The following is a 57,671-nucleotide window of genomic DNA, read 5'->3' as shown; positions in this document are numbered from 1 at the left end:
GAATCTCCTTTTAATAAATTGTATGTGCTGCACATTGGTTTGTTTGTCCGTTGATCTCGTCCAATTACCGCATCAATATGGAATACGTCCCTAAGCACTTCATGTGTGATGACTTCTTCACAATCTCCAGCCTTCACGACTTCCCCGTCCTTTAAGGCAATGATATAGTCGGCAAAGCGGGCAGCCTGATTTAAATCATGTAAGACCATGACAATCGTACGTCCCTGTTCTACATTCAATCGTTGCAGGAGCTCCAAAACCTCTAATTGATGTGCCATGTCCAAATAAGTGGTTGGCTCATCAAGGAAGATGATTTCCGTTTCCTGTGCCAATGCCATCGCAATCCAAACACGCTGGCGCTGCCCCCCCGAGAGAGCATCCACGGGACGGAACTTGAATTCTTTCGTGCCCGTCACTTCAAGTGCCCAATCAATCACATCATAATCTTTTTGGGTCAGTCTGCCGAATCCTTTTTGATAAGGGAAACGACCGTATGAGACGAGCTCGCCGACTGTCAATCCGCTTGCACTTTCTGGTGTTTGCGGAAGTATGGCCATCTTTCTTGCGAGGATCTTCGTGCTTTCTTTGGAGATATTCACCCCATCTAAAACTACCGTACCTGCTTGATTGGGGATGATCCTGGTGATCGCTTTCAAGAGTGTGGATTTTCCACATCCATTTGAACCGATGATCGTCGTGATTTTTTTATCTGGAATTTCCACACTGAGATCTTTTACAATTAAACGTTCACCATACCCAATGTTTAATTCTTCTGTATATAGGCGAACCATTATTTCAACCTCCGATTATTGAAAAATAGGTAAGTAAAAACGCTAGTGAAAATGATTATCATTATCCATTACTTAATTACTATAATTCTATCTAAATATATTGTCAATAGCATTTCATGGGTATTTAAGAAGAAACTTTAAGCGGATGAATAAACTGAACTTTTTTTATCATTTAACCCACAAAAACAGAAAGATCCAGGAAAAATCCGGGATCTTTCTGTTCGAATCACGCAGTTCCAGATAAAGGATTACAAACTCTTATAGAAGGAAAAAAACACAACTGGGCCTTATCGATCACTTAATGTTTTTTGAATCCTTGCTTCTCCACGTAATCTTTCATATATAAGCGGCTTTTCTTTTCGAGCATACCGGCCATTTGCCCTGTCCAGGTATCTTTCCGTTTGCCATTGGTCCTATGCTCGTAATAATCGGAGATCGTTCCGTTGTAATCTTCAAGCTGCTTGATGAACTCCGGCTTCTTCATTTGATAGCCATTTTCATGATAAACATTGGATTGCGGTAATCGCGGCTTTTTATCTGATCTTTTCAAAGGATAGCCGGCAACAAGCGCAAATAAAGGAATGACCCGATGCGGTATATCCAAGATCCTGGATACCTCTTGAAGATTATTACGGATGCCGCCGATATAGCATATGCCTAGATCCATCGATTCAGCTGCCAATGCTGCATTTTGAGCTGCCAGGGCAGCATCAATACATGCAACCATGAATTTTTCGGTACTTTCAAGTGCTTCGGCCACGTCCGTGCCTTCCATCTCGGAAACGATGTCCTGACGATATAAATCGGCGCAAAAGACGAAAAGATATCCATTCTTCTCAACATAAGATTGAGGTCCGGCAAGTTCAGCAAGCTTGGCCTTCTTTTCCGGATCGGTTACACCGATGATGGAATACGCTTGAATGTAACTGGAGGTCGAGGCAGCCTGGGCACACTCCACGATCGCATGAATTTGCTCCGCCGACAATGGCCTGTCCTCAAAAGAACGAATGGAACGGTGATCCAGGATTTTCTCAATCATATTATTCAATGCTCCCACCCCTTATAAATAGGTAAAGCCAACATCCACCTGTGAAGAAGAAAAATCCCACGATGATGGATGCGGCGTTGACATTCAGCCTTTTGGTTTCAAATCCAATTGACGGTAATCTTGCTGCCTCAGTGCTTCATATACCAAAATGGCCGCTGTGTTAGATAAATTCAAGGAACGGATATGATCGGTCATTGGAATCCGCAGGCACCGATCCATATTCTCCTGAATCAACTCTTTCGGAAGCCCTGTCGTTTCCCGGCCAAAAATGAAGTAAATTTCACTGTCCAGGTCACTGTAATCAAAGCTTGAGTGCGGCTGTTCCCCGAATTTTGTCAAGTAATAATATTCTCCGCCGGCATTCTTTTCGAAAAACTCTTCCAATGAATCATAATAATGAATTTTAACATTCTCCCAATAATCCAATCCTGCCCGTTTAAGCTGTTTGTCATCGGTCGAAAAACCGAGCGGACGAATAAGATGTAGGGACGTGTCCGTCCCTGCACATGTTCTTGCGATGTTGCCTGTATTTGCTGGAATCTGCGGTTGATATAAAACTACATGTATGGCCACTTCATTTTCACCTCTAGTTTAAACTTCACCTAATTATAGCATTAATTAAAAAAGACTAGAAATCATCCTCCATCCAAAATGACAAAGAATTTGTAAACGATGTTCGGTGTATATCTGGTCGAATCCTCATACGTCCAATACCTATGGCGGCTGTTCATCGTATGTGCGTTCACAAGCGGCATCCCATCCTCATCCTTCGCCGTCACGATCAGGTTATGATCGAACCTTCCGTCCCCTTCGAAATCGATGCAAAGAATATCACCTAAATTCAATTCCCGTGCCGACTGCACTTGCTTCGTCTTGATGTTATTGCCCGCTTTTAGCAGATGATATAGAGAATGTGCCGTTGTCCATGTGTAACTCCAGCTTTTCCCTCTGATCCACCAGCCCTTATTTTTGTTCGGTGCCCCCCACATCGGGATGCCTCCCGCATGTAAACACTGTGAAATGAAATTCGTACAATCATCCGTGAATTTGTAATACGCGGGATTAAATTCATTCCACCACCGCTCTGCATATTGAACTGCCTTCATGCGCTCATACTTATAGGCAAGACGCTCGGCCCCTGCATCCCATATTGGCGGTTCGTCTTCTGTTTCATATTCAGGAACCAGTTCACGTTCATCGATCAGGTAGCCATTTCGAAACCTGGCCTCCCTTTCCTCCATTTCTTCTTCTATATAAAATGAATCCTCCTGTTTCAATAAGTACTGCAGGTGCACTTGGTAACCAAGGACTGTATCATTGTCTTCCTTTTTCTTCGAATGGATCTTGCCTGCAGCATTCACCCTGACTATTTCCGCCTCACGGCTCCTCATCAATTCCTTTTTAAGGTGGGATTTCCGTTCACTCCGTTCCTGATTATCGGAAGTATAAAACTCAATCCTTTCCTGTAAAAGGCGTTGCAATTGTTTCCTCAAGTTCATGCCCTCCTTCATACCTGCTATGCTAATGTGTATGTATGAAGGCATGGACAAAAACACAACTTCGTCAGCACTCAAGACAAAAAAGCCGCCCCGTAATGGAGCGGCTTCATCATATATATCATTGCGTTTCCAAGGTAAACTGCAGTCCCTTCTCGATTTCTTGGAGAACTTCCGCATCTTGTTCCTTCAATCTCGCTTCTTCCAGCACGGAAACAGCTTCCTCGCGGCCTATCTTGCCCACTGCCCAAGCTGCCGTGCCGCGGATGACCGGACGCGGATCTTCCTTCATGACTTTGATCAATACGGGCAATGCCGTTACATCTTTGAAGTGTGCCAATGCTAAGATCGCATTTCGTTGAATGGGTTTTTTGCCGCGCCAAGATCCGGATACATGTCCATACGTCTCTTTGAAATCGCGATTTGAAATGGTAAGCAGCGGTTTCAACAGCGGCTTGGCCAGTTCAGGGTCAGGCTCCATCTCTTCATGTAAATGAAAATCGATTCCCTTGTTTTTTGGACAGACAGTCTGGCATGTGTCGCATCCATACAAACGATTGCCTATTTTCGTCCTGAATTCGTCCGGCAGGAATCCTTTTGTTTGGGTTAGAAAGGCAATGCAGCGCTTGGCATTCAATTGTCCGCCCTGAACGAGCGCACCTGTCGGGCACACATCCACACATTTGTTGCATGTCCCGCATTGATCTTCCATTGGCTGATCAGGCTCAAAGGGCAGATTGGTAATCAAGTCTCCCAAATAAACATAAGACCCGAATTCCGGTGTAATGATCATGCTGTTTTTTGCGCTCCAGCCAACCCCTGCGCGCTCCGCCACGGCCCGATCGGATAGCTCACCCGTATCAACCATCGATTTCGAGACTGCCCCTGGCGCTTTATCGGTAATGAAATCCTCAAGTAACTGCAATTTTTTGCGCAATACAGCATGATAATCCGTCCCCCACGAAGCCCGGCAAAAAATCCCCCGCCGTTCACCTTTTATACTTTGCGGGGCATTCTTCAGTTTCGAAGGATATGCCAGTGCAATCGAAATGATGGATTGCGGCTTATCGAATATCAATTCAGGCCTGACCCTTTTTTCGATATCCGGTTCCTCAAACCCGGATTGATAACCAAGCTCTTGTTGCCGAATGAGCCTGCTCCTCAGCTCGGTAAAGGTCGTAGCCGAGGCGAAACCGATCTTATCTATGCCGATCTCCTTACTATATCGAATCACTTCTTGCTTGAAAGTATTCATATCCATGTTATCACCTACGTTCATTCAGTATTCCCTTCGAAGCGTGTATCCATATCAAACCATTGTAATCTATGATAAACTAATTGCAATCATTTTTGGAGGTGAAACGCTTGGAAATTAACATATTCGCGGATCTAGGAAGCAAAGTTCCTGGATTCAAAGTCGGGATCATTACATATGAAAACATCGAAGTTGGCCCCTCCCCGCAAATGGTGAAGGGGAGGCTGCAATTATTTCAGGAGTCCCTTTTCTTCGACCTTGAAGAAAGGGAATTGAGCGATTTTTCAGGCATTAAAGAGTGGCGTGCCATATTCAAGGCGGCGGGAACAAACCCATCACGTTACCGCCCTTCCGTCGAAGCCCTTTATCGCCGCATAAAAAAACAGAATTACTTGGCTCCCATCCATTCAGCTATCGATTTAAACAATTTTTTTTCACTTTTATATGAAGTTCCGATCGGTATCTATGATGCGGATAAATTAGAAGGGAAAATCTCAATCAAGATTGGCGAGAGTGACGATGGCTATGTCGGCTTGAACGGCCGCGTGAATTCAATGGAAAATATGATCACTTCAGCCGATCATGATGGTCCCTTCGGCAGTCCATACGTCGATTCAGAGCGAACGAAAGTCACGGAGGAAACGAAAAGAGCCATCCAAATCATTTATTTGCAACCTAAAACACCAATCGAGGAAGCCCGGCAGCTGACGAAATCCTTGATGGATATGTTCCTTGAGATACATGGCGGTGAAGGCACGTACTCAATTATAGAAGCATAGCCAACATTCATCGAACATAACCCCCCGCCAACACTGGAAGGGGGTTATTCACAATTCAATGCATATGCACCGGGTTGCGGACATAAAAAAATCCCACTGTAAACAGTAGAATTCTTATGGTAATATTTAAACGCAAAGCTTCGTTCTCCAGGTAACGAAACCCTACGTTATGAGTATGTATTATTGGAGCGGGTGAAGGGAATCGAACCCTCATCATCAGCTTGGAAGGCTGAGGTTTTACCACTAAACTACACCCGCAAGTGTTTGTAGAACTTTGTCGAATCACTAACAAAACCAATTATATACTGTAAACCGAATAAATGCAATAGTACTTTTAAAATTTATTAAATTGAATGATAGGAAGCGAGACAATATTCTTTCAATCTGTTAAAAGATGATGAAAAGTCCCCTGAATCAGTGAACTTTTTCAACCATCCCCCTTAAACTTAAGACCAAATCACTTCCATTAGCTGCGGGTACACCTGCTGCGCCGTTTCCAGTAGCATGATCAACTTCCTGAACGCGAGATCGGGGATGAACGCATCCTCAATCGAGTATGAATAACGAATGGAGATGGTCCCGTTTTCCTCATACAGTTTTGAGTACCTGAAGTTCGCATTGAACTCATTCAACAGTGTATGTACATCCTGCTTCTTGTCGGGATCCTTCAACTCGGCGACATTAAAGCAAAATAAGTCGGCCACATTTTCATCTTGGTTGAATGCAAATACCAACAGGACCTTCCAGCCGTCCTTCAGCTTTTGCTCCGCTCTAAAAAAGGTCGCGCCATCTTCATTCAGTTCATTCATATAGATTTTCTCACTAGTTAAAAAATCACGGAATTTAGCAACGTTTGACATGGTTCATCACCTTTCTGTATGTATCTACATTTTATACTGAAAATGGGCATTTTTACAGTCTTTTCTAATCATCTCTTTCTAAAGATTGTTGGCTGCTAAGGAAAACGGCCTTCTTCCGATATGTTACCGAAGTAAGGCCGCCGTTTTTTAAAGTTTCCTTATACGCTTGTTCCAACGCGAGAGGATTTTATAGCTGAGCGAATTGGGGCTCCGCGACCTTTACAAGCTGCTTACCGAGGTTCGTACCTTTAAACAAACCTAAAAATGCATCGGGTGTATTTTCAAATCCTTCAATGATGGTTTCCTCATACTTCAGCTTTCCTTCTTGAAGCCATTTCCCTAACTCCGTGGCTCCTTCTTTGAATCGGGAAGCATAATTACCGACCGTGAAGCCTTTCATGGTAGCACTTGTTTTGATCATGGCCGATTGCAGGCGGGGCCCTAAATCTTTCCCTTCCGCATTGTAAGAAGAAATCGCCCCGCACAACGGAATTCTGGCATTTGTATTCAATAGCGTGAAAACGGCATCTGTCACTTCTCCGCCCACATTATCAAAATACACATCGACCCCATCAGGAACAGCATGTTTTAAATCTTCCACGAAACTATCTTTTTTATAATTTACGGCTCCATCGAAGCCAAGCTCTTTCGTCAAGTATTCTAGTTTCTCATCTGAACCAGCGATGCCTACGACCTTCGCACCTTTAATCTTCGCTATTTGTCCAACAGCTGAACCAACGGCCCCCGCAGCTCCGGAAACCACGACCGTTTCACCTTCTTTGGGATGACCGATATCAAGCAAACCGAAGTAAGCTGTCAGACCGGTCATACCAAGAATCCCTAAATGGGTTGTAACTGGAGCAACCTTTGGATCTATCACGCGGATTTCCTTTTCCGTTACGACAGTATATTCCGCCCAATCGATATTACCGACAACTACATCTCCTTTTTTGAAGGAGTCCGACTTCGACTCCACCACTTCTGCTACAACCCCGCCAGTGATGGGCTTATTCAATTCAAATGGGGCAATATATGATTTGGTATCTTGCATTCTTCCTCTCATATATGGATCGACCGATAAATATAGCGTCCGTACTAAAATCTCATTACCATTTGGTGTGGGAACATCACTCTCCACAAATGTAAAATCTTCTTTCGTGGGCATGCCTTTCGGGCGGTTTGCCAAGGTGATTTTTTGTTGTTTGGATTGTGTCATCATTCGTTCCTCCTTGATTTAGGAATACGTATTATCGAAAAGCTAGCGTATCACTGTTAAAGTTCCCCAGTCAAAAGATATGACTTCCTAATGCTTCCATCCCACTTCATGCCAATTGCAGGGCCAGGCAGCTCCTGATCGCTTACATTATAGGCCTTTCCCCGCCACTGCACGGGCCAATGCATCTCCCCTAGTCTTTCCATTTGGAAAATAGGCATCCATATCAGTTCATTTTCCATTAAAACGCATAAAATAATCATGAATTAATTAATAAATGGGAGGTTTAGAAAATGAAAAATAAATCATGGCAGCCTGCAAACTGGGGCCAATGCCCGCCACAGAATTGTCCACCGCAATATTGCCCGCCCAATGTGAGTCCTACTCAATATGACCCACCACAAGTTTCACCAACCAAGCAATACGTCAATACAAACGTCTCGAACACGATCATACCAGTTATCCATCCATCGCATACCAAAACGGTGAACAAACATGTGAACACCTATAAACATTATTTCCCCCATACTCAATCGGTTGTGAATGAGTGTTATACGCAAAACCTCATTTGCGGAGTTCCACACAATCCTTGTCCGCCGAACCCCTGCCATCCCCATATGCCCTATCGGTTCTAACCAAAAAAAAGCCCCCTATCAGGGGTTTTTTTATTCCTCTTTAATCTTGCCTTACACACCTGACTGTTTCACTTCCAATGAAAAAGGTTTCGGAATGGAGCCCATTCCGAAACCTTTCTGTTATGTTTACAAGCCTGTTTGAGGCTTTCCTTCTTTTTTCTTTCCCGGTTTGAGGGCAGATGTCAATAGAACGGCAAGACCGCCTATGCCAATGCCTACTAAAACCGCTGTAGGATGATTCCAGCTTAGTCCCTTGTCAAAGAAAAACAACTCACGCAGTCCATCAACCATGAATCGCATCGGCAGCCAGGAATAAATCCAATCAGTGTAGAAAGAAGACATAAGCTCTGGGGCCATCGACAGTAACGGTGCTCCAAAGAATAGGATAATGACGAATAGCGGCAAACCCTTCATTCCAAGCCATGAAAGAGCTGCCGATATCATTAGGAAAAAGCTGAAATATGCGATGGAAAGGAACCAAGCAATGTTAGTGAAATTCGGAATATGCATCCCCACAGCATCAGCCATCCACGTCAAACCAAAACCTACCAATATGGCAAGCACGGCACCTATAAGCACCTGCACCAATTGATTGGCGAATTTTTCCCTTCGGCTGGCAAATGAAAGTTTATTCAGCATGACTGTAAGGAATGCCGCTCCAGCTATGCATGCCATCCATAGCGGCTGGAATAGCGACACGGGTGCATTTCCATTGGCGCTATGTGTTCCTGTTTCATTAACATTGATCACATTCTTTATGATCGGTGAAGCTAACGCAGCAGCTTGCTTTGTCGTTAGCGTACCTGCTTGTTTATCGAACCCTGTTAGAAGCTGGGTCCGGATATTTTCATTCATATTGTCTACGATTCCATTTAGCATTTGTCCGGCAAGAGTAGATGCCATCGTGTTCATACCCTGGTTCACCAAAATTTGAACGGTTGGTGATGAAGGATTTGGAGTCTGAAGAGATGCTTGCTTTTGACTGAAGTCCTTTGGAAGGACCAATGCAGCGTAATACTTCCTTTCGTCCAGACCTTGCTTTACTTCTTTATAGCTTTTTACGGTAACCCAATCCACAACTGGCTCATTACCTGATTTTGCTTTCGCAGAAGTTTTGATCAAGTTAGCCGTTTTTTCACCCATATTCACCTTTGTTCGATCGGGCAGTGTCATTCCTTGATCTTCATTAACAAAAGCGATGGGCAGGTTTTTCGGAGTTGGATTCACGGAAGGAACCAATGTAAGGCTAAATATCAGGACAACTGCCAATGCAATAACAGGTGCCAAAAAAGCCATTTTATTTTTTACCATTTTCATACATGTATCACCTTTTCCTTTTCTTGAACCATTTCGTCCTATTCACTAAGTAATGGACAAGCTGTTGTTTTATTATCAATATGTCAATTATAATTAAATGGAGCAAATACGCAATCAACAGTATGAAAGCTTACGTCCTTTACTTAACACAAAGTCGTTTATTGTTCATTATCATGGGAAAAATATTGAAAGTTGGTAGATGGAGCATGTCAGATCAAAAAACGGATAGACGTATCATCCGGACAAAAAGAATGTTAAGAGACGCCCTCACAGTATTAATGGAGGAAAAGGGCTTTGAACGGATTACGGTCAGCGACTTAACGGAAAAAGCCGATATTAATCGCGGAACATTTTATTTACACTATCAGGATAAATTCGATTTGTTGAAAAAAAGTGAAGAAGAGATCATCGATGGACTGAGAGAATTGAAAACTAAAATAATTCTGCCCACTGAAATAGAAAGTGCACCGTTGCATTTAGTGAAGTTATTCGAATATATTGCAGACAATGCCCGTTTCATGAAATTAATACTAGGGCCAAAAGGTGATCCTGGCTTTCAGGTCAAGTTAAAACGATTTATGGAAACCACTTTTTTGGAAAAGGCGATGAAAAGATCCAATCATGAATCTTTATCCGTTCCCATAGAGCACCTAATGGCCTATGTGACGTCTGCCCATCTTGGCGTCATCCAGCACTGGTTGGAAAGCGGCATGCAGCAAACCCCTCAAGAAATGGCATCGACTGTCATGAAAATCACCTTCTACGGACCAGCTCAATTAGCTGGACTGAAGCAATCTCCCCCTCAGGACAATGGCGGGCATTGAAGCAACCGTATCATATCGACTTCTTAATCTTGACCAAAATAGAGCGTGTTTTACACTCTGCCAAAACACGCTCTCACTAATTATGAATGAATTTAAAAGAAGATCATCGATGAATAAGGCTCGCACTCAATCAGCATGTACAAAGTGTCCCGCTCCTTCTATCATCACTACTCGCAAAGATGAATAAATGTTGAAACTTCCTCCAAATTAATTGGCCGAATACGCCTGAGCATTACTCACTGTATATACTTATATACTTAAAATTGACTTTCCATTATCCTTTCCAAAAGTTCATTTCTTTCCTTCTGTCTATCCCTTCATGTTTATTCAACATTTAGGCGATTCCACCAGTAATAAAAAATTGACTTCCTTTCATCACGAACCTAATATGGTTAAGTCAGCTTTATGGAAGGTGGTTAATGATGAACGTTCAGGCCCTTTTGCAAATGAATACGATATTTATCAGCATTTTAATTGAATCCCTTCCCTTCATTCTATTGGGAGTCCTTATATCCGGAATCATCCAAATCTTTGTGTCGGAAGAGATGATTGCAAAAATCATCCCGAAAAATCCGATTTTAGCTGTTTTATCCGCAATAGGAGCAGGAATTTTCTTTCTTGCATGCGAGTGCGGGATCGTGCCGATCACCAGGCGCTTGATTGCTAAAGGCGTGCCTCTTTCAGCAGCGATAGCCTTCATGCTTTCTGCACCTATATTGAATCCGATTGTCCTGTTTTCAACTTATATTGCATTTGGGAATGATTGGAGCATGGTTCTCTATCGCGGCGGCATCGCATTGTTGGTTGTGCTACTCATTGCTTTCATCATTTCTTTCCAATTCAAGACCGATCAGCTAAAACAAGAACACATTGTGCATATACATCAACATTCCCTTACTGTCAAAGGCAAGATTACAGGTATGTTCAAGCATTCGATCGAAGAGTTCTTCTCTGTCGGGAAGTACTTAATCATCGGCGCACTCCTGGCCGCTGCCATCCAGACCTTTTTGAAAACATCGGTTTTACTTGAAATCGGTCATGGCAATGTCTCCGGGAATGTAGTCATGATGGCTTTATCTTATGTGATGTCCCTCTGTTCCCAAGCAGATGCCTTTGTGGCAAGTTCTTTTAGAAGTACCTTCTCCCCATCATCGCTTGTTGCATTTCTTGTGTTCGGGGCCATGTTCGATATTAAAAATACAATCATGCTTTTAGGTACCTTCAAAACAAAATTCGTTTTATGCTTGATGGCTTATATCTTCATTGCGGTACTGGGTTTGACCTTATTGTTCATTTCTTAAAGAGGGTGTTTTTATATGGGAAGATTATTCATATTACTTGGACTGACTTTTTTATTCATGCACCTACACGCCTCAGGGAATATCTCAAAATATATTAATATGGAATATTCATATGTTTCACAGATCGCAATCTATATATTGGCCATTTTTACGTTAATGGGAGCCTACTTATTATTCAAAGAAGAGGATCAGGATGAGTGTGATGATTGCCAGTGCGGCCATGACCATAGCCATGATAACAAGAAATGGAAAAAAACCATGACGTACACTCTCTTTTCCCTTCCCATTTTCACTGGCCTCTTTTTACCAGTCGCCACAATGGATTCGAATATCGTCGAAAAAAAGGGGTTCCATTTCCCTGTATATGATGACTCGGATGAATACAGCCAGCATCAGTTCCTCCAGCCGGACACCAGCCTGTATTACGGCAAGGATGACTATTTAACCTTAATGGATCAATCGCTCAAAAGCTTAGGCAAGCAAGACAGCCTTCGATTGACCGATAAAAACTATCTTACCGATTTGGAAGCTATTTATTACTCTCCAGGAAAGTTCACCGGTAAACAAATCACGTTGACAGGATTTTCGTATCATTCAGAGGACCTGGCCAAAAATGAGGCATTCCTATTCCGCTTTGGGGTCATTCATTGTGTTGCGGACTCCGGGGTGTTCGGCATGCTGATCGAATTTCCTGAAGGGAAGCATCCTAAAAATGATGAGTGGTATTCCGTGACAGGTGAGGTGGAAACCATGTATTATCAGCCGTTCAAGAAAACCATACCAGTTCTCAAGGTTTCATCAAAAAGCAAAATAGCTGAACCTGATGACCCCTATGTATATAGACAATATTAAAATCAAATAAAAAAGGGAAGGATCGGACTCCTCCCCGCAGACTGGAGGCAAACCCATTCGAGTTGCCTCCAGTTTTTTTAGGTTTTGACCCGCTGCCTTCCCCTGAAACCTAATCTTGGAAGGTTAGGTCCTTCCAAAGCAAGCTCAAGTCGTACTTAACGCACTAGTTCTTTTCAAGATCCTCAAGCCATTTCTTTGTGGCCGTGGCCATTTCCCTTTGCTGTTCGCTTGCGGAAATTTTGGCTTCCTTATCCCCTTTTTGTTTACCGTACATTCCAAACTGGGCGTGATTCCCCCCTTTGATTTCATGTAAGGTCGTTTCTTTTGATAGCAAGTGTTTGGTTTCGTTAATTTTTTCTACCGTTGACAGTCCGTCGTATTCAGCGTACAAGGAAAGGATCGGCATATCTGTACCGGCAAAGTCACTTGAGTCACTTGGGTAAGATCCAAGGAAGATAATCCCTTCCACCTCATCCTGATGCTTATGAGCGTATGAGGCGGCCGCCACTCCTCCTAAGGAATGACCTCCGATATACCAATGTTCCATTTGCGGGAATAGCTTTTTGGCTTCCTCTGCCTTATTCACATCCAATAGGGCGAAATGGAAGGCAACGTCCGCAATCAAAACCGTGTACCCTTCCGCAGCCAATTGCTTTGCATAATATCCGTAAGCTTCTGGTTCAACTTTGGCTCCCGGATATAAAATGATCCCGGTCCCATTGCTTTTGTCAGGTTCAACGGTGATAAAGCCGTCTTGAGCCTTCCATTCCTTCTCGTTGACCAAAGCATGCAAGCGCTCAGTTGGTTTATATGTTTGTTCGGACCAAATATAAAACCCGCCAAAAGCAATCAACACGATAGCGAATACACTTATAAGACCGTATTTGATTATTTTCTTCATCATGACCTCACCTTAACGATTGATTTTAACTACCATTCTAATCATACCCGTCAGCGATTAGAAAGCAAGGAACATCCTCCTTTCAGCAAAAAGACTAGAGCGCTGGGAAGCAGGCCTGACCCCATCGTGATCGGAAGGAATATTCACAAGGAAGTTGGTTATATTAACCTCAAAAGAAAATAAGGGGAAAAACCATGAAGAGCATAGAGGATTTATCGGATTCCCTCAAAACCAATATAGCTTCCATACAGAAAGCCTTTCATTCTAATAAGGAATTGATCGTACGAACGATTTCGCCACCGTTCCTAGAGGTAAAAAAGGAGATTTGCCTGGTATATTTAGATACGATCGTTGATAAATCGGTCATACAGGAACATATTTTGCGCCCATTGCTGCAAATGAAGGATTTCTCTGCTGCTCATCCAATCCATGACATTAGCAATACAATCGAAATATCCAATATCCAGGTGATTCTGACGATGAATGAACTTATTAGTCACCTGACGAATGGAAACACGATCATCCTGATTGAAGAGATCGATCAATGCATCTCCGCAGCTACAGAAGAATGGAAAGACAGGGCATTTACTTTTCCCCAGTCACAGCGCGTCCTGAAAGGGCCGCAAATCGGGTTTACGGAACTTGCCAAAAATAATCTTTCCTTAATAAAAAGAGGGTTGAAAAATGAAAAACTCGTGATAGAGGAACAAACCATCGGGGCGGAAACGAATACAAGCATCTCCCTTTTGTACCTTGCGAACAAGGTCGATCATGAGATATTGGAAACGGTCAGGAACAAGGTGCAATCAATCGAGCTTTCATCCATATTGGATTCTTCTTATATAGAAGAAAGCATCAGCGGCGAACAGATCACATCCTTCCCCCTGGTATTCACCACGGAGCGTCCGGATGTTACATCTGGTCATTTATTGGAAGGAAAAATAGCGATAATTTGTGACGGATCTCCAAACGTCCTTATCGTCCCTGCCCTCTTCATACAATTTTTGCAATCACCTGAAGACTATTATGAAAAACCGCTGTTCGAATTGACCCGTTTGATAAGGATCTTTTCTTTCATCGTATCCATTTATTTAATTCCTTTCTACATTGCCCTTACATTGTTCCACCAGGAGCTGATACCGAGTGAACTATTGATAAACTTGGCGGCACAGCGCCAAATCGTTCCTTTGCCTGTAGTGCTGGAAGTGATTTTATTCATGTTACTATTCCAAGTGGTCTTGGAGAGCTCGATACGTTTACCAACGGGAATAACACTGGCATTCTCGATCATCGGAACCTTGATATTGGGTCAATCCGCTGCTGATGCAGGATTGGTCCAGCTTGCATCATTGGTCGTTGTTTCAGCTACGTATGTATTGAATTTCGCTGTACCGATACACCCCTTCGCCAATAGCGTGAAAATGATCCGGTTCTTTTTCGTTTTTTTGGCGAGTGTATTCGGCATCTATGGAATCATGCTCGGCACTTTTGTCCTGGTAAATCATTTATGCAGCTTGAACAGTTTCGGGGTTCCTTACTTATCCCCCATCGCTCCCTTAAAAACAGCTGATTTAAAAGACACATTGATCAGATTCCCATTAAAGAAAATCATCAACACGACCAAAAAATACAGTAAAGATGACCATATCAAAAATCATAAAAAATGAGTGAAATGAATGAAATATCTCTATTTTATTTTTATCATTTTATCGGTTGCATCCATTTTCTTCTCTCAAGAGGACAAACATGAATTGAATCAATCATCTTTCTCATTTGCACTGGGAATTGACTATGAAAAGGAAGGATATACCGTTTCTTTGCAACTTATCAATCCAGGAGAGATATCCGGTGAAAAACTATTGAATAACTCTCCTTACATCGTTTATAAGGCGAAAGGAAAAACAATAGACACAGCATTGGAAAAGATATCGATGAATACGTCCAGGCACCTGGACTTAAAACAAGAGCAAATCATTGTATTGGGAGAAGAACTGGCTCGAAAAGGCAGATTGAAGGAAATAGTTGAATATATCCTCCATTCCCCTGATATACCAGCAAATGCACTGATTATTACTACAAAAGGAAACAAGGCAAGTGAATTATTGAAAATATTCTCACCTGTTGAAGGCTATTCCGCACTTGAAATCACGAATACATTGAATAAATTGGGAAGACATGTTCTTAATAATGCGAGCGAAATAAAGGTGGAATTATTAGAGGATGGAAAAGATATTTCTTTGCCTTATATCGAATTGAAGGGCGATCTCCAGAAAGGAATGAATCGTGACAATCTTGATACGACAACCCCTGCCCACATTGTATTTGGCGGCTTTGGATTATTTAAGGATGGCACCCTGAAGAAATTCCTTGATTACAGGGATTCTTTATTCCTCCAACTACTTAATGGAAAATCATCAGGATTCATAATCGAATCCACCTGTCCAGCAGGTTCCGAGAAGTTCGCCTTTAAATTATTTAATGGTGCTGTTAAGAAGAAGGAATTCAAGCTGGCCCATGATAATTACAGCTTTCAATACATCCTTAATCTATCAGGAGACATCCGCCAGTACAACTGCCATGGGAACCTGAAAGACCCTGAAACGATCAGTCAGCTCGAAACGCAAATAAATAAAACGATACAGAGTAAAGAAAACAAAATCCTCTCCATTGCCCAAGACCATGAACTAGATCCATTCGGATTAGGGCACTCCATCAAAAGTAAAGATCCCAAAGCATGGAGAAATGTAGAAAAAGATTGGTCAACACGCATCAAGAATGCCCGGTTAAATGTCCATTCCGATATCACCATACAGAATGTAGGAAATTATAAATCAAGAGGTGACTGATATGAAGGCGAAACCCTTAATTGGAATCATGGAAATGCAGTTTGTAATGGTGTTATTCCTCCTTGGAAGCGCCATTATTTTAGGGATCGGATTGGATGCGGGTGAATATTCATGGCTGGCAAACTTACTGGCGGGTATTACCGGCCTGTTTTTATTCAATCTGTATGTATATATCTGGAATGAAAATCGCCATCAAAGTCTTAACTTTATACTTATTGCTCAATTTGGCAGGCATATTGGGTTTATCATATCCATCGTATATGCAGTCTACTTTGCATACATTGCATCAAGGGTTTTAAATGATATAGTCCATTTCATCAATAGTACATTATTGCACAATATGCACCCCTTTTTCATCAAGTTCACGATTTTTATAATCATTATTTATACCTATTCAAAAGGACTCGAGCCATTTGTTCGCTCAGCAGTGATTTTCGGATTGGTCACCATTTCATTTCTAATGCTCATTCCATTTTTCATTGTGTTAAGCGGCAATTTTCACATTGATTATATACTGCCCTTCCATTCTTTAGACGTTAAGAAGATTGTAAGAACCGTTTTCCCTGCATTGGTTACCTTCCCTTATGGCGAATTGATTGTTTTTTTAGCGTTGCTGCCATTCTTGAAGGAGAAGAAGGCATTGGTAAAAGGCGGAAGCATCGTCATTGTCATATCAGCCATTTTACTATCCATTTTTTCTTTTCTAACCATCGGCGTATTACATCCTGATTTAGCGAAATCTTATTCTTATCCACTTGTTACGACGATAGAACATATTGGATTGATAGGTTTTTTTCAGAGATTGGACATAATGGCTGTCATCATTTTCATGATCGGCTGTTATTTTAAAATAACCGTGTTCACATTTGCATCCATTTTTGTTGCTAAAGATTGTACGGCTAAATGGAAAATGAATCACAAAAGCCTTGTTTCCGCGATTTTTATCGTGATTATTGCCTTGTCTTATTTATATTCCGATAATAATTCCCTTCATGTAAAAATTGGCCTGGAGCTTGTACCTGCCTTATTGCATGTACCGCTTCAAATCGTTGTGCCCGCATTGATCGTCATGTTCACTTTTGTAAGAGGAAAACTCGCATAGATACCGAGGATAAAGCGAATGAATGAAATGATCAGAATGTTCTTAAATAATATTTTATTTTGAAAGCCATGGTTTTTCCCTCCTATAGCCTTATAATTATAAATGCTACATATTTATTTACCACATCAGGAGGAACTTTCCTAAATGAACAATTCGAAAAACTCTATCATTCTAGCGGGGACCATTGTCGGGACCCTTTTTGCAGGCAGCTCAGCTTATGCCAGCACCTATCAGGTGAAATCAGGGGATACCCTCGATAAGATTTCCAGAGCCAATCATACAACTGTCCTGGAACTAAAAGCCGCCAACCACTTGACTGGCAGCCTCATTTATCCCGGACAAGTCTTGAAGCTTAATGGCGTTAACAACAAAACGAACAAAAGCAGCGATACAACCGAGAAATATATCGTGAAACTGGGGGATAGCCTATCAACAATCGCCAAAAGGCATAATCTTTCCCTTAGTGCCTTGCTTAAATTAAACCCCGCGATTTCCAACTCTGATCGCATTTATATCGGCCAGGCGATCCGTGTTTCAGGACAAGTCATCCCAACTAGCTCGAAAGCCAGCAAAAGCGATTCAAATGCAACTTATACAGTCAAATCTGGGGACACCCTTGGTCAAATTGCAAAAGCAAAAAATATGACGCTCCAGCAATTAAAATCGGCAAACAGCTTGACGGGATCACTGATATTCCCTGGACAAGTCTTGAAGGTCACGATCAATGCCGTCGAGAGCAGCAGCAAGGTGAATAAGGTAACTGTGAAAAAGCATGTGGTCAAGCTGGGGGATAGTTTATCTTCCATCTCAAAAAAATATAACCTAACGCTGAATGCCCTGCTTAAGCTAAACCCTTCGGTCACCAATGCGAATCGCATCAAAATCGGCCAAAGCATCATTGTTACGGGACAGGCGGCGGCTGCCTCTGCAGCAAATAAAACATCCACATCGACGAAATCTGCCAAAGTGAATCAGGTTTTGACTGCTGGTGCAAAATATATGGGGGCCAAATATATGTATGGGGCGAGCACATCACGCACGGATGTTTTTGATTGTTCTTCATTCACTTTAAAAGCATTCCAGGCTGCAGGCATCTCCTTGCCCCGAACTTCACTGGCCCAATCACAGGCAGGTGCCACCGTATCCTCGAACAACCTTCAAAAAGGTGATTTAGTATTTTTTGATACTAATAGTGATGGCGTAATCAATCATGTCGGCATTTATGCCGGTAATGGGCAAATGCTTAATGCTTCTACCTCTAACGGCGTTTCTTATGCAAACATCAACAGTTCCTACTGGGGGCCACGTTTCGTAAAAGCAGTACGTGTACTAAACTGATCTAGCTTTAACTACGTCTATTAATCTGAAAAAGGAAAACGTTCTCGATTTTAATCCGCGACGCTTTTCCTTTTTCGTTAGCACTTCATCTGATTGTCGCTTCCTGGACTGCTCTCCCGCCATTTACCCTTCGTTTACATTTTGCGCACAGTTACTGATTTATTATATAGCGAAAATTTTCTATGTATCGAGCCTTTACCCTGCCCATACGCCTTACATGATCATAAAAACTAAAAGGAAATTTAAAGGTATGACCAAAATCCCAACTATTCCTGCTAAGATCCTTTGTCCAATACCCGCACTCCGTTGGCAGCCATTGCGACCGCGCCGCCTTTTGCAGCGGCAACTGATCAACGGGTGAGAATAACTTTATCGCATCCCCTGATTTGACGGCCCTGCTGCCTCGAAGAACCTTAACCAGTTTGAGCAAAGGCTGGAGCCCTCTATGGAACAAGGAAACATGGCCGGCCTCAAATAATATGTTCAAAGCATGAGAAAAAGTGATCATATGGCCTATCAAGTCATGATGTGATTCCGCTCGATATATGATTGGGAAATACGCCAATTCCTCCAGCACGAAAAGGGAGAGGTCATTTGCGTTTTCAATGATGGGCATGTTATCTTCTTTTGTTATTTCGATCCTTTTGACTTCAGCAGCCGAATAACCGATCCAAGAACGTCCCGGAATCGAGTTTTCGAAGAAGAGGATAAGATCGGCTATTCCAGAAAGGTCGCATGTCTTTGCCCCGCCTTCTTTCAGTTCCCGAAGGGCCAAAAGACTAATGGCGCCATAAATGATGTTATGGCCCACCCAGTGGAGTCGATCGACCGTTTTATCAAGTGCTTGAAGAATGCTGCGTTCAGCCATGTCCATATCCGATTCCCTTACAGGACCATACTCTTTCCTGCCCGCACACTGGCTCTCGATCATTGCTTTCAGCTGCGCCAATACAAGATGAGCCAGATTTTCGTTCAGTTCATTATCCTTCACAAAAAAGTGTCCAGCAATGGCCGCCGCACCAAAATGTGCTTGCCAAATGCCGCCCGTTTCTTTTTTACATCGGGATATGATTGATAGCCCTTCATTCAACAATCCATTATTCATCTTATCCTCTCCTCTTCCCTTCCATCCTTCCTATATAGTAGGAAGCACCCATCCTTATTCCAAGAAGATGTTTGAACTGTTAATGGGAAAAAGCCATCCATTTAGAGTTTTGATTATGACTCTATTTATCTTCCAGATACAGTATCCTATAATTCATATACCCGGTGAATTCATTAATACAATTCTCCAACCATCTGGATCTTCAATCGTGACACCCGATTTTTCCCAATATGGATTTTCTGGAGAAACTGAATCATACCCCAAATGTTTTAATCTATTTGTGATTTCTTCAATCGTATTGCTATCAGGGATATATAAGACAAGCAAATTATCCTTTGTTGGAGCTGGACAAGGACTGCCATCTTTGTGCTGAGTAAATTCTAAATGATAGTTTGAAGCAGGAAGACCGATCATTATCCCGTCATATCCATCGTGCCCTTCAAAGGAACCTATTTTTTGCAGGCCTAATCCCTCACAGTAGAAGCTTATAACCTTTTCTAGCTGATCAGTTGGACGAGCAACACGGATTTGCGCTATTCTCATTTCACTTGGCCATTCAGTTTCCATTTCCCCATCCCTTTCTGTATCTTTTCCTTCTTATACCTATTTCCTTAACGACTACACATAGTAGAAATTGAATGAAGTTCTCAGCACCTTCACCTTATTTATAAGGCTTTACCTGGGTTTACCCTAGCTATAAAGAAGGATGCTCATGTACTGGAGAAACTAATCTCATTTCTGACTTTACAAGCCTTTCATCATCAAATGCAAATATTATTTTTGTTTCACAAGCTAATTGCCCATTAACTGTGGTTATACATTTCCTTATCCTAATCCCCTTCATCCAAATATTTTAAGTCTATCGCAGGCAAATACACGGATTATACCAAATAAGCAAAAGAGAAGAATGAAGTACATGAAACAAATTGGTACGGCGTGGGACGAGTAAAATATGAATCAATGGTTCGAAGTCCTTTTCTCCGCGGCGGTACTCTGCAAAATCGTGATGGATAGTAAAAATGTTGGACTCTTCGCCTCTTCCCATATTGAAGCTATTCAGACACTTTTGTAGCCTACTTGACAAAGAGGCTGCCTGAAATTTTCAAAACAGCCTTTTTTTTATTCAAGAATCTTCATTCAACGATTAAGCTATTCGAATCGTGAACTAAAAGCTCACATTCTCTTGTACGAAGAAGTTGGTTTAAAAAAATCATCCACCATATCCACCGTTACTTCTGAAAGATGTTTGTAATCATACTTCGGCGATTGGTCTCGATCGATGAGGATGGATCTTACACCTTCATAGAAGTCTTCATGCTTCAAAAAGTTCTTGGCAAGCAACAGATCGGTTGCAAAGCACTCTTTCAATGTTTTATGTTTGCCGTCAATCAATTGCTTTAACGTGATTTTCAAGGAAAATGGAGATTTGGAAAGAAGCAGCTCCTTTGTTTTCATGCAAAAATCGCTGCCCTCCCTGTCGAGCGACTGGAGAATACCTTCGACTGTTTCAAACGCAAAATGTTGATCGATTTCTTTTTGACAAGAAGCAAGCTTGCTTGCTTGAGACGGCTGTGTTCGATATTCATCGATCAGCTGATCAAGCTTTTCATCAACTTTTACCTTGGCCCAGTCCGTATGCTCCACTTTTTCATTAAAGTGCTTTATTGTCTCACTTTCCATATAAATGTCCGCGCCGTTCATATAGAGTACATCGGCAGCCGGTATGACGGACGCAGTTAATGCGAGATAAAGCCCAGAGTAACCTGGAGCTTTGTTTAAGAAATAGGCACCGCCTACATCAGGAAAAAAACCAATATTCATTTCAGGCATTGCCCACTTCGACCGCTCCGTTACGATCCGGTGACTTGCACCGTATGTCAGGCCGACGCCTCCCCCCATCACGATTCCATCTAAGTAAGCGATGATCGGCTTAGGAAATTGGTGGATTGCCATATCCGTCTCGTATTCTGTCGCGAAAAAGCCCTCGGCTTTTCGCATTGCTGACTCAGATGAACGAGCTTCATAGAGTGTCTTGATATCACCGCCCGCACAAAACCCCTTTGAACCTTCACCCTTCATGATAACGATCGATACGTTACGGTCTGTCTTCCATTTCAATAATTGTTCACCGATGGCTCGCACCATCTCATGCGTTAGTGAATTGAGCGCTTTGGGTCTGTTCAAAACAATTACAGCAACACCATTTTGATTAACGGAAAACACAACTTCAGCGGACATTGTATCTACTCCTTTTTAGAGATGTTTAAAGTCAGGCTTTCGTTTCTCGACGAATGCATGGATTCCCTCTTTGGCATCAGCTGTCAGAAACAGTTCTGCGAACCGTTCTCGTTCCCTCTCCATTCCTTGCTTCATGCTGCCGTTGCTTCCTTGAACGATACATTCCACGGCGCGCATCACACTAGTCATGCTTTTCCCTTCAACAAACGACGCTGCAATGGCCCTTGCCGTTTGTAACAATCCGGCTTCTTTTACAGCTATCTGGGCGATCCCCAGTTCTACGGATTCATCTGCAGAAAGGAACCGGCCCGTCAGGATCAGCTCCAATGCCGTTGCCGTATCCGTTATTTTGCGCAGCCGCTGTGTGCCGCCAAATGTAGGGATAAGTCCAAGTTTCAATTCCGGCAAACCTATTGTCGCCTGATCTGATACAATTCTGAAGTGACAGCCCATCGCAAGCTCCAGTCCCCCGCCAAGTGCCGGACCATTTATTGCAGCAATGACAGGTTTTTTAGAAGCCTCGATTTCATCACAAAGCGCCTGGCCCGCTTCAGCTAGTACCAGTCCTTGTTCCTGATTGCCCAATTTTGAAACGAATTCTTTTATGTCCGCCCCAGCCACAAAGAAACGGCCCGCTCCTGTCAAGATGATGGCTCTTGTTTCTTCATCTCTTCCAAGCTCCTGCAGAAGGATTCGCAGTTCAGCGATACAGGAGGAAGATAGTGTATTTGCCGGTGGATTGTCCAATGTAACTACCGTGATGAAATTTTCTTTTTCGACCTTTGCATATTTGTAGTTCAAGATTTATCCCTCCCAATGATTGCTATTAAATAGGAAAGAACCCTCTACTGCCAAAAATAGAGGATTTCTTTCTGTTCAGATAGTCAGCGTTAAAACCAGCGTTCGGTTACCACTTTTTTTCGTGTATAAAATTGGACCCCATCTTTTCCGTTCGTTCCAAGATCTCCGTAAAAAGAAGCTTTGTTGCCTGCGAAGGAGAAAAACGCCATCGGAGCTGGCACGTTGACATTCACACCGATCATGCCGGCATCAATTTTGTCGCGAAACAGCTGGACGCTTTTGCCGCTAGCCGTATAGATGACGGCACCATTGGCAAATCTCGACTGATTGGTGAGCTGGATTCCTTCATCAAGGTCCTTGACTCGTACAACACTTAATACTGGAGCAAAAATCTCCTCCTGCCATATTTTCATGTTTTTTGTTACATGGTCGAAAATGGTGGCTCCGACATAGTAGCCTTCCTCCACTTCCGGATCCCTTCCGTCGACCAGCAATGCAGCTCCTTCTTTTAACCCGCTATCGATATAATCGAGCACACGGTTTTTATGGACTTCACGAATCAGCGGACCAACAAAGTTCTCTTCCGATCTGCCTTCTCCCGTTTTCAGATTACGAGTTTCAGAAACAAGCAGTTCCATGAATTCATCTGCGATTTCATCTACAACGGCTACGACAGAGCATGCCATGCAACGTTCTCCGCTGCTGCCGAACGCAGCCCCAATAATGCCTTGAACCGATTTTTCAAGATGGCAATCTGCTAGAACAACCGCGTGATTTTTTGCACCTGCCAGCGCTTGGACACGTTTTCCGTTAGCCGTACCAGTTTGGTATACATGCTTTGCCACAGGCTCGGAGCCGACGAATGAAATCGCTTTGATGTCATCACTCTCCAATAAACCGTTCACGACATCTTTTGCACCATGTACAAGGTTAAGGACACCCTTCGGAAAACCTGATTCATAGAACAGCTCCACAAGCTTCTCGGCAAGGATCGGTGTTCTTTCTGAAGCTTTTAGGACAAACGTATTGCCGCAGGCGATCGCGAGCGGAAACATCCAAAGCGGTACCATCATCGGGAAGTTGAAAGGCGTAATGCCCGCCACCGCTCCCAATGGATAGCGCCAGATCGAACCATCGATTCCGTCGGCAATGCCCGGCAGGGATTCACCCATCATTAAAGTAGGAGCCGCAGTCGCAATCTCGACAACTTCGATTCCTCGCTGTACTTCCCCGCGGGCATCTTTTAACGTTTTCCCATTTTCCAACGTTATGATTTCAGCCAATTGTTCTTTCTGTTCTTGAAGCCTATGCAGGTATTTGTATAGAAGTCGTGCACGATTCGGCACAGGAACCAGTGACCAGGTTTGATACGTATTGTGAGCGGCCTGTACGGCTTGATCAACATCAGCTTTCACCGACAGAGGTACATAAGCAATTATTTTTCCGTTTGCGGGATTCATTACCTCTTCGACCTCGGTACCGTTGGAATCCACCCATTCACCATTGATATTGTTCTTCATTCTTTTTATATTCGTTGTAATACTCATCTCCCCTTCACCTCTCCTTATGGAATCCTTGACGTGTGCTCACTTAGTTTTTTGTACAGGACGGACATGTCTTTTTCACCATAACCGTTCATTACCGCTGCTTCATACACGCTAAAAAGGATTTTGCTTAGCGGCAGCTCCACATCATTCTTTGCAGCCAGCTCAAGTGCGAACCCGAGATCTTTTCTTAACAGCTCTAAAGAAAAACCTGGTTCATAGTTATCGTTGGCGATGAAGCTTTTGTAGTTCCGTTCATAAATTCGACTTTGGCCATAACTTACGTTCAGCATCTCGAATAACCTTTCAAGATCGAGATTGCTATTCTTAGCAAGGTGAAGGGCCTCACTTACCCCTGCTGTATAAAATCCGATCAAGAGATTGTTGATAAGCTTTGTGTTCGTACCGCTATCGATTTGGTCATTCACATGAAAAATATTTTCGCCCATTGCTTCAAATAAAGGAAGGGCCTTATCAAAGGCGGACCTTGCACCGCCTGCCATAAAGGTGAGCGTCCGGTTCACGGCACCTATCACACCGCCACTGACGGGTGCCGCAAGAAAATCAACATCCTTTTTCTTGGCAGCGTCTTCAATGCGGATATTCAATTCAGGGGCTACCGTACTCATATCGATCAGCGTAACACCGGAGCCGGCGAGAAAAACGAGCCCATTTTCCCCCAGAAAAACTTCTTCCACTGCTTTAGCGGAAGGCAGGCTTGTAAATATCACATCACATTGTTTCACCATATTTTCAACCGATACGCCAATCGTACCTCCAGATTGATGAAAGGACATTTCCGCTTCTTTATTCAAATCCATTCCATATACAGTAAAATCAGAAAGAAGTAAACTTCGCGACATAGGCAGACCCATATTGCCCAACCCAATAAACCCGATCTTTTTCATAAGGCTTCACTCCGTTCACACATTATATTTTCCTTGATCAGCCATTCTTTCTGCGATTTCACGTTTTTGGACAAACAGATTCCTTAAGAGCGGGACAGCAAGGCTGCGAACTTCATCCAACAATACCTTTCTTCCCGCTTCTTCCGTTTCCGTTCCTGATAAAATCAATACTGCCATCTCTTCAACTCTGCGGTATCCTTCTTCACAGATAACGTTCGCCATGTACTCTTTCAACCTTTCCTTTTCCCTCCCGTTCTTTTGGATGGCTTTTTCCGTACGAATGACCGCAGATTCCATCACATGGAATTCTTTCATCATGTCGGCAAGCAAACGGGAATATTCTTGTTCTTGTTGGATGTTGATTTTGGCATGTATCACTTCCTGCAAAGTTTTGTGTACAAGTATGCTAGACAAACGGATGTATTGCCGGTTTCGGTTCGTTTCCTCATCCAGTAGAGACTTTCCTTCGGTTTGGAACCCTTTTTTTAGCAAAAACTTGGCAATCGTCAGACGGTTTATTTCATTCGTCCCTTCGAAAATCCGACTAATCCGCGCATCCCGATATAATCGTTCCACATCATATTCTTTCATATAGCCATAACCGCCATGGATCTGTAAACACTCGTCTACGATTCGGTCAAGAACTTCGGAGCAGTGTACTTTATTGACAGCACATTCAGCTGCATAGTTTGCCAGTTTTGCCAATTGTTCTTGTACAGGGTCGGGCGTTTCCAATATGCGGTCCAAACCATCAGCAGTTCTGTAGGCTGCACTTTCCGCACCATAAATCGCAATCGCCATATTCGCAAGCTTTTCTTGTATCATGGAAAAACCAATGATAGGCCGATCAAATTGTTTACGCTGTTTCGCGTAGTTCATGGCAAGCTCCAATGCCTGCTTGGATGCTCCGATGTTAGAAAAGGATAACTTCAATCGTGCCATGTTGAGTATATTCAGTGCTACATGGTGCCCTTGCCCGACTTTCCCCAAAACATTGTGTGCGGGTACACTGACATCCTCCAAAATTAAAGTAGCAGTCGATGACCCTTTTATCCCCATTTTTTTCTCTTCCGGACCGATGGAAACCCCTTTGAATGATCTGTCTACAATGAATGCTGTCATGCTGTCCCCTGTTTTGGCGAAGACAACATATACATCAGCCACCTGTGCGTTCGTGATCCACTGTTTTTCGCCATTCAACAGCCATGCTGTTCCCTGCTCATTGCGGATCGCAGTCGTTTTGGCATTAAGCGCGTCTGACCCCGCATTATTTTCCGTTAAGGCATAAGCACCAATCCATTCTCCCGAGGCAAGTTTTGGCAGGTATGTTTGCTTTTGCTCTTCCGTTCCATAATAGACGTATGGGAGAGTTCCGACACCTGCATGAATATTGAAGGAGACGCTGAAAGAACCGCCAAATCCCATCTTTTCCGCCACAAGTCCTGAAAGCTTTTTATTCAGGGACAATCCGCCATATGACTCTGGAACTTCAATACTGAGCAAGCCGAGCTCTCCCGCTTCTTGAAACAATTTTTTCACCTTTCCGTGATCGTGCCGGTCGATCGCTTCCAGCAGTGGCATCACTTCGTTTTTCACAAAGAGTTCTGTAGTCTTTGATATGAGATGATCTTCCTCAGTAAAATCTTCTGGTGTGAATACCGCAGTGACTGGTCCTTGGGGAAATAAAGGTTCATTGCATTGAAGTTCCGCCTCGCCCATTGCTTTCCTCCTCGCTTCAACTCGTGACATTCATGTTTGCAAGCACAATTGTAAGCCCTTTCAACATTACTTCTTACCCTACTTTTTTTTCATCAGCAGCCGATGAAAACACAAATAAAAAAACAACTTCCCATAAAGAAGTTGTTAAGTTCGAATTGATACGTAAATAAACATGTTTTTCCATGACAAAATAAAAACATGCAGATCAATCGCTCGCACTTAACACCCCCTATCCTCGTAGGTATAGATGTGTGCTGAAACAGGCAGGTCTCCTGGCTTATGATCATCACTCTCCGAGCCTTCCCATCTTCATGTTGCTGAAGACAGTGGTTTTTTCGGATCGCTCCCAAATACAGTTGCGGGACAGCGTCGGGCTCCAACCGACTTCCCTATTATGTAGTTGAAAAAAATATATCAATCTACACCTGTTTCTACACGTATTAAGTTTTCCAATCAAACATATCAAATATTTGGAAAATTTACAAATAATTTTATTTCCCTGGTTCCTGCCATTGTTTATAGCTGCTTTGAGCTTATCAGGATAGCTTCTCCTCAGCGTACAATGAACGAAAAAGGCTCCATTCTTTCTTTACCGGAGAACATATCCTTGATTTTAATTTGGTTATTTTTCACTTCATCCTCCCCTACGATGATGACGTTGCGGAAATTTTCTTTATTCGCTTTATCTAAAGCTTTGCCGAGCCTTTTCTTTCCCATTTCAAATTCTACTTTATATCCTTGGTTTCTTAGCTGCCTGGCCACTAATAATGCTTGCTTTTCGGTATTTAGCGGGATTATATAAAAATCGACATCAGGATTTTCGGCGATTTTTTCCTTGGATGATAATAAGGCCGTATTAATGACATCCAGCCCCAATGAAATACCCACCGTTGAATAGCTCTCATTCGTTCCGATCAATCCCCCAATGGCATTGTCATACCTTCCGCCGCTGCCTATGCTTGATTTAATGCTTTTATCTGCTAAAAAAATCTCATAAATCTTACCTGTATATATCTCCAGCCCTCTTGCTAAAAATGGATTGAAGCAACATTGCTTATCGACACCAAGGAATTCCAGATAGGTTTCCAGCTCTTTTAATTCTGCTAAACCCTGCTTTACCTGTTCGTTTTGTTCACTGAAAGGCGCAAAATAGTTTAAACTTGCATGATCACCAGTGGTTAAAAATTGATTGATGTGTTCTATGGTTGAAGGCTGCAGTCCTTGTTCCATCAGCTCCAGCGTAACAGCATCCAACCCGGCTTTCTCGAGCTTATCGAGTATCAATATTACTTTGTTGGTTTTTTCATCGGCTGTTCCAAAAACCTCTAGCATACCAGCTAATAATTTTCGATTATTATATTGAATGCTAACCTTTAAGCCGAGTTTGCGGAATGCATCCAAGGCCATCAGCATCAATTCCGCTTCGGCAATTTGGGATTCCACCCCCACAATATCAACGTCACATTGTGTAAACTCCCTTAGTCTACCAGTCTTTATCGGTCCATCCCTGAAGACTTTACCTATCTCATATCTTTTAAAAGGCTTCCTTATGCCCGGGTTCATCGCAACCACTTTCGTAAAGGGAATGGTGAGGTCATATCTTAGTGCCAATTCTCGTTCTCCCCTGTCTGTTAATCTATACATCTCCTCCAGTATCTCGGCACCCCCTCCATACTTCGAAGCTAGCAATTCGGTGTAATTCAATATCGGAGTTTCCAATGGCTTACATCCATATTGAATAAAAACGTCTTCCATTGTCCTTCTGATGCCCCTTCGTATCACCTCTGTATCCGGTAAATAATCTTGAGTTCCCTTTACATTTTGATAATCCATTTTTCGCATGATTCATTCCTCCGTTTCATTAAAGATAAAAAAACCGCACAAGATTTAAGTTTTATAACTTAATCCATGCGGTTTAATGATAAATAGCCTTCCTATATGCCGATTTCTTTAAATCGAATAGCAAGACTACTTGATATGATGATGTAATGGTGACAAGGAAATACTTTTAGTAATGGACTGCATATAGCTCACCTCAAATTTCCAATTAATGTATCATACTGCAAGGGATATTTCAATGTTTTTTTGTTCGCAGCACGTTTAGATGATGACGGAGCGATTTTTCATTTTTTAAAAATGAGCTATTTAGGAGAGATAACCTGGCAGCATAAAACAACCTAATCCGTAACCGGATTAGGTTGTTGGCTTTAAAGAATGAGAATGGATCGTTACTACTCGTTTTATAGATCAGTTTGGAAACCAGCCGATAGGTTTTACATCGAGGTTAATGTTGATTTGCTTGGTTTCTTGATATTCGTCTAATCCATATTTCCCTAAGCTGCGTCCTATGCCGCTTTGTTTGTAGCCGCCCCATGGTGCTTCGACATATGTTGGATGATAATCGTTGACCCATGTTATGCCGGCCCTCACTTTCTTGATCACCCGCAGTGCCTTTGCTCCATCATTGGAGAATACGCCGCCTGCAAGACCATAATCTGTGTCATTTGCAAGCTTAATAGCCCCTTCTTCATCCGTAAATTTTTGGATGACCACCACCGGACCGAAAATCTCCTCTTGTACGATGCGCATATCAGACGTTACATCGGTGAAAACTGTCGGGGCAATGAAGAATCCGTTATCAAGACCATCATCAACAAGGCGGTAACCGCCTGCTGCAAGGGTTGCCCCTTCCTGTTTGCCTATTTCGATATACTTTAGAATGCCATTCATTTGTGCTTCGCTTACAATGGCTCCCATTTGGCTGTTTTCTTCAAGGCCGGGGCCTACCTTTATTTTATTGGCTCGTTCCACATACCGTTTTACATATTGGTCATAAATGCTTTCTTCAACAAGTATGCGGCTGCCTGAAGAACATACTTGTCCTGCACCGAAGAAAATACCAAACAATCCGTAATCGACAGCCGTTTCCAGATCAGCATCCGCAAAAACGATGTTAGGTGATTTTCCGCCTAGCTCAAGGGAAATTTTCTTTAAGTTGCCTGCTGCCGCTCTCATGATCGAGCGGCCAACGTCTGTACTTCCTGTAAATGAAACAATATCTACATCCTTGCTTTCCGCTATCGTTTGACCAACTACAGTCCCGCGGCCCATCACCATATTGGCAACACCTTTAGGGATCCCTGCTTCCTCGATGATTTCGAATAATTTCATTGCTGTAACAGGTGTCACCTCGGCTGGCTTGAACACGATGGTATTGCCTGCAGCAAGTGCAGGTGCGATTTTCCACACACTCATTAAAAGTGGAAAGTTCCAAGGAACAATCAAACCGGCTACGCCTACAGGCTCACGAACGACCATCGCTTGCACCGGCGCAGGAACTTGATAAGTTTCTCCTTCTGGGTGTTGAACCAAGCCTGCGTAGTAACGGAAACACGAGGCGGCATCAGCTATATCGAAAGCTGCCTCCGCTTTAAGCTTCCCATTGTCCATTGTTTCAAGAATCGTTAATTCTTCCGCTCGTTCATCAATTATATCCGCTATCTTAAATAAGTAAGACGCACGCTCCTGTGCTGTTAGGTCTGACCATACTCCGCTTTCAAATGCAGCCTTCGCAACTGATATGGCCGTTTCGGTTTCTTCCCTGGTGGCTCGCGGTGCCCTTGCAATGACTTGCTGTGTCGCAGGATTAATTACAGGGATCACCTCATTTGAAGCTGAGGACTTCCACTCACCGTTAATGTAGTTTTTCAGCTCTAAAACTGCTGTTTTTAAAATTGTCATAGTATTCTCCTCCAATTCAATTCATCATTTAACTTCTTTGAGTCATTAAAGTTTTAAAGCCAGACTATCTCCCTTCGCCCGTGAGCAGCATGTAAGGATGGCATTGCGTGATCGGCGGTTTTCCTCACTAAGGAAGTAATCACGATGGTCGACTTCCCCTTCAGCAACAGCAACCTCACAGCTGCCGCACCCGCCCACTTTACATGAATACGGTGCATTGATTCCTTCCCTTAAAAGGGCATCAAGCAGCGTTTCTCCTTCATGAACCGAGATGGATCGATCGCTATCCGTCAGCTCTACCACGAATGGATTTAGCGGCCCATCATGCTTTGACGCAAATAATTCGAAGTGAATCGCATGTTCCGGATACCCATATCCACTTGCTGCTTCACGATATTCTTGCACCATTTCGAGCGGTCCACAAAAATAAACATGTGTGCCAATACGATGATTCATCATTGTTGCAGACGTCATTCTGCTTTTTTCTCCTATCTGAGAAAAATAAAAGGTGCATTGATCCGGATACTTCGCTTTTAACATCTCGTAATACGCACATAATTCCGGTGTGCGTGCTGCATAATGCAATTCAAAGGTTTGGCCCTCGGCTGCCATGTCCTCCATCATTGCCAAAAACGGAGTGATGCCAATTCCAGCTGCATAAAACGCATGATGCTTCGCTCGAAAGCTAAGAGGAAAGTTATTTTTAGGGAAGCTTACCTCCAAAATGGTGTTTTCCTTTACATGATCATGCCAGTAAGCTGAACCGCCGCGAGACCCTTCGTCCCGACGAATGGAAATGGCGTATTTTTTTCGATCTCTTGGATGGCTGATAATGGAGTATTCTCTCTGGAATATCGTATCCTGGGCCGGCATGAAAGTGGTTAAATGCGCCCCCCCTGTAAAAGCGGGCAATGGGTTTCCATCAACCGGAACCAGCTCGAACTGTTTTACGAATTCTGTTTCTTGAATGATCTTGTTTACTTTCATTTTTATATTTCCAACTAAGCGCATGATGGTCAGCTCCCCACTACTTCTTCTTTGCCGGCCGGGATGAATGGGTAACCAATATAACCTTCCCGTACGATTGAATAAAAGGGACCAATTTCAAGACTGGCTTTGCAATGGCCACATTCCGTACTTTCCGCTTTTTCTGCGACTCCTGTCACTTCGAAACATTTCATGCAATATACATAACGTCGTTTAGGGCCAATGATCACCACTTGAATCTCATCCTCGGATAACCCGGCTTCCACCCCTAGCTTAAAGACCATGACGGCATTCCCCCAGGCAGCCGAAATATAAAATTGGGTGCCCATCGTTTGTGATAAGAGGAATCTCTTAATCCGCTCCCCATCTTCCACGCCCCTAATGGCTAGGAATTCGACAGGCACAGTACCCGCAGCTTCAGAAGTGAAAATCTCCGCCTTTTCGTATCCGGATTGATCGGCAATGATGACAAACTTTCTTCTTCCATTCCGCACAGTAAATTGATTTACGATTGTAACAGATTTATCAAACAACACTGGACTATTGTACAAGGCACTCTTCCTCCTTATTTTCGAAGTTCGCTTTTCCTTTCTTCATCGATGCGCCTCAAATATTCGACCGATTGTGGAAGAAACGGGGCAATCCCCTTGTATTTGGCCATCGGTTCGGGAATATCCTGCAGCACGCTATATGTTAGATCAAACCACTCCTGACGCAATGCCAAATCTTCAAGCGGCAGGAACTGGGTGTTCAAGACGAACAGAATCGCGTTGCTTCGCGGCAGGCGATAAAACTTTTGTTCTTCAACACGCAATCGAACCAGCTTTCCTGCACTTTCTGGTGTTATCTCAGAACGCTTCGGCTCCCATACATCCATCGTTTCATAGTTGACATCCCATCGGTCTGCCATCAGGTTCCAGTTGATGCGCGTCCATGGCTTACCTGGCTCGATTGATAATAAAAACTTACGGACGCGCTCTGCCAGCTCATCACCTTTTCGCGAAACAAATGGCACAGGTGCATGAATTTCATCGAAGGACATCCCTTTATTCCAGTTAGCCGAGAAAAGGGCGGCATAGGAGACTTGCCCCACTTCCAAATAAAAATTACTATCACGATGAACCATTAAAACAAAATCATTATGGAAATGACGGCCAATATAATCTAACGGTTCATTTGGAAGAGTGCTAGCATCTCCAAATACGAATGAATCGGATTCCCCAAATATATGGTTCCTGAATGTCCAATTGTCTCCATCCTTCAAGACCTCAAAATGCTGCGGATAGCGGTCAATTGCCATATCGATGAGCATCTCAAAAACTTCCCATTGCATCTCCAACGTGTGCGGAAATGATTGGAACCTTATATGCGGTTGTTCCTGAAGAAGTCGGCGCTTCGCTTCCACTTGAAGTCTATATTCTGGTGTAACTTCAATACAGTTAATGTTGGAAAGTCTTTTCAAGTCGTTGGAATAGCGATAATTACCGGAAGTGAATGGAAATGGGAATGTATCTAAATCAGTTGTTTTGAAATCCAATCTTTGTGTAAACATTGAACAATCTCCTCTCGTTAACAAAATTCTCTAAAGTCTTCCACTTCTATTTAGCTTCCTTTAATTCAACAGATGAGCGACCCATGTCAACTTCATAACGGAAAATGTATTTACTTGAAACATAGTAGGTGACTAACGCGACAAAGTATGTTGGAATGCCGGCAGCTGTATAAAGGAATAGGTTACTCGATTCAAAAGTCATTGGATTATAAAGAATCCAGTATACGATCGTTCCAATGATCACCGTGAGGACGGAAGATGGATTAACACCTTTCCAATAGGTGTATGAGCCTTGTGTGTCATACAAATCCCTCAATGAAATGTGTTGCCGCTTTACAAAGAAGTAATCTGAAACGACGATGCCTCCGATTACCGCCATAATAAAGGAAATGACAGCAATGAATGATCCAAATGCGTCGTAAAATGTGGAGCTTAAAAGCAAGAATATGGTTGGTATCGTTGTTCCCATGGCTACCATCCAAGACTTTTTCGGGAATACAGTTTTAAAGCTGACAGCTTGTGAGTACATTAGGAAAATCGCTGCACCGACATTCCCCACCGAAAGTAGAATCAAACCGATGAAACCACCCCAACTGCCCGCGATCGTAAACATCCAATCGGAAGGATTAAGCGACCCAGCGACTAAAGCGGCAAAAGCCCCGACTAAAGCAGCGATACAGACGATGATTCCATAGCTGTAGAAGCCCGCTTTGAATGCCCCTCCTTCCGTTTTTGATAAACGGCTGTATTGGCCAAGATATGGAAGCCATGAAAATCCAAGACCTATGTTCAATTCCAGTGCTGTCGCGAAGGAACGTGAAGACGTTTCAAATGGTTCAGAGGGTACTAGATTGGCAACATTCGAGACCCCCTTTCCGAAAAGGACTATTGCTAGAATGCCAAACATGAGGAACAAAAAAGCGGGAACAGCTATTGCCGTATATTTTTGAATGGCTACCGGTCCACCTACCGTTACTAGAAAGGCACATATAAAGAGTAAGATCGAGAAAAAAGGGGCTCCTGTAGTTTGACTTGATAAAAAAGCCGGCGTTCCCGCCCAATTAGCTGCCTCTGCTAACGCCTGGCCAGACATAAAAAGCGCAATTGAAATATAGCCGAGAGTCAAAACAAGAAAAACAAAGAAAAAGATATTCGAACCGAGATAACCGAGTGAACTTCGAAACCCGACAAAAGTGTCTATGCCATAGCGTGCAAAGTACAGGGTGATGGGAACAATCAGCAACATTGGGAAAGCGTTCCCGAATAAAATGGCTGCAAGGGAGTGCTTCGCATCAAGCATGTTACCTGTGTATCCGCCAGTTAACAGTCCAAAGGATGAAAGGCCAATAACAACCTGAACCAAAATTAAATCCCGAAGATTAAAAATCCGGTCACCCTTACTTGCCGGTAAAAAGCCAAAGGCCACATCCTTCGATATGGTGGAATTCTCTTTACTCACACGCTTCTCTCCCAACTATAGGTATAATGAATGGATTGCCGTTTGAAAAGAAACTACTTTAGACAAGTACATAAACTACGTAGACGATGATCAAAAGCATGAAAAAAATAGCGCCCATCGCATCCTTCCATTGCATTTTTTCAACTTTCACCACATCTTCCTGCTCAAACGCATTGATTCGCTCATTCAAATCCGAATATAGATTTTTGATAAAGGGGTCTTCTGAATTGATATTCTCTTGAAACTGATTCACTTTATTCAATATAGCCAATCCCTCCTTTGCCTCTCTTTTTCAGTCTCTCACTATTCTTAAATGCAAAAACCATGCCAAACTGAAAGCGCTATCAAACAAGGGGCATCTGCAGGAAAGATATTCATTTTTGAAACTATTGATTAATTGTGAAATTTCTGTAATATTAAGCTAAGGAGTTCAATGAAAGGCAGGTATACACAATTGGATTACTTCACCTCTGCCCTCTTGTCCATTTATGATCAGCTTATCGTGACAGATAAAAATGGAATCATACTAAAATCGATTGGAACCGAAAATTCCTTATTCCACACAATTAAATCAGCAAGTACCGGCGGTTCCATCAAAGATGTGGAAAAAGATTTATTTTCTACGAACTTGGCAGAAGAGGTAATGGGCACGCAAGAAAAAAAATCGTTCATGCAGATCTCGTGGCAGGGCTTCGAAATGCTGGTTACTGCATATCCGATTGAATCTGCATGGGTATGGGCCTACAAGGAAATGACAGACCCTTACCTCGAAACATCAGGAGATCGATCTATTCAATTGCCTGATACGAAAAAGCCAACCTTTCCCTTTGTGATCCGCAGTAAATCCATGCTGGACGTTCTTCATAGAATGCAAATGGTGTGTGATTTTAGTGCAACCGTCCTTTTATTGGGGGAATCCGGAGTCGGAAAGGAAATGGCTGCCCGGGCCATACATAATATGGGCAAAAGAACCAATGGACCGTTCATACCCGTCAATTGTGGAGCCATCCCGGAAAACTTGATCGAAAGCGAACTGTTTGGCTTTGTTGAGGGTGCTTTTACCAGTGCAAGGAAAGGCGGTGCACTGGGGAAATTCACACTTGCCGATAAGGGCATATTATTCTTGGACGAAGTGGGCGAGTTACCGCTTAACGTACAGGTGAAATTGCTCCGTGTCCTTCAGGAGCGCATCGTCACGCCAATAGGCAGTTCGGTCTCCCACCCTGTTGATATTCAAGTGATTGCCGCGACCAATAAATCGCTTGAAAAAATGGTGAAGAAGGGGGAATTTCGAGAAGACTTATATTATCGCCTGCACGTCGTTCCGATTCACCTTCCGCCGCTTAGGGATCGTGTAGATGAAATTCCCTACCTGGTTCAATTTTTTTTACAAAAGTATAATGCACTCTACAATCGACAAGTGACTTTCACCCCGGATGCTATCGACATGCTAAGTATCCATCAATGGCCAGGTAATGTGCGTGAGCTTGAAAATATAGTGGAAAGGCTTTCAATTACAAGCCGAGCATCGGAAGTGGATGTCGACATGGTCAAAGAGGTCCTTCCCCTTAAAGAGCCCCATCCGGCTTCAACACCTGTTATAGATTTTCTAATGCCAATGCAGGATGCAGTCGACCTTGTTGAGGAACAACTGATCAGCATGGCAATGGAACAATATAAATCATTGAAATTAGCGGCAAAGGTATTGGAAATCAGCCAGCCAACGATGAGTAGGAAATATAAAAAAATCCGTAATAAAATGGAAGAAGCACATCTTTCACCAGTGAATAAACGGGCCATTTTAGAAGAGCAAATAAATAAACGGCTCCGCTCCATTGCCGTTGTGACGGCAGCAATCATTCCTGCCGAAGAGGTAATCATTCTACAAAAAAACATGAACCGCCTCGATTCACATTCTCAAAAACTGAAACAAAAGCTTACCCTGATTCAAGAAAAAGAAGGCGTAATCGAATGGGTCTTTATCTTTAGCATGAATGAGGATGGACGATTGATCCATCTCATTGCAGACAAAGGGTTTGTAATTGAGCCGGGAGAAGAATATATCGGTCCCCCTGAAATGATGAATGTTGCTTACGCGGCATTTAACGGTAAAGCGGGAGTTACGCCCATTTATGAAGACAAATACGGTGAGTGGAAAACGAGCCTTGCACCCATTATGGATGATGACGGCAATATTGTCGCCATTGTCGGCTGTGATTACAGCAAATCTTATATTAATTCGGAAATGCAGCGTCTCAGCAGGCAGCTTAAAATCCGGATTTAATCCTGAGTCAAGAAACTTGGCCGGGTGCTATGGGAATAACGGAAAAAAGCTGTTACAAAAGCGCCTTGAATGGCCTTTTGCATTCAGCTTTTTTATTATTGAACGCATATCCATCCTGCTTACAAAATCAAAATATACGATTGCGAAATACGTCCGTTATAAGGAATTCATGAGCATCTTCTGGGTGAGGAATTCATAACCAAGCCTAATTTTTCAAATAGACGACACTATTGCTTCTTTCCACCTGAAAATTTAGATCATCCTTAATGCTAAGTACATTTATTCCTTGATGATTGTTAGATTCAAAAGATATCCCATATCCATTGTTTTCAGGATACCCATATAAGTAGCAGACTACTTTTCCATCTTTCAAGAATACTAGTTGATTCATGCCTTCGTTCACCGTTTCGCTAATGGCATCCCATTTATAGCCTACCGTTTCATAAATATCTTCTTTCGGGGTATATGGGGTAAAGGAGTATACCCTATCCCATTCAAATGGAGTTACGTCTTGCAAGTGTACGGTCTTCACGGAATGTCCAATTGCGAAAACTGCTTCACTTAGCTTGCTTTCATTCACGTCCCATATATCCTTCTTTAACAGATTGATGAGGATAGCTATACATATAATACCGAATGCAATGATTGCGAATGTCTTGTTATATTTCACTTTGATCTGCACCCTTCCCTTTTTTTAAATGACCACCCCGACCTTACCAAACATCCCCAAATAAAACCTGCTTGAAATCAATCGAAGCAGGCCATTTTTGCTGACTTTTGAAGATCCGCCATATTTCTTTCTTCTTTCATAAACCTGTTTTGTTCATTAAACGGTACCCCCGTCTAATCCGGAATTTTAACGTATGCCAGCTTAAGAATAAGATCTTTGTATTGAGGATACTTTACTAAAAGATCAGCTTGTGTGAACAGTTCAAAGTCCTCGAATTCAAAACCGGGAGACACCATGCACCCTACAAGGGAAAATGTATCTTCCTCCAACACAGATGATCCAAAGATTGATTTTTTTGGAACGAGAGCCTGCGGGACTTCCCCATTGTCCAAGTTCATGCCTAATTTAATTTCTTCATACTCCCCATTTTCATGAATGATATGTATGGTTAAAGGACTTCCACCGTGATAATACCATAATTCATCCGACTTTAGGCGGTGAAAATGTGAGACGTCTTTCGATGTTAATAGAAAATAAATGCTCGTATAAAGCTTTCTTCTACCTTCATAATGGACGGTCAATTCCTGATCGGATGTACGTTCCTCTGATTCAAAGGTTCTTTTATAATATCCGCCTTCCGGATGAGGAAGCAGTCCTAGCTTTGATACCCAATATTGTGCATTATTTGTATTCATGGCAATATTCCTTTCCCTTTTAAGATCTTTCTCCTTTAACTTACTTAAAGAGACTCTACATAAATTCTATACTCATTTTAACGTATATAACCATTTCATATGAGAATCTTTTTCAGGAAAACTTAGAATAGGAAGAATACATAATGGATTTATATCTATTTGTGTTCTTAAAAGGAGAAGGTACAATGGATACTAAGCAGTTAGGCAATTACATCGTTCAGTTGGTTGGCAGCGAGGAAAATATCAATTCCTCGTATATTGTGCCACACTATTTCGAGGGAATTTTCACCATTGATCAAAAAGTTCTGGCGGGAGCAGGTTTACTTGATTTCGATTTCACTGCAAGGCCAAAAGCCGAGGAACAAAACGCTTCATGAAATTCCCGCTGATTGTGGCGGACTATTTCTCAACCGTTTTTCCATTGTTAATCTGGATGGCTGTTTATGCCCTTTTGGAACGGTTCGATAAAAAGCATTCTGGATACGATTCAATTGTTCTTCATTCCAATGGTAGGTGTTTGATCATGGTTCCATTATTAACGGCACGTTTGGACAGTACATGAGCTTCGCGATTGGACTGCCGTTATATTTTTGGTGGCCAATTAACCATTCTAAATTAATTAAACCAAAAGGAGCGTTCACTATGACACAATTCGAAGCAAAATTCCCCAAAAACTTTTATTGGGGCGGTGCAACTGCCGCCAACCAAATTGAAGGCGGATTTGATGAAGGTGGTAAAGGTTTATCTGCTGCCGATTTTGTTGAATATATTCCGAAAGATCAAAGAACGAAAGATAATGCAATGGAAATCACCTCTGAACAAATTCGAAAAGCACTAAGTGGTGAATCGACGGCGCGTTATCCTAAACGTGAAGGCATTGATTTCTATCACCGTTATAAAGAAGATATCGCCTTACTTGCTGAGATGGGCTTTACGGCATTCCGGCTTTCCATCCATTGGTCAAGGATTTTCCCTAATGGCTATGATGAAGTTCCAAATGAGGCAGGCTTACTGTTTTACGACAACGTATTTGCTGAGCTGAAAAAATATAATATTGAGCCGATCGTTACACTATCTCATTATGAAACACCATATGGCTTGACGGAAAAATATAATGGCTGGGTCGGTCGTGAGGTAATCAATCATTTTGTCCAGTATGCAGAAACGGTTTTTACGCGTTATAAAGACACAGTGAAATATTGGATTTCATTTAACGAAATCAATATGATTACCATCAGCCCTTTTACAGGCGGAGGAGTCATATCGGATAAGGAATCAAATTCCATGCAGGCAAGATATCAAGGTTTGCACCACCAATTTGTCGCAAGTGCGCTTGCCACAAAAAAATTGCATGAAATTATTCCTGACGGGAAAATGGGTTGTATGCTGGCAAGAATGAGCCATTATCCAAACACACCCAACCCTGCTGATGTCATAAAGGCGCAAAAGGACAATCAAGAAAATCTATTCTTTACAGATGTTCACGTTCGAGGCGAATATCCTGCCTATATGGACCGTTTCTTCATTGAAAATAATATGGAGATCATCAAAGCCACCGGTGATGACGAGATTCTTAAACAGCATCCAGTGGATTACATCACCATTAGTTATTACATGTCCATGTTATCCTCCGCTTCCCCAGAAGGAGAGCGAACAGAAGGAAACTTAATGAATTCACTAAAAAACCCTTATTTAGAGGCATCGGAATGGGGATGGCAAATCGATCCAATCGGGCTGCGTGTCGTTTTGAATGAGATGTATGACCGCTATCAAGTGCCCATCTTCATGGTTGAAAATGGATTGGGTGCCTATGATAAGGTGGAAGAGGACGATTCGATCCATGATCACTATCGGATAGATTATTTAAGGAAACATATCGAGCAAATGAAAGAGGCTGTCGGTGATGGAGTTGAATTAATGGGGTACCTGGCCTGGGGACCTATCGACTTGGTTTCCATGTCAACAAGTGAGATGTCGAAACGGTATGGCTTCATTTATGTCGATAAAGATGACGAAGGCAATGGAAGCTTGGCAAGAAGCCGTAAAGATTCATTCTACTGGTATAAAAAAACGATCGAAAGTAACGGCGAAGTATTGTAAAGTCGATTTCCATTGGATGATGCTGCCCTTCCCACAACAATAAAGGATGATAAGCTAAGGTGTTAGGCGCTTGACGAAAAACAAGCGTTTAACACCTTCTTCCTCTTGATCACGATCTTTGAGCTTGGCATATAGACAATTTCAAACAGCTTCCAACATCGATTATGGAAACAAACTCTTGATTCAGATGTGTCGTCATGATTTATTCGAGATGCCGGTGTTTGTTATACGAATCTTCATATGAAATGTAACCGGAACCGTTGGGTATCGTTCCTCCCAGGCTTTTTTATCGAAGTTCCGAAAATGGCTCCGCGCTTTTTCTGTGATACCAAGCGGATCAACCTTCAATTCCTTAAATTTTTTCATCATTTTTTCTGCCCTTTGCGTCGTTCCTTTACTCCATTCCTGCTCCATTTCCTTCAATGTGCCCTCCCCTACCGATATACTTGGCGCATCCTTGACTTCTCCTAAAAACGACACATGAACGTCGATCCGCGGTTCATCTTGGCTGCCGGACACTTTATATTTCACTTTCGAGCGGATATTTTGAAGGGCTATGTATTTCTTGTTCTTCATGCTGAATTGATCGGTACCTGTTTTGGTCCTTTCGTATAGAAGCTTAAATAGATAACTCTCCTTATCGGACAGCTCACCAACGTAGCGGTCATTCTTAAAAAGGGCAAGCCCCTTATATCGAATATGGTCGTGTTTTTTCTCAATAATGGGCAGAAAAGGATCTTGGACGAAGCCGTTATACTGATCCAGGAAAACATGAACAGTCGGCTTGGGGATAATGTCTTTCAAATTTCTCTCCATGAAATCGGATAAATATTCCGCAGATGTTGGTGCATTCGTATACTTAAAAGTCAATAGCTCCTCCACACTGCCATCGACTACCGCCATGTACACATCTCTGCCGATTTCAGTGGATCGCCCAAGCGGATCCGTAAGCTCCGAGACACCGTGTTTCGCCAGCTCTTTACTAATTAAAAAATTTTGCAAACGTCCTGTGACGAGCTTTCGTTGGGACTCCAGCTGCTGCTTTTGCAAGATGTCCAGAAAGGTATGGCCTTCCGCCGTAAAAAAAGCATCGAGCGGTTCAACATTTATGCCGGCAGGATAAAAAGGAGCGGCCGCCGTTCCCTTCATCCGATGTTTGTCCACATAGTCATAACCGATGGCGGAAACGTGCTGGATATCTTCAAGGATCTTTGTTTCAATCGAATTATAGAACAACAGGATGAGGAAGAATATGCACCAGAAAAGGTATTTTTTCATGACGTCCTCCTAAGTTTGCCTTTAATCATTTGATAAAAGAAGATGAACGGAATGTACGCATACATGACGTAAAGACTCAACGCATCCATTACCGAACTTAGTTGATCGATTTGCTCTCGGGTTTTCAAAAAAACGGCCGCCACCGCTGTCATGACAAGGATTGCAATTAGACTATGTTTTTGCTTTAAGCTATACAGCTGCTTCAAACCTCTAGTGCCTGCCCAAGTAAATAAGCAAACACTATTCAGGACGCTAAACAGCCAGAAAGAAAGCCCCAGAAACTCAAACCTTTCAAGAAACGTAAAATCAGCAATTTGCCAAATGGTTAGTGTCGGCCAAACCGACTCAAGTAATTGATTTTTGGAAAAATACATAAGGGATACGATCATTATGACTAAATAGCTGATTGTACTAAAAGCCGTTCCATAATGCCCCCATTTTTGCGATTTTGGTGCATCTTTTATAAAAGTATAAAAAAAGAAAATCGTTTCGAATCCGGTCAGACTATACGACATCGTTTTAGTGGCAGTCAACAACTCTGCCACGGAGTGATCGAAAATGGGGAAAAGATGGGAAGCTTGCATATGCCGTAAAGGGAAGCCTAACATGATAAAAAATATCGGGGTCGTAAAAATGAAACTGAGGAAGCAAATTCCCACAATGATGCGAAAGCCGCCGATGATATACACATATACAAGCGCCAAGAGAATCAAGGCCATATACCATGTTTCCAATTGCGGGAAGATCCAAACCTGGATCAATTCAATATAACTGCGAACGACGGAGACCGCCAAAGTCAGCAAATAGACGATCAAAGCCAAACTAAACAGCCCGCCAAGCCATGGCCCAAACAGATCCTTGTGAATGACAGTAATATCATTGGCTCCTTTATTTAAAATTTGATAAACCATCCACAAAACGACGTGTATCGAGATTCCGGCGATAATGACGGCGATCCACGCATCATTTCCCACGAATTTAACGATTTCCCGTTGAAAGCTGAAAACCCCCAGACCAAATTGGGCAGCGACAATAAGATAAAAAACAAAAAACGGAGAAACTTTCCTGTTCTCGGACGGTAAGGGCAGCATACGGCACCTCCAAAGGTGTATTTAGTCGTCAATATCCCAATCTTTTTTTGGCAAAGCCTCCTGCTGAAATCGCTGACGATTTTGTGCCCTTATTTGCAGGGGCCGAAGTGCTTGCTTATTGAACGGCATCCGAATGATCGAATCCTTGAAGTCCTCCACACGCAATGGGAAGACTGGTTCGAGAAATGGGCGGCCTAAAGAAGTCAGCTTCAATAAATGAGATATCAAAAGGGCAAAGCAGACGGCGACTCCTACAAGGCCAAGCAGTTGAGCAAACAAGATAAACGGAAAGCGAATGAGGCGGATCACGCTGCTGACCTGGTAGATAGGTGTAGTGAAGGAAGCAAGCGCACCTGTAGCGACGACAATTAGCAGTACATTGCTCGTCAAGCCCGCTTGAACGGCCGCTGTTCCAAGAACTATACCGCCGACTATACCGATGGTTTGGCCAATCTTTGTCGGCAGCCGGGCGCCCGCTTCCCGCAAAAGCTCAATCGCCAATTCAAGAAGAATGGCCTCCAAAAAAGGCGGAAAGGGAATGGTTCCCCGTGATGTAATCAGCAAGCTCAGTACATCACGGGGAATCATTTCATAATGATAAGTTAATATGGCTACATAAGATGATGTGGCTAAAATGGAAAAAAGAACTGCAAAGAGCCTGAGCAGCCTGAAAGCGGAAGCGACATTCCATATGGAGAGGTAATCCTCAAAGGCCGCGAAATAAGTAATGAGAGATACAGGACCTGATATCGCAGTGGGCGACCCCTCCGAAAAAATGCCGATCTTCCCTTCTGCGAGTACGGCCGCGAGCCGATCTGGCCTTTCCGTATCAATTAACTGCGGGAATGGCGAGTTTTTATTATCAGCAATCATTTGGCTGAGAAATGAAGTGTCGGCGATTTCATCATACTCGATTCCATTAATCCTCTGGATCACCGTATTCACATTTTCAGGGTCAGCGATTCCTTTTACATAAACAACCGCGATCCGGGTTTTTGATAGCTTACCGACCATCAATTCCTTAACCAGCAGTTCGGGAATCGGCAAGCGTTTTCGAACGAGATTCAAATTGGTATCAAGTGATTCTACAAAGGCTTCCTTCGGCCCGGCAACCGTATATTCCGTTTCCGGTGTCGCCACTTGCCGTTTTTCAACGGATGGCACCGGAACAACCAAACAGTTCCAGTTCCCTTCTTTTTTGAAAATAATCAGGTTTCCGGTCATCAATTTATTTTGTATATCCGTCATATCGTCTGTAATGGAAACTTCCTCGATTGGCAATATCGCTTTTATTTCCTCCAAAGTAGAAGGTTTCTTTGCTTGGAAGCAAGCGAGGACTTCGTGATGGATAATTTCAGATTTCACCAGCGTTTTGAAATAGGCAATGAAAAAGGGCGAGTCCTGAAGACCAAAAGAAAGAAAGTCTGCCGACTCTTCGCACGCTTCTAAAAGCTTGGCAAGCTCGCTATTATGAAAAGCTGAATCTGTTTTCAGCATTGGGAAATTCAACCTCTCTTCGATATTTCCACATTCGGGGAACGGTTTATTCAATAATTTTAATATGGTTATAGGAGTCACGACTTATTCACTATTACGTCTTTTTCACATTAAGCCAGTGTCTACGAACTATCTCTAAACGTAAAAAACCCGGGAGATTCATCTCCAGAGTTTTTTACCATCATGATTTTCCTTGGTGTAAAAGCATCACTGCCGATTTCTATTAATTGATTCCACTCCGCCTAATGAAAAATGCTTACCTGAATGATCGTTGCAGTTGAGTCATGATAATTAGTTAGGTTAACATGTAAATTGTTGCAAGATTGACCAAGATTCAAGACCAGTATGTCACCTTCCCCTAACACAGCCGCTTCATTTTGATTAATACTCATTTCACTTGTTCCTTTGACACAGTAAAAGGCGTGAAATCGCCTCTTAGATTGATTTTGATCCAATGGCAGATGATGGATTCCATCATCTAGATGAATCGTGCTAAGGTCACCTTCACATCCTTCCGCCAACATCAAATTGAAGTCCGTAACCTTTCCGAAGCTGCGGGTTTCCCATCCGCCATCAAACCGATGCTGTTCAAATGGAAATAAATGCACCTCTTGCTTCCCCTTGTGTTTTAGTGACATCTCCCCTTCAAGTATCGTGATGATTCTTTTTATGCCTGGAAGATGAGTGAATAAGGATTCGTCTACCTCGATTTCTGCGGTGCTTATCCGCCACTTGAAATCACGCTTCAAGTAATTTCCATCTTCAGGATAAATGGCAAGCTGTGTTGTTTTTCCGCCTGACCAAAGAGTGGTAATTTGTTCACTTTTCTTTATTACTTTTAATGAGTAAGACAACTATTTCCCTCCTTTTTTGCGCGACAACCATTTTTTTGTAAATCTTCAATCAAACCCGATATCCTGTCAATGGAAGGGATGCATACATTTTCAAGAGTTGCAAAGGTATAATAAATTGTCCGCAGCATGAAAGTGACTGCCAAAAGAATACATGCCCTGTAAATCGGAGATATTCATACGGAACATTCTTATTTATTTGATGACAAATTTGGACTTTACAATAAAACGAAGTTTTTAATATTGATGGTCATTTTAATAGATTAATAGATATGATGATAATTGGCATGGCAAAAACATCGATTAGAAAAGCACCGACTATCGGAACGATCAAATACGCTTTGCTTGAAGGTCCATATTTAGCAGTGATCGTTGACATGTTGGCCATGGCATTCGGTGTAGCTCCTATACCATGTCCAATAAATCCTCCAACCATAACCGCTGCATCATAGTTTTTACCAAGGAAACGGAACATGATGAAGATACTTAATAGTATGATGAAAATTACTTGGATCACTACAATTAATATGATTGGTAAAGCGAGGTCAGCAACCTCCCATAGTTTTATACTCATTAAAGCCATCGATAAGAAAATACCCAAAGTGATATCTCCAATAAAATTGATACTAGGCATTTCAATAATTTTTTCGTTTATCTTATCTAAAATATTCCGTACGATTACAGCTACTATCATTGCTCCAACATAATTCGGTAAAACATAACCTGTCTTCGCCGAAAATAACTCTCCTAAATAAGAACCTAAAGCCATGCAAAAGGTCAGTATTAATACTTGCTTCATGAATGAAGCTACATTTACCTCTATTTTATCCTCCGTTACTTTCTTTTCTTGAATTTCAATATCTTCTTTACTTGGTGTTAATTTGTGTTTGTTAATTAAATACTTTACTGTGGGACCTCCAACCAATCCCCCAAAGACCAATCCCAAAGTAGCTGCTGCTATCCCAATTGCTTGGGCAGATTGGATTCCTAGCGATTCGATGGTGCCGCCAAAGGCCGTAGCTGCACCAATACCGCCTTCCATGGAAATGGCTCCTGCCATCATACCGATCAATGGATCGATCCCAAAAACGGGAGCTAACGAAATACCAATCAAATTTTGGGCAAATGCGAGAAACCCACATAACAGCCAATAGATTAATAATAATTTACCGCCGACTTTTACTAATTGAAAACTAGCACCCAAACCAACAGTAGTGAAGAATGTTAACATGAATAGTCCCTGGAGTGTCGTATCTAATGAAATGGTAACGCCAAGAAAGGCTTTTAGACTTGTAGCGACTAAGGCAAAAAGCAATCCGCCGACAACAGGTGCAGGGATACAAAAGTGTTTAAATACTTTCACATTCTTAACGATAATCCCGCCCAGTGCCAAAAGCAATATGGCTAAAAAAATAGTGATTGTTTGATTAATCTCGATGTTCATATTGTCTATCTCCTCTCCACACACATGAATACTTCGTTTATTAGGTTTGCAGCTAATTTTACAGTTCGATTATCATTATCTAATGCTGGATTTACTTCACAAATATCAAATGAAATGGTTTTCCTATTAGAAATAATATTACGAATCAGTTGTCTGACCATTTTTCCGGAAAGGCCGAATGGGGAAGGTGCGCTAACACCTGGTGCTTCTGAAGCGTTTATAACATCCATACACAGTGTTAAGATAATGGAATCATGTTCATTCATAAAATTCTGAATCTTATTTTCGATTTCATCAGTTATTTCATTCATTAAATCTTCTTCCAGTATCCAAGAACAACCAAGTGAGTCTGCCGTATTAAATAATTTTTTAGTATTTCCAAAACGTTGAATACCAATTGGCATATAGCTAGTGAGATGATCATTTTCTAATATTTGCTTGAACATCGTTCCCGAAGAAGTCATTTCTTCATAGGAGCGTAAGTCAAAATGAGCATCGATGTTAAGGATGCCTATTTTAGCGTTTGGTCCAACCTGAGACCTAACTCCTAGAAAATGACCATAGAAGGTTTCATGTCCGCCCCCCAATATAACGGGAAACATATTTTTGGATAATATTTTCTCCACATGACTTCCTAATTCAGCTTGTGCCGCTTCTAGCTGCCTTTCTTCACAAATGATAGTTCCGAAATCAACTAAGCTATCTGTTGCTTGGCCATGCCAGGATAAGGAAGATAAGGCTTTGCGTATTTCATTTGGAGCTTCCTTGCTCCCAAGTCTTCCTTTATTCCGGCGTACGCCTTCTTCACAGGAAAACCCGATTATTCCGCATGCATGATTCATTGATGCTCTTTGACTCCCTTTAACGATTTGATGAATTCTAAATTCATCTTTGTCCACTAAACTATCTGTCCTGCCTTTCCATACATCCATATTGGGTGATATATACATACCTCATTCCTCCTCTTTAATAAATCTTTAGATCATTCCTGCTATCTAATACATTTTTCAGCTTTTGTTCAAGTTTTGGCAAAGGCTCCTTACAAGACAGGGCTACCTGTATAGCTTGTGATGGAAATTGAACATCCGCCCTCTTCCTAACTGCTATGCCTCCAGTCTATATATTGGTTTTCTGCAAGGTTAATCTGCAAGTTTCATGCCAGCTTCAAAGTCATTAAAACACGGAGGAAATAAAGGATCATTCAAAATAAAAAGCAGGCGAAAATTGCCGCACGGCAATTTTCGCCTACTTTTCTTCCCGGTATTTCTTCAACTTGTCTCGTAATGTTCTCTCCCCGATCCCGATAGTTTGCGCGGTCTTCCTTTGATGACCGTTAAAAGCGGCCAGGTTATGAAGAATCACTCTCTTTTCGATTTCTTCAAGCGTTTCGCCGACATAGGCAGGGATTAAGGTGTTCCCAAAAAACGCACGCGTGCTTTTTTGAATATCTGAAGGTAAATCAGCTTTCTGTATATAAGGCTCATTTGTAAGCGCAATTGCTCTCTCGATCAAGTTCTGCAATTCACGTATATTTCCAGGAAAGTCATATTGCTGCAGTAGCTGCATTGCTTCATGGGATATCCCTTCCACAGGTTTCCCCATTCGATCACCGATTTGTGCAATGAAAAATTCCAACAACAACGGGATATCTTCTTTTCTTTCGCGTAAGGCCGGCAGGTGGAACGGAATTACATTTAATCTATAATATAAATCCTCACGAAATCGGTTTTCTTTTACTTCTTTACCCAAATCTCTGTTTGTCGCTGCTATGATACGGACATCGATACTGACTTCTTCAATTCCTCCTACGGGCATTACCTTTCTCTCTTGTAAAACGCGCAAAATTTTCCCTTGCAGTGCTAAATCCATCTCACCTATTTCGTCAAGAAAGATGGTTCCTCCTTCCGCCAATACGAATAGTCCATATTTCCGCTGAGCCGCCCCTGTAAATGCGCCTTTTTCATATCCAAATAATTCTGATTCCAACAGGTGGGTCGGAATGGCTGCACAATTTATAGCCTGAAATTTCTTGTTTCTGCGCTTACTTTGATTATGGATTGTTCTGGCAACGACTTCTTTTCCGGTTCCACTTTCCCCTTCTATAAGAATGTTGGAATCGATATCCTTCACTTTTTCAATGAGAGAGAATATATTGCGCATGGCCGAACTCTCACCAATAAGGCCGTTCATACCAGCCACTTTATCCAATTCTTCACTCAGCCATTTCACTTTGGATTGAAGCGTATATACTTCCTCCGCTTTTTGCATCAGCACTTCCAATTCATCAATATGAAGCGGCTTTGTTGCATAGGAGAATGCTCCCTTACGCATTGCTTCTACGGATGATGGGATGCTGCCGTACGCCGTCATCATTATGACAACGGTTGAAGGAGAGAGGCACTTGATTTCTTCCAGCACTTCCATTCCATTGAATCCCCCGATTTTTAGATCAAGTAAAACGATGGCGATTTCAGCTTTTTCCAGAAGTAGAAGAGCCTCGCGTGGATCTGTAAATGAATAAACGTGATACTGGTCTTCCAATGCAAACGTAAGTGACTGACAAATGGTTGGTTCATCATCAATAATCATGATATCGTGCATCGTCTTCACCCTTTCTGTTTCTCATGCTGTAAGCTAATGGTCACTACTGTTCCCTTCCCTTGTTCGCTTCTTGTCTCGATAGTCCCATCATTCTCTTTCACGAGCTGATAGGAAATGGAAAGCCCAAGTCCGACTCCGTTTGGCTTCCTGGTATAAAACGGTTCAAATATCTTATCCATCTCCAATTCCGAGATTCCGATTCCCTTATCCTCGATTTCAACTACAGTGAGCTTGTCCTGATAATATGCCCTAAAAAAAAGAGCCCCCCCATCATTCGATGCCTGAATGGCATTGAGAATGACGTTTACCAGTACTTGTTTGATCTGCTGTGTATCTGCAGTAGCCTGAATGTTCGCGGTGAACTCTCGCACGATACGCAGGTTTTTTTCTTTAATCTTCGGCCTAAGCAATAGCTCAATCCCCTCCAAGGTTTCATTTAGTGAAAAAGTGATAGGCTCTGATTTTTTTGGTCGGGCATAATCGAGTAAATCGTTAATCAAAGTATTAAGCCTGGTGATTTCACTTGTAACCTGTTTGGAAAAGAAAGTACGAAAATCCGCGCTTGCAAATTTTTTAGGCAGTAATTGTGTATATGTAAGGATGGACGTTAACGGATTGCGTATTTCATGGGCGATACCTGCCACTAGTTGTCCCAATGAACGCAAACGGTCATCTTGTGCCACTTTTCTTTCAAGCTGTTTTTGTTCCGTAATATCATAAAAACTCAAAACGGCTCCTACACTTTCTCCCCGCTTCGTTTGAATTGGATACACACTATAAGTTATATGTCTTTTTTCTCCAGGCTGCTGTGACCACACCGCTTCCTTTTGTAAAAAAACGCTCTTTTTCTCAAGTGCCTCCATAATCTCCAATTCTGGAATGAAATAGGCAATGGGCAAATCCTGAAAAGGTCGATTAACAATGGTACGATCCAGCTTCAAATATTCCGAAGCCTTCACATTGATCATTGAGACTAATCCTTGATGATTCAACGTAATAAGCGAACTGTAGGCACTGTTTAATAGCTGCTGCTGAAAATGGATATTTTCCTCCTGGAGCAGCATCTTTTCTTCCAAGTCTTTATTCACGCGCTCAATTTGTTTTGTTCGTTTAGCTACTTCTCGTTTAAGGCTGAGATTCCACCATAAGATGAGTGTCATGATAATGAAGGTGAGGAAAAGACCTATTTTTAAATACAGCATCGTTTTACGCAGTCGTTGCGTATTCGGCAAAATATATTCACCGAACCACTTTTTCTCTATCTTTTCATATGTTCCATCTTTCTTGATTTGAGAGATCCCCTGATTGAAAATTGACAAGATCTCTTTGTTTTTTGGCAGCACAGCCACAGCATAATTCGTCGGGTCAAGTGATTCACCGACAATCTTTATGAGCGCTTGCTGCTCATTCTTCTGTAAAAAATATTGACCCGTAATCCGGTTACCTATGAAAGCTTCCACTTTTCCGTCAATCAACAATTGGACTGCTTCTTGCTGATTATCGGTTTCTACCAAGTCCAATTGATCGACTTTGGTTACTAGACCGCTGGCAACATCACCTTTTTGTACAGCCACTTTCCGGCCTTTTAAATCCTCAATATTCCGGATGTACATATTATCCTTCAACACGAATATCCCCTGTGAGCTTGTGAAATAGGGAGCGGAAAAATCATAAGTCTCCTCACGCTCCTGATTGTACTTCATACCTTGTATCGCATCCACCCTTCCCGAGCGCAAGGCATGCACCGCCTCGTTCCAAGGCATAGGGTAATATTCGAATCTGATACCAGTCTCGATCGAAATCGCGTTCATGATATCCACATTAAAACCGGAGTAAACGCCCGAATCGCTCAAATATTCGAAGGGTGGAAAATTATGATCTCCTGCAACCCTTATCACTTTTTTGCCTTCCGAATGAACCGCATCAGGATCGAAACAGCCAAAAAAGAAAAGGAAGAAAGTTAGAAAGGCACAGAGAATATATAAATTACGCATCGCCTCACCCCTTTTTCTATACCTACAGTTTGTAACATTCAAGTGTTTTCAATGTACAGAGACTTTCCATCGATCAACAATAAGTAGCAGAAGCCCTATCACCTCCAAAATCCTGTCCCTATCAGCTGTTGCAAGAAATGTGCCATCATATGAAAAAACTTATTATTCTGTAATCAAAAATTATATTGCAAGCGAACTCCATTGATTCTTCTTATCCATTTCCAGCAATACAATCATTCTATCAAATTTTTTTCAAAACTTTCTTTCATTCCTGATACCCTTTTAGACCGAATGATTATACCGGATTTGCTTCATGCACATTCTTGAAAAACGGTGAACTAATTAAACGCACACAGTATAATACAGAATAGGAATAAGAAAGAAAAATTAAGAGGTGTAAGCATGTTATTAAATGAATTTATGAGTGAAAAATTTTCCAAACTTAGAACTGAAACCACCCTTGTTTTATAATGGGAAAGTCGGTATCCGTTTTGAATTGGGTCTGGACTATGATAGTGATGATGCTCATGAAAACAGCCCCTATATACAAGGAGTATATAAAAGGGCCATCACTTTATTTAAGTCTTTGCATACACAAGACGATGATATTTTTATCGTTGCTGACGTAGACGATTTTGCAGATGGGTATAAGCATGAACCAAAAGTTTTTTCTCGTTATATGAAAGATAAATCGGTTTTATATCAGTTAAACCTTACAACAATTCCCTATATGTTTCCGGAAGATAATGATGAAAAAAGCTATCAAACCCACCGATTCACCTTACAATGCAAAACGTCTGATTTCAGGTACATTTCAATGATAAAAGCAATTTGTAATCAGGATATGGGTATAAAACCCAGTATCTTTAATAGGATCTATTTTATCAACATTAGCAGGAAAACTATATTTTACATATATGATGACAGGGGTTGTGATTTATTGGCGACCACGCCCGAATCAGTAAGAGCTGTTTATCAGCAATACAACGATTGGATATTGGATTACGATAGAATTGCTATTGACGCTAAGTTCAAATGATATGGGCAAATGTTTATTAATGGGTACCCTTAGCAATTTCCAATATTTTCCCTGATTCTTTTTTCCTTTTTTTTGAAAAAATGGTCATTCGCGAAATTATAAAATCACTTTCTCTCAACTGCCCAGCCCGTTAATACAAGCCGCTCCATCGCTTCAGTTCCTTCTTCTTTTTACATAAATAAAGCTGCCTTAAAGGCAGCCCTCACTTCGACACTAGGAATCGCAATCTTCTTGACCAGCAATTTGGCCCATCTATTGATGAAGGAAGAATGCTTGACTAGTATCACTATTGAACATTATTACTCAACTGACCGATATTCTCGACCTCGACAACGATTTCATCGCCGGATTTTACCGGGCAGCTGCCAGATGGTGAGCCTGTTGCCAAAATATCACCTGGCTCCAGTGTCATTACCTGTGAAAGCCAGCTGATTAGATAAGGAATGCTCAAAGACATTTCATTCGTATTTCCGTCTTGGACAACACGGCCGTTTAGAGTGGTCACGATTCGTAAGTTTGTCGGATCCACACCCGTTACGATGCACGGCCCCAAAGGCCCGAACGTATCAAATCCTTTACCCCGCGTAAACTGTGGATCTTTTTTTGTCAGATCTCTTGCAGTCACATCATTAAAGATCGTGCAGCCAAACACATAATCAAGCGCATCTTCTTCTTTTATGTTTTTTCCGCGCTTCCCAATGATCAAGGCCACTTCGCCTTCAAGTTCCACTTGGTTGGTCAGTTCGGCTGGAGGAAGCACAATCGTTTCCTTGTCTGCAATAAGTGAAGATAATGGCTTTAAGAATAAAAATGGTTCAACAAGGTTTGCCTCTCCCCCTGTTTCCTTTGCATGGCCTGCATATGTCCACCCGAAATTGACCACTTTGGAAGGTTTTACAGGCTCCAGAATTTTAACATCGCTATAGTTGACCTTAACCCCGTCATACTTAATTTCCTTGTTGACTAGTTCGGCGAAACTGCTCGACAATTGTAATATTGACTCATCCTCAACAATTCCGTAATGTATATGGCCTTCTTGATTTTGATAGCGTACTATTTTTTGTGTTTTTTGTAAGACTTGCATTATGAATGAACTCCTTTGATGATAAGATGTACTTACTTCCGTTAATAAAAGATCTGGCTATGCTATACTATATTAACATACCTGTTCTTATAGGTGAAAAAAAGAAATGCCATTGCGGCTCCATCTTCTGGTAAAGTTGAAAAGGATTATTCTTTCATGATCCACGATGATATTTAAGAGGAATGAGCTCAGCAATTTTAGTTTTCTCTAACTCGCCTCCTATCTCCAAAACAATAAAACAATCCGGTGAATAATCGGAAATTAATTCCCTGCACATCCCGCACGGACTTACTACTTTTAACTCTCTATTCTTTTCATCAGAATAGGGATGCCTGACTGCGACAATCGTATCAAAATATCTTTCTCCGTTCGAAATTGCCTTTCCAATCGCGATAGCTTCGGCACATACTGAAACCCGCCCGATATATGCTTCCATATGTACCGCCGAAACGATTTTCCCCGACTTTGTTTTCAATGCTGCCCCTACATGATGTCTATCGTCCTCATAGAGGTTCGTAATTTTCCTTTTAGCTTCATCAATCAATGCATAATCATTTTCTGTTAATGGATACGTCTTCATTTCGATCCCTTCACCTTCTTTTATGTTTATCGCGTCATAGTAGGCGTATGAGCTTCCTAAAAATACGACTTATTCTTTTTTGTGATTTAATTAAGTTCTTTTAAATCTGCACCATACCCATTTTGGAGAATAGTTCATCGTGTTTAAATCATACAATGGACAAATCAAAAATATTTACTATAAGATTTTTCTCGACGGCAAGTTCGAATAGTATTTTTTGTCCTACGGATTGAAACGCTCAAAAATCTCCACCTTTCCCCCCCTTGTATTCCGAAATTTTGGCGGTGCGGGACCATCGCCAAGCGGACATACCTAAAACGAGGAATTTAGGAAAATTTCTTTCACTCTTAATTAGCTACGCTATGCAGGGCTTCCCCCACATCCCCTTTCCAGCTTTTACTCTAAAACAAGTGGAAGCTTAACAACCAAAAAAAAACAAACATTACAAGATTTTAAAAAACCAAATATCAAAAAAGTCCTAATTCCTCATTTATTACCCCGAGAAAATAGGACTTTTTTTAATTAGTCTTTAAGAGGACTATACTGTACCAATTGGATCGATTCCTTTGTTTTCAATCATCAAAACTACTGCCTTGCCCTTTGGTACCACGGGTCTATGCATCGTACCTTTTGGGACACAGGCTCCTTCGTATTGCCCCAGCTCAAAGTTACCATTTTCCGTTTCCAAAACGAGTGCGCCCTCTAATACAAAAAAGACTTCATCATCATTCTCATGTTTATGCATATGATATTCACCCTCAAAGATACCAAGTCTCAAAACGGATGAATTTACCTCACATAGTGATTGATTGAACCATTTGTCCGTATTATTACGAACAATATCCTTAATAGTGATTTTTTCTAGATAATCAAACTTAATGTCCATTTGTTGATTGTAGTTGTAGTTCTTTTGATTTTCCATATATACCTCATTTAGTTTGCACCAATCGTGCTTTTTCATTTGCGAAACAAGAAAAAAAACGTTAACCAGACAAATATATGTAATTCATTTCAATTATACACAAATAAGATAGAGTTTACTAAAAGTTGTATTTATTTAGTTAGCTATTAATGTTTAGCTTTTTTAAGTTAACCATTTGAATTTTACTTCGATTTAAAAAACAAGTAACTAAATTGCTACCCGTCTATAGGCTCAGATCAATTCCTCCTGCTCATCTTCAATGATTGCAAAATCCATTCTACCTTCCTATAGTTACGCAATTCCGGATAAATTGAATAATTAATATCATTAGCGCCCAGGATTTTTTTGTTAATTAAACTAATTAAAAACTCACCTAAACGTTGAAATGAGTAACTAGGTCTTCTTAATAGAATGAACCTACAAGCATTTTACCGGTATATTCACCGTCCCAAGTTTCTACCGTTTTATTGGGCATCTCAACATATTGTTGATAAACCTTTTGCCATTCGGCGTAACAATCTTCTTCATCTTTCACGATTAATTCAGAAAAGCTATTAAAGATTTATACACTTCCGCCCTCGCGTCCGTAAATTGGCTTTGCCACATACGCTTCATTCTCAAAAGGAAAATCCCCCTTAAATAAGTGGGCAAAAGTGACGACGGATGCTTTCCCTTTCTTCAAAGCTGAAAATCCCGCTGTCGTCCTGCCGAGACCATATCAGTGCTAAAACCGCTTTAGACTGCATAAGGAAGTAATTCAAGGCAAGCCTTGCTTTCGTTTTTGCAACTGTGAATTCACGTCAATCGTTTTTATTAAGAGGCGGTATGGGATTGATCAAGATTTATACGCGATGCCACGTGAAGGGTGAGGCAGCTCGGAAATGTGGAAAGTAATCGAAAATAAGAAAAAGGCCGCCGCAGCAACCTTCCTAATTAAAACGTTTATGTTTGCGTACAAGCATGGTTGGATTAAAATAAATCCCGCATTAGTTTTTTCGATATATAGTCGAGTTGAATGGTCATATGGTTATCGTCAACCTGCTCTGCATGATCAGCTTTAAAGAGCTGAAGCTTCTTCAGCTTATAATAATCCCATAATAATTGATAAAGTGTCAGGCCGTTCAGCATAAGGAATTTAGCATCTATCATGGAGCGGACCAATACATCATCTTGTAAAAAAATAAGCTTTTCATTCACAGAGTTGAAGATCCCTTTTTCTTTTCCCTCTTCATAAAAAACCATCAATTTTTCTTCTCTTCTTTGCATCGCATCCCGCAATTGATCGTGTAAATACGGATACATGATTTGAAGTTCATTCAAAAAAACATCCGAAATATAGGCTGCAAGCAAAACCGATTGTTCATATGATTGCTGAAAGCCCTTCGTAAATGATTCGACAGTAGTATTCGATTCAACGATAAGTTCATTTATATAGTCAACGAAGCTATTTACAGACCCTTGGATAACATCTTCTTTGGAAGTGAAATATTTGTACATGGTTGCTTTGCTAACATCCATGTATTTCGCCATATCATCCATCCGGATGGACTGAAAGCCATTCTTTCTTATAATGGGGATGATTTTTGTGAGTAGCTTTGTTCTCATGTCGTTTTGAGAACTTTGATTTTGTTCTTTGTTCGCAGTCAAGCCGTTCTCCTCCTTCACTTTCTTCATTATTACATAAATGAGCAGGGAAATAAACACAGTGAACTAATTAAACTTTTTTAACAATTTTAGTTTACTTAGTATTATTTTAGTGTTATTCTACCTTTAATAAAATACAAACAAAAGGGAGCTGCTAACGATATGAGAACGAGAAAATTAGGTAATAGCGACCTGCAAGTGCCGGTTATGGGCCTTGGGTTAATGGGAATGTCGGGAACATATGGTGCAACCAATGACGAAGAATCCACCCGTACCATCCATCGCGCGTTAGAGCTAGGTGTGACATTATTGGATACGGCCAATATTTATGGAGACGGCCGTAATGAAGAACTTCTTGGAAAAGCATTAAAGGGACGGCGGGAGCAAGCCATCATTGCTTCCAAGTTTGGTTTCTTGCCCGATTACAGTGTAAGCGGGCACCCCGATCATGTAAAAAAATCAATCGATGATAGTCTCCGCCGTCTGGATGTCGACTATATTGACCTTTATTATCAGCATCGTGTAGACCCTAATGTCCCCATCGAAGAAACAGTGGGAGCGTTATCTGATTTGGTAACGGCGGGTAAAGTTCGTTATATTGGGTTATCGGAAGCCGGTGCTGAAACGATCAAACGCGCTCATGCCATTCATCCAATCTCCGCTTTGCAGACCGAATACTCCCTTTGGAGCCGGGATATCGAAGATGAAATCCTCCCGGTAGTTAAAGAATTAGGGATTACTCATGTTGCATACAGCCCGCTAAGCAGAGGGATTATCTCCGGGGAAATTCGCAGGTTTGAAGATCTTGCTGAAGACGATATTCGCAGATGGCTGCCACGCTACCAAGGAGAGAACTTCCAAAAGAATCTTGATATTTTGGAAGAAATCAAAAAAATCGCAGAGGAGAAAAGCGCCACTCCCTCTCAATTAGCTTTGGCATGGACAATGGCAAACGATGCCTTGCCGATTCCTGGAACGAAACGCAGCAACTATTTAGAGGAAAATGCAGCTGCCGTTGATATTACGCTAACACCCGAAGATTTGAAGCGAATCGAGGCAGTCAGTCCCAAGGATTCGGTACATGGAGAGCGCATGCAAAGCGAGCATATGAAACAAACGAACTTATAAAACGGATGCACCGGAACACAGGCAAAAAAATTATAAATGAAAATAAATCATTGATTGTCAGGGAGGATAAGCATAATGAAACAAGAACGGTCTTTAGAAGAAAGAATTCAATACCTAGAGGATATTGAAAGCATTAAAAAGCTTCAAGCAACATATG

Annotated in this window: 52 protein-coding genes, 1 tRNA gene and 1 riboswitch (2 of these 54 cut by a window edge); of the genes, 15 read left to right on the top strand and 38 right to left on the bottom strand. The window is 41.9% G+C overall.

The window, feature by feature from the left end:
• The 5 genes from QNI08_RS16670 to queG form a co-directional block, all read right to left on the bottom strand.
• Positions 1-791, bottom strand: partial view of an ABC transporter ATP-binding protein gene (locus QNI08_RS16670; protein ID WP_285768513.1) — the 5' portion only. Its footprint begins 58 nt before the window's first position; 791 of the gene's 849 nt are visible here — the first part of the coding sequence; the start codon lies at positions 789-791; its stop codon lies beyond the left edge, outside the window.
• Positions 792-1,089: 298 nt separating this feature from the next.
• Positions 1,090-1,839, bottom strand: coding sequence for an oxygen-insensitive NADPH nitroreductase (gene nfsA, locus QNI08_RS16665; protein ID WP_285768512.1), 750 nt, complete (start codon positions 1,837-1,839; stop codon positions 1,090-1,092).
• An 84-nt stretch (positions 1,840-1,923) separates the two neighbouring features.
• On the bottom strand, positions 1,924-2,412 hold the full coding sequence (gene trmL / locus QNI08_RS16660) for a tRNA (uridine(34)/cytosine(34)/5-carboxymethylaminomethyluridine(34)-2'-O)-methyltransferase TrmL (RefSeq protein WP_285768511.1): 489 nt from the start codon (positions 2,410-2,412) through the stop codon (positions 1,924-1,926).
• 62 nt (positions 2,413-2,474) lie between these two features.
• Positions 2,475-3,332, bottom strand: coding sequence for an amidase domain-containing protein (locus QNI08_RS16655; RefSeq protein ID WP_285768510.1), 858 nt, complete (start codon positions 3,330-3,332; stop codon positions 2,475-2,477).
• A 124-nt stretch (positions 3,333-3,456) separates the two neighbouring features.
• Positions 3,457-4,596: a tRNA epoxyqueuosine(34) reductase QueG gene (gene queG / locus QNI08_RS16650; RefSeq protein ID WP_285768536.1), complete on the bottom strand. Its 1,140-nt coding sequence runs from the start codon at positions 4,594-4,596 to the stop codon at positions 3,457-3,459.
• Between the two features lie 104 nt (positions 4,597-4,700).
• Here queG and QNI08_RS16645 point away from each other — a divergent pair, with 104 nt between their 5' ends.
• On the top strand, positions 4,701-5,369 hold the full coding sequence (locus tag QNI08_RS16645; protein ID WP_285768509.1) for a B3/B4 domain-containing protein: 669 nt from the start codon (positions 4,701-4,703) through the stop codon (positions 5,367-5,369).
• 184 nt (positions 5,370-5,553) lie between these two features.
• Here QNI08_RS16645 and QNI08_RS16640 read toward each other — a convergent pair.
• The 3 genes from QNI08_RS16640 to QNI08_RS16630 form a co-directional block, all read right to left on the bottom strand.
• A tRNA-Gly gene (locus QNI08_RS16640) sits at positions 5,554-5,627 on the bottom strand.
• A 188-nt stretch (positions 5,628-5,815) separates the two neighbouring features.
• Complete coding sequence (locus QNI08_RS16635) at positions 5,816-6,229, bottom strand: YbjN domain-containing protein (RefSeq protein ID WP_285768508.1); 414 nt, start codon at positions 6,227-6,229, stop codon at positions 5,816-5,818.
• Positions 6,230-6,416: 187 nt separating this feature from the next.
• Positions 6,417-7,445 carry an NADP-dependent oxidoreductase gene (locus QNI08_RS16630; protein ID WP_285768535.1) on the bottom strand — a complete coding sequence of 343 codons (1,029 nt, stop codon included), beginning with the start codon at positions 7,443-7,445 and terminating at the stop codon, positions 6,417-6,419.
• Positions 7,446-7,735: 290 nt separating this feature from the next.
• Between QNI08_RS16630 and QNI08_RS16625 the strand changes: the two genes are divergently transcribed.
• Positions 7,736-8,077, top strand: a complete 342-nt coding sequence (locus QNI08_RS16625; protein ID WP_285768507.1) for a CotD family spore coat protein — start codon at positions 7,736-7,738, stop codon at positions 8,075-8,077.
• 126 nt (positions 8,078-8,203) lie between these two features.
• On the opposite strand, the gene QNI08_RS16620 is transcribed toward QNI08_RS16625, so the two are convergent.
• On the bottom strand, positions 8,204-9,388 hold the full coding sequence (locus QNI08_RS16620; protein ID WP_285768534.1) for a YhgE/Pip domain-containing protein: 1,185 nt from the start codon (positions 9,386-9,388) through the stop codon (positions 8,204-8,206).
• A gap of 212 nt (positions 9,389-9,600) precedes the next feature.
• Between QNI08_RS16620 and QNI08_RS16615 the strand changes: the two genes are divergently transcribed.
• From QNI08_RS16615 to QNI08_RS16605, 3 genes are all read left to right on the top strand, one after another.
• Complete coding sequence (locus QNI08_RS16615; protein WP_285768506.1) at positions 9,601-10,218, top strand: TetR/AcrR family transcriptional regulator; 618 nt, start codon at positions 9,601-9,603, stop codon at positions 10,216-10,218.
• A 422-nt stretch (positions 10,219-10,640) separates the two neighbouring features.
• Positions 10,641-11,519 carry a permease gene (locus tag QNI08_RS16610; protein ID WP_285768533.1) on the top strand — a complete coding sequence of 293 codons (879 nt, stop codon included), beginning with the start codon at positions 10,641-10,643 and terminating at the stop codon, positions 11,517-11,519.
• Between the two features lie 15 nt (positions 11,520-11,534).
• On the top strand, positions 11,535-12,371 hold the full coding sequence (locus tag QNI08_RS16605; protein ID WP_285768505.1) for a TIGR03943 family putative permease subunit: 837 nt from the start codon (positions 11,535-11,537) through the stop codon (positions 12,369-12,371).
• A gap of 163 nt (positions 12,372-12,534) precedes the next feature.
• On the opposite strand, the gene QNI08_RS16600 is transcribed toward QNI08_RS16605, so the two are convergent.
• Positions 12,535-13,275 carry an alpha/beta hydrolase gene (locus tag QNI08_RS16600; RefSeq protein ID WP_352231226.1) on the bottom strand — a complete coding sequence of 247 codons (741 nt, stop codon included), beginning with the start codon at positions 13,273-13,275 and terminating at the stop codon, positions 12,535-12,537.
• A 191-nt stretch (positions 13,276-13,466) separates the two neighbouring features.
• Here QNI08_RS16600 and QNI08_RS16595 point away from each other — a divergent pair, with 191 nt between their 5' ends.
• The 4 genes from QNI08_RS16595 to QNI08_RS16580 all read left to right on the top strand — a co-directional run bounded on the left by QNI08_RS16595 (position 13,467) and on the right by QNI08_RS16580 (position 18,558).
• On the top strand, positions 13,467-14,939 hold the full coding sequence (locus QNI08_RS16595; RefSeq protein ID WP_285768504.1) for a spore germination protein: 1,473 nt from the start codon (positions 13,467-13,469) through the stop codon (positions 14,937-14,939).
• A 9-nt stretch (positions 14,940-14,948) separates the two neighbouring features.
• Complete coding sequence (locus QNI08_RS16590; RefSeq protein WP_285768503.1) at positions 14,949-16,118, top strand: Ger(x)C family spore germination protein; 1,170 nt, start codon at positions 14,949-14,951, stop codon at positions 16,116-16,118.
• Between the two features lies 1 nt (position 16,119).
• Positions 16,120-17,220 (top strand): GerAB/ArcD/ProY family transporter, encoded by a 1,101-nt coding sequence (locus QNI08_RS16585; RefSeq protein WP_285768502.1) that lies wholly within the window; start codon positions 16,120-16,122, stop codon positions 17,218-17,220.
• A 144-nt stretch (positions 17,221-17,364) separates the two neighbouring features.
• Positions 17,365-18,558: a C40 family peptidase gene (locus QNI08_RS16580; protein WP_285768501.1), complete on the top strand. Its 1,194-nt coding sequence runs from the start codon at positions 17,365-17,367 to the stop codon at positions 18,556-18,558.
• Between the two features lie 151 nt (positions 18,559-18,709).
• Here the strand turns inward: QNI08_RS16580 and QNI08_RS16575 are convergent, their stop codons facing one another.
• The 14 genes from QNI08_RS16575 to QNI08_RS16510 form a co-directional block, all read right to left on the bottom strand.
• Positions 18,710-19,663, bottom strand: coding sequence for a hypothetical protein (locus QNI08_RS16575; protein WP_285768500.1), 954 nt, complete (start codon positions 19,661-19,663; stop codon positions 18,710-18,712).
• A 153-nt stretch (positions 19,664-19,816) separates the two neighbouring features.
• The gene (locus QNI08_RS16570; protein ID WP_285768499.1) at positions 19,817-20,230 is read right to left on the bottom strand and encodes a VOC family protein; all 414 of its coding nucleotides are present in this window, start codon (positions 20,228-20,230) and stop codon (positions 19,817-19,819) included.
• Positions 20,231-20,836: 606 nt separating this feature from the next.
• Positions 20,837-21,901: an enoyl-CoA hydratase/isomerase family protein gene (locus QNI08_RS16565; RefSeq protein ID WP_285768498.1), complete on the bottom strand. Its 1,065-nt coding sequence runs from the start codon at positions 21,899-21,901 to the stop codon at positions 20,837-20,839.
• Between the two features lie 15 nt (positions 21,902-21,916).
• Positions 21,917-22,702: an enoyl-CoA hydratase-related protein gene (locus QNI08_RS16560; protein ID WP_285768497.1), complete on the bottom strand. Its 786-nt coding sequence runs from the start codon at positions 22,700-22,702 to the stop codon at positions 21,917-21,919.
• An 89-nt stretch (positions 22,703-22,791) separates the two neighbouring features.
• The gene (locus tag QNI08_RS16555; RefSeq protein ID WP_285768496.1) at positions 22,792-24,249 is read right to left on the bottom strand and encodes a CoA-acylating methylmalonate-semialdehyde dehydrogenase; all 1,458 of its coding nucleotides are present in this window, start codon (positions 24,247-24,249) and stop codon (positions 22,792-22,794) included.
• Between the two features lie 17 nt (positions 24,250-24,266).
• Entirely contained in the window at positions 24,267-25,154 is an 888-nt protein-coding gene (locus tag QNI08_RS16550; protein ID WP_285768495.1) for an NAD(P)-dependent oxidoreductase, read from the bottom strand.
• A gap of 15 nt (positions 25,155-25,169) precedes the next feature.
• Positions 25,170-26,873, bottom strand: coding sequence for an acyl-CoA dehydrogenase family protein (locus tag QNI08_RS16545; RefSeq protein WP_285768494.1), 1,704 nt, complete (start codon positions 26,871-26,873; stop codon positions 25,170-25,172).
• A 245-nt stretch (positions 26,874-27,118) separates the two neighbouring features.
• Positions 27,119-27,317, bottom strand: a riboswitch (cobalamin riboswitch).
• Positions 27,318-27,425: 108 nt separating this feature from the next.
• Positions 27,426-28,715, bottom strand: a complete 1,290-nt coding sequence (locus tag QNI08_RS16540) for a histidine--tRNA ligase (RefSeq protein WP_285768493.1) — start codon at positions 28,713-28,715, stop codon at positions 27,426-27,428.
• Positions 28,716-29,120: 405 nt separating this feature from the next.
• Complete coding sequence (locus QNI08_RS16535) at positions 29,121-30,614, bottom strand: aldehyde dehydrogenase family protein (RefSeq protein ID WP_285768492.1); 1,494 nt, start codon at positions 30,612-30,614, stop codon at positions 29,121-29,123.
• Positions 30,615-30,659: 45 nt separating this feature from the next.
• Entirely contained in the window at positions 30,660-31,625 is a 966-nt protein-coding gene (locus tag QNI08_RS16530; RefSeq protein ID WP_285768491.1) for a PDR/VanB family oxidoreductase, read from the bottom strand.
• Between the two features lie 5 nt (positions 31,626-31,630).
• Positions 31,631-32,152, bottom strand: a complete 522-nt coding sequence (locus QNI08_RS16525) for a hypothetical protein (RefSeq protein ID WP_285768490.1) — start codon at positions 32,150-32,152, stop codon at positions 31,631-31,633.
• 14 nt (positions 32,153-32,166) lie between these two features.
• Positions 32,167-33,153, bottom strand: a complete 987-nt coding sequence (locus QNI08_RS16520; RefSeq protein WP_285768489.1) for a heme-dependent oxidative N-demethylase family protein — start codon at positions 33,151-33,153, stop codon at positions 32,167-32,169.
• A 46-nt stretch (positions 33,154-33,199) separates the two neighbouring features.
• Positions 33,200-34,612: a purine-cytosine permease family protein gene (locus QNI08_RS16515; RefSeq protein WP_285768488.1), complete on the bottom strand. Its 1,413-nt coding sequence runs from the start codon at positions 34,610-34,612 to the stop codon at positions 33,200-33,202.
• A gap of 58 nt (positions 34,613-34,670) precedes the next feature.
• Positions 34,671-34,874, bottom strand: a complete 204-nt coding sequence (locus QNI08_RS16510) for a hypothetical protein (protein ID WP_285768487.1) — start codon at positions 34,872-34,874, stop codon at positions 34,671-34,673.
• Positions 34,875-35,045: 171 nt separating this feature from the next.
• On the opposite strand from QNI08_RS16510, the gene QNI08_RS16505 reads away from it, so the two are divergent.
• Positions 35,046-36,896, top strand: coding sequence for a sigma 54-interacting transcriptional regulator (locus QNI08_RS16505; protein ID WP_285768486.1), 1,851 nt, complete (start codon positions 35,046-35,048; stop codon positions 36,894-36,896).
• 205 nt (positions 36,897-37,101) lie between these two features.
• Here QNI08_RS16505 and QNI08_RS16500 read toward each other — a convergent pair whose 3' ends face one another.
• Together QNI08_RS16500 and QNI08_RS16495 are read right to left on the bottom strand one after the other, a co-directional pair.
• Positions 37,102-37,566, bottom strand: coding sequence for a hypothetical protein (locus QNI08_RS16500; RefSeq protein ID WP_285768485.1), 465 nt, complete (start codon positions 37,564-37,566; stop codon positions 37,102-37,104).
• A gap of 173 nt (positions 37,567-37,739) precedes the next feature.
• On the bottom strand, positions 37,740-38,261 hold the full coding sequence (locus tag QNI08_RS16495; protein ID WP_285768484.1) for a cupin domain-containing protein: 522 nt from the start codon (positions 38,259-38,261) through the stop codon (positions 37,740-37,742).
• Positions 38,262-38,446: 185 nt separating this feature from the next.
• Between QNI08_RS16495 and QNI08_RS16490 the strand changes: the two genes are divergently transcribed.
• Both QNI08_RS16490 and QNI08_RS16485 read left to right on the top strand, forming a co-directional pair.
• Positions 38,447-38,638 carry a hypothetical protein gene (locus QNI08_RS16490; protein WP_285768483.1) on the top strand — a complete coding sequence of 64 codons (192 nt, stop codon included), beginning with the start codon at positions 38,447-38,449 and terminating at the stop codon, positions 38,636-38,638.
• A gap of 265 nt (positions 38,639-38,903) precedes the next feature.
• Complete coding sequence (locus QNI08_RS16485) at positions 38,904-40,361, top strand: glycoside hydrolase family 1 protein (protein ID WP_285768482.1); 1,458 nt, start codon at positions 38,904-38,906, stop codon at positions 40,359-40,361.
• A gap of 195 nt (positions 40,362-40,556) precedes the next feature.
• Here QNI08_RS16485 and QNI08_RS16480 read toward each other — a convergent pair whose 3' ends face one another.
• The 8 genes from QNI08_RS16480 to QNI08_RS16445 all read right to left on the bottom strand — a co-directional run bounded on the left by QNI08_RS16480 (position 40,557) and on the right by QNI08_RS16445 (position 51,117).
• On the bottom strand, positions 40,557-41,639 hold the full coding sequence (locus tag QNI08_RS16480; RefSeq protein WP_285768481.1) for a Ger(x)C family spore germination protein: 1,083 nt from the start codon (positions 41,637-41,639) through the stop codon (positions 40,557-40,559).
• Positions 41,636-42,730: a GerAB/ArcD/ProY family transporter gene (locus QNI08_RS16475; protein WP_285768480.1), complete on the bottom strand. Its 1,095-nt coding sequence runs from the start codon at positions 42,728-42,730 to the stop codon at positions 41,636-41,638. The genes QNI08_RS16480 and QNI08_RS16475 overlap by 4 nt, the downstream gene beginning before the upstream one ends.
• Before the next feature lie 21 nt (positions 42,731-42,751).
• Positions 42,752-44,227, bottom strand: a complete 1,476-nt coding sequence (locus tag QNI08_RS16470; RefSeq protein ID WP_285768479.1) for a spore germination protein — start codon at positions 44,225-44,227, stop codon at positions 42,752-42,754.
• A 242-nt stretch (positions 44,228-44,469) separates the two neighbouring features.
• Positions 44,470-45,081, bottom strand: a complete 612-nt coding sequence (locus tag QNI08_RS16465) for a HutD/Ves family protein (RefSeq protein WP_285768478.1) — start codon at positions 45,079-45,081, stop codon at positions 44,470-44,472.
• A gap of 247 nt (positions 45,082-45,328) precedes the next feature.
• Positions 45,329-46,522, bottom strand: a complete 1,194-nt coding sequence (gene gltS, locus QNI08_RS16460) for a sodium/glutamate symporter (protein WP_285768477.1) — start codon at positions 46,520-46,522, stop codon at positions 45,329-45,331.
• Positions 46,523-46,527: 5 nt separating this feature from the next.
• A complete protein-coding gene (gene hutG, locus QNI08_RS16455) occupies positions 46,528-47,472 on the bottom strand; it encodes a formimidoylglutamase (RefSeq protein WP_285768476.1) in 945 nt (314 codons plus the stop codon).
• A 295-nt stretch (positions 47,473-47,767) separates the two neighbouring features.
• Entirely contained in the window at positions 47,768-49,123 is a 1,356-nt protein-coding gene (locus QNI08_RS16450; protein ID WP_285768475.1) for a sigma-54-dependent transcriptional regulator, read from the bottom strand.
• Between the two features lie 5 nt (positions 49,124-49,128).
• Complete coding sequence (locus tag QNI08_RS16445) at positions 49,129-51,117, bottom strand: transporter substrate-binding domain-containing protein (RefSeq protein WP_285768474.1); 1,989 nt, start codon at positions 51,115-51,117, stop codon at positions 49,129-49,131.
• 424 nt (positions 51,118-51,541) lie between these two features.
• On the opposite strand from QNI08_RS16445, the gene QNI08_RS16440 reads away from it, so the two are divergent.
• Positions 51,542-52,156, top strand: coding sequence for a DUF3885 domain-containing protein (locus QNI08_RS16440; RefSeq protein ID WP_285768473.1), 615 nt, complete (start codon positions 51,542-51,544; stop codon positions 52,154-52,156).
• 286 nt (positions 52,157-52,442) lie between these two features.
• Here QNI08_RS16440 and QNI08_RS16435 read toward each other — a convergent pair whose 3' ends face one another.
• The 4 genes from QNI08_RS16435 to QNI08_RS16420 all read right to left on the bottom strand — a co-directional run bounded on the left by QNI08_RS16435 (position 52,443) and on the right by QNI08_RS16420 (position 56,389).
• On the bottom strand, positions 52,443-53,240 hold the full coding sequence (locus QNI08_RS16435) for a fumarylacetoacetate hydrolase family protein (protein WP_285768472.1): 798 nt from the start codon (positions 53,238-53,240) through the stop codon (positions 52,443-52,445).
• Between the two features lie 154 nt (positions 53,241-53,394).
• On the bottom strand, positions 53,395-53,820 hold the full coding sequence (locus QNI08_RS16430) for a cytidine deaminase (protein WP_285768471.1): 426 nt from the start codon (positions 53,818-53,820) through the stop codon (positions 53,395-53,397).
• Between the two features lie 538 nt (positions 53,821-54,358).
• Positions 54,359-54,742, bottom strand: coding sequence for a cupin domain-containing protein (locus QNI08_RS16425; RefSeq protein ID WP_285768470.1), 384 nt, complete (start codon positions 54,740-54,742; stop codon positions 54,359-54,361).
• A 969-nt stretch (positions 54,743-55,711) separates the two neighbouring features.
• On the bottom strand, positions 55,712-56,389 hold the full coding sequence (locus QNI08_RS16420; RefSeq protein ID WP_285768469.1) for a TetR/AcrR family transcriptional regulator: 678 nt from the start codon (positions 56,387-56,389) through the stop codon (positions 55,712-55,714).
• Positions 56,390-56,548: 159 nt separating this feature from the next.
• On the opposite strand from QNI08_RS16420, the gene QNI08_RS16415 reads away from it, so the two are divergent.
• The gene (locus QNI08_RS16415) at positions 56,549-57,514 is read left to right on the top strand and encodes an aldo/keto reductase (protein ID WP_285768468.1); all 966 of its coding nucleotides are present in this window, start codon (positions 56,549-56,551) and stop codon (positions 57,512-57,514) included.
• Positions 57,515-57,589: 75 nt separating this feature from the next.
• On the top strand, positions 57,590-57,671 hold the start of the coding sequence (locus QNI08_RS16410; protein WP_285768467.1) for a nuclear transport factor 2 family protein. Its footprint extends 368 nt past the window's final position; 82 of the gene's 450 nt are visible here — the first part of the coding sequence; the start codon lies at positions 57,590-57,592; the stop codon falls past the right edge of the window.

It is taken from the genome of Peribacillus folii (assembly GCF_030271255.1).
In the GTDB taxonomy this organism is placed as follows: domain Bacteria; phylum Bacillota; class Bacilli; order Bacillales; family DSM-1321; genus Peribacillus.
Note: the sequence above shows the minus strand (reverse complement) of the source record. Positions and strands in the feature narration are given on the sequence as shown.

What these genes read in the sequence shown, in the direction of transcription:
- queG (WP_285768536.1), bottom strand. Translation starts at nt 4,596, where the DNA reads ATGGATATGAATACTTTCAAGCAAGAAGTGATTCGATATAGTAAGGAG.
- QNI08_RS16635 (WP_285768508.1), bottom strand. Translation starts at nt 6,229, where the DNA reads ATGTCAAACGTTGCTAAATTCCGTGATTTTTTAACTAGTGAGAAAATC.
- QNI08_RS16630 (WP_285768535.1), bottom strand. Translation starts at nt 7,445, where the DNA reads ATGACACAATCCAAACAACAAAAAATCACCTTGGCAAACCGCCCGAAA.
- QNI08_RS16625 (WP_285768507.1), top strand. Translation starts at nt 7,736, where the DNA reads ATGAAAAATAAATCATGGCAGCCTGCAAACTGGGGCCAATGCCCGCCA.
- QNI08_RS16620 (WP_285768534.1), bottom strand. Translation starts at nt 9,388, where the DNA reads ATGGTAAAAAATAAAATGGCTTTTTTGGCACCTGTTATTGCATTGGCA.
- QNI08_RS16615 (WP_285768506.1), top strand. Translation starts at nt 9,601, where the DNA reads ATGTCAGATCAAAAAACGGATAGACGTATCATCCGGACAAAAAGAATG.
- QNI08_RS16610 (WP_285768533.1), top strand. Translation starts at nt 10,641, where the DNA reads ATGAACGTTCAGGCCCTTTTGCAAATGAATACGATATTTATCAGCATT.
- QNI08_RS16605 (WP_285768505.1), top strand. Translation starts at nt 11,535, where the DNA reads ATGGGAAGATTATTCATATTACTTGGACTGACTTTTTTATTCATGCAC.
- QNI08_RS16600 (WP_352231226.1), bottom strand. Translation starts at nt 13,275, where the DNA reads ATGATGAAGAAAATAATCAAATACGGTCTTATAAGTGTATTCGCTATC.
- QNI08_RS16595 (WP_285768504.1), top strand. Translation starts at nt 13,467, where the DNA reads ATGAAGAGCATAGAGGATTTATCGGATTCCCTCAAAACCAATATAGCT.
- QNI08_RS16590 (WP_285768503.1), top strand. Translation starts at nt 14,949, where the DNA reads ATGAAATATCTCTATTTTATTTTTATCATTTTATCGGTTGCATCCATT.
- QNI08_RS16585 (WP_285768502.1), top strand. Translation starts at nt 16,120, where the DNA reads ATGAAGGCGAAACCCTTAATTGGAATCATGGAAATGCAGTTTGTAATG.
- QNI08_RS16580 (WP_285768501.1), top strand. Translation starts at nt 17,365, where the DNA reads ATGAACAATTCGAAAAACTCTATCATTCTAGCGGGGACCATTGTCGGG.
- QNI08_RS16575 (WP_285768500.1), bottom strand. Translation starts at nt 19,663, where the DNA reads ATGAATAATGGATTGTTGAATGAAGGGCTATCAATCATATCCCGATGT.
- QNI08_RS16570 (WP_285768499.1), bottom strand. Translation starts at nt 20,230, where the DNA reads ATGGAAACTGAATGGCCAAGTGAAATGAGAATAGCGCAAATCCGTGTT.
- QNI08_RS16565 (WP_285768498.1), bottom strand. Translation starts at nt 21,901, where the DNA reads ATGTCCGCTGAAGTTGTGTTTTCCGTTAATCAAAATGGTGTTGCTGTA.
- QNI08_RS16555 (WP_285768496.1), bottom strand. Translation starts at nt 24,249, where the DNA reads ATGAGTATTACAACGAATATAAAAAGAATGAAGAACAATATCAATGGT.
- QNI08_RS16550 (WP_285768495.1), bottom strand. Translation starts at nt 25,154, where the DNA reads ATGAAAAAGATCGGGTTTATTGGGTTGGGCAATATGGGTCTGCCTATG.
- QNI08_RS16545 (WP_285768494.1), bottom strand. Translation starts at nt 26,873, where the DNA reads ATGGGCGAGGCGGAACTTCAATGCAATGAACCTTTATTTCCCCAAGGA.
- QNI08_RS16540 (WP_285768493.1), bottom strand. Translation starts at nt 28,715, where the DNA reads ATGCGAAAAATGGATTATCAAAATGTAAAGGGAACTCAAGATTATTTA.
- QNI08_RS16535 (WP_285768492.1), bottom strand. Translation starts at nt 30,614, where the DNA reads ATGACAATTTTAAAAACAGCAGTTTTAGAGCTGAAAAACTACATTAAC.
- QNI08_RS16530 (WP_285768491.1), bottom strand. Translation starts at nt 31,625, where the DNA reads ATGCGCTTAGTTGGAAATATAAAAATGAAAGTAAACAAGATCATTCAA.
- QNI08_RS16520 (WP_285768489.1), bottom strand. Translation starts at nt 33,153, where the DNA reads ATGTTTACACAAAGATTGGATTTCAAAACAACTGATTTAGATACATTC.
- QNI08_RS16505 (WP_285768486.1), top strand. Translation starts at nt 35,046, where the DNA reads ATGAAAGGCAGGTATACACAATTGGATTACTTCACCTCTGCCCTCTTG.
- QNI08_RS16495 (WP_285768484.1), bottom strand. Translation starts at nt 38,261, where the DNA reads ATGAATACAAATAATGCACAATATTGGGTATCAAAGCTAGGACTGCTT.
- QNI08_RS16490 (WP_285768483.1), top strand. Translation starts at nt 38,447, where the DNA reads ATGGATACTAAGCAGTTAGGCAATTACATCGTTCAGTTGGTTGGCAGC.
- QNI08_RS16485 (WP_285768482.1), top strand. Translation starts at nt 38,904, where the DNA reads ATGACACAATTCGAAGCAAAATTCCCCAAAAACTTTTATTGGGGCGGT.
- QNI08_RS16480 (WP_285768481.1), bottom strand. Translation starts at nt 41,639, where the DNA reads ATGAAAAAATACCTTTTCTGGTGCATATTCTTCCTCATCCTGTTGTTC.
- QNI08_RS16475 (WP_285768480.1), bottom strand. Translation starts at nt 42,730, where the DNA reads ATGCTGCCCTTACCGTCCGAGAACAGGAAAGTTTCTCCGTTTTTTGTT.
- QNI08_RS16470 (WP_285768479.1), bottom strand. Translation starts at nt 44,227, where the DNA reads ATGCTGAAAACAGATTCAGCTTTTCATAATAGCGAGCTTGCCAAGCTT.
- gltS (WP_285768477.1), bottom strand. Translation starts at nt 46,522, where the DNA reads ATGAACATCGAGATTAATCAAACAATCACTATTTTTTTAGCCATATTG.
- hutG (WP_285768476.1), bottom strand. Translation starts at nt 47,472, where the DNA reads ATGTATATATCACCCAATATGGATGTATGGAAAGGCAGGACAGATAGT.
- QNI08_RS16450 (WP_285768475.1), bottom strand. Translation starts at nt 49,123, where the DNA reads ATGCACGATATCATGATTATTGATGATGAACCAACCATTTGTCAGTCA.
- QNI08_RS16445 (WP_285768474.1), bottom strand. Translation starts at nt 51,117, where the DNA reads ATGCGTAATTTATATATTCTCTGTGCCTTTCTAACTTTCTTCCTTTTC.
- QNI08_RS16435 (WP_285768472.1), bottom strand. Translation starts at nt 53,240, where the DNA reads ATGCAAGTCTTACAAAAAACACAAAAAATAGTACGCTATCAAAATCAA.
- QNI08_RS16430 (WP_285768471.1), bottom strand. Translation starts at nt 53,820, where the DNA reads ATGAAGACGTATCCATTAACAGAAAATGATTATGCATTGATTGATGAA.
- QNI08_RS16425 (WP_285768470.1), bottom strand. Translation starts at nt 54,742, where the DNA reads ATGGAAAATCAAAAGAACTACAACTACAATCAACAAATGGACATTAAG.
- QNI08_RS16415 (WP_285768468.1), top strand. Translation starts at nt 56,549, where the DNA reads ATGAGAACGAGAAAATTAGGTAATAGCGACCTGCAAGTGCCGGTTATG.